The sequence below is a fragment of the Desulfovirgula thermocuniculi DSM 16036 genome, from assembly GCF_000429345.1.
Lineage (GTDB): Bacteria > Bacillota > Desulfotomaculia > Desulfotomaculales > Desulfovirgulaceae > Desulfovirgula > Desulfovirgula thermocuniculi.
The window spans coordinates 1-43,018 of the sequence record NZ_AUBR01000028.1 but is presented as its reverse complement, the minus strand read 5'-3'; the positions used below and the strand labels follow the sequence as shown (position 1 = coordinate 43,018).

Here is a 43,018-nt window from a genome sequence, read left to right as displayed (position 1 = left end):
TTCGGCGTCGGCCCCCGCTACGAGCGGCACTTAAAGTTCCTGAACATCCACACCATCGGCGATCTGGCCAACTTTCCGGTGAGGATCCTGCGGATGCGCTTCGGGGTTTACGGGGAGGTCCTCTGGCGGTGCGCCAACGGCATTGACGAAAGCCCCGTCGACCCGCACTCGCTGGAAAGGGTCAAGAGCATCGGGCAGCAGGTGACCCTGCCCCGGGACTACTACCGGCTTGCGGAGATAAAGGTGGTCATCCTGGAGCTGGCCGAGAAGGTGGCCGAAAGGGCCAGGGGCGGGGGTTACGCGGGCAGGACTGTGGTGCTGTCCTTAAAGGACGCTAATTTTGCTTATCTTTCGCGTATGAAGACCCTTCCCGCGTACACCGACCTGGCTGCGGACGTCTACCGGGCGGCGGTGGAATTACTGGAACGGCACTGGCCGGAGGGCTGGCCCGTGCGCACGGTGGGGGTGGCCCTGGCCGGGCTGACTGCTGGCCCCCCGCGGCAGCTCACCCTTTTTGAGGGAAGGGAGAAGTGGGAGAGGGCCGAGCGGGCCTGCGACTACATCCGCAGCAGGTTCGGGGAGAGGGCCATTTTCCGGGCGGCGTCTTTAACGGGGGCGGGGGTGCGGTATGCGGGATAACCGGCTGTGGGAGGGTCACCGCATCATCCTGCCGGAGGTGCGGGAAAAGGCGATAAAGCACTGCCGGGACTGCCGTTTTCTGGTCAGGGTCCGGGGAAGGGAAGAGGTGCGGTGGGGCTGCGTGGCTGGCCTTCCCCGTTACGGTACCCTGGAGAGGGCGGTTCCGGAAGAGCTGCACGCCGCCGAAGTGCTAAAGGAGGTAGGAAAGGAGGCCCTTGCGGAGGTGCTTTCCCGCGGTGACCCGGAGGCCCGAGCGTGCGGGTTGTTCCTGCCGCGGTGCAGGAAAAAGGCGCTGGTGGCATCGAAAATCAACAGCATGCACTCTGCACGTTGAGGGGAAAATTTTCATGCCCAGAGGAACGAAGCAGACCAGAGAGGAGTGCCTGGCTGCGCTCAGGCGGCTCTCGGAGATTCTTGGGGGGTCGCGGCCGACGGCAGCCGACCTGAGAGGAAAGGCTGGCAGGGAGGCGGGCTGCCCGCGGGAGCACGTGTACTACAGGCTCTTCGGTTCCCTCGAGGCCGCCGTGGAGGCTGCCGGGCTGAGCGATTTGCCCACGGCGAAGCAGAAGCGCCTGAGCGAAGCCCGCGCCGAAGTTCGCAGGCTCTTCGAGGAGGCCTTGGCTGGGAGGAAATTCCTCCTGGAGGGGGAGGCGGTGGCGCTCGTCAGGGATCTCTCTGGGTGCGGCCTCCCGCCGGACGCCAGGAAAGCCCTGCTCCGGGAGGTTTGCCGGGAGAAGGGCGTGCGCCTGGTGTCCCTTCCAGCCAGCGCGGCGCTCCACGCGGTGGCTTCCTGGCTGGCAGGCCAGCCGTGCCGTGGCAGGCTCCCGGAGAGGGAGGCGGTCAGGGCCGCCCTGGGGGAGGAGGCGGCGCGGCTCCTGGAGCTGGCGCTCGAGCTGGGAAGCCTCGCGGCGGCGGCCCGCGCGGCGGGGTGCGAGGTGAACGAAGCGAGCAAAATGGTAATAACTTCCTCAAGGGGAGCGGTTAGGAGGCTTACGGGCAGGGTTCTCGTACGGAGGCAATAAACTTTATGAAAAAAACCTCCGGTAGAAGGAGGGGGCGGATGTGAACAGGGAAAGGCTGGAGACAATGGGCTGGCGGGTCGAGCACACGGGCGGGGGCGTGTTCAACGCCCACAAGGACTTCGCCGCGAGGACGGGGGAAATTATCGGCGTGACGGTCGGGGCGGACTGCGCGGCGGCCCACCGCTCGGGCGGCAGGTTCCTCCGGGCGGCGGAGCTCGGCCCGCAGGCCGAACCGGACGAGGAGGTCCTGCTGCTCACCCCGGGCGGCCCGACCCCGGAGGGGCTCGAGATCCTCGGGGAGGAGGCCCTGCGGGAGGCGGCGGAGGCACTCGAGCTGGTGGAGGGGATCTGAACCGATCCGACGGGGCGGCACGGCGCGGCAAGCCGTGCCGCCCCCTCTTTTTCTCAGGGCTACTAGTGTGTCCCCGAGAAAAAAGTGGGAAGGAGCGTGATCCTCTCGTGAAGCCAAGGCTGTCCCTCGTCGTGAAGAGCACCTCCCTGGCGGATGCGGTCGACGCTTTCCTCCGCTACCACGCCGCCTCCAACTCGCGGCCCTCGACCATCAGGTGGCTCCGCCAGACCCTCTCCCACTTCGGAAAGTGGCTGGAGGCCGAGGGGAGGTCCACCGACATCCGGGAGGTAACGCCGGAGGCCATCGAAGAGTACCTCGCCTCCATGTTGCGCAAGGGCAACAAACCCGCCACGGCGAACAACCGACTCCGCGCCCTGAAGTGCTTCTTTGGCTTCGCACACCGCAGGGGGATGGTCCGCCGCGACCCCGCGGCCGGGGTGAGGTTTGTCAAAGCAACCGAACCTGTGGTGCCGACATTCAGCCTGAAGCAACTGGAAAAGTTGCTGGCCGCCCCCGACAGGGACACCTTCGTGGGCCTGCGGGACTACACGGCCATGCACGTGATGATGGACACGGGCGTGAGGGTGGGGGAACTCCTGGGGTTGCGCAGGGGAGACGTGGAGTTCGACCCCGCGTCCGGCCTGCCTGCGTACCTCGTGGTCCGCAACCCCAAAGCCCGCCGGGAGAGGACCGTGCCGTTGCCGCCGGAGACGGCCCTGGCGCTGACGGAGTGGCTTCGCGCCCTTGACGAGGCCATGCCCGGGTGCGAGTGGCTCTTCCCCAGTTTGAGGGGCGGGAGGCTGGCCGTGCGCAGCCTCCAGCAGAACATCAAGAGGTACGGCGCGCTGGCGGGCATAGAGGGCGTGCGGGTCTCGCCGCACACCTTCCGGCACACGCTGGCCAAGCACTACATCATGAGCGGGGGCGACCTCGCCTCGCTGAAGGAGGTGCTGGGGCACTCCACGCTGGAAATGACCGCCAGGTACGGGAGGCTGTTCGGCCCGGACGTGAGGAAGAAGCTGAGCAAACTCTGCCCGTCCGCGGCCCTGAAAAACCTGCGGAAGGCGGGGAGGACTTTCGGGGAATGAGTAGAAGAGATTATAAAAACCGTACGCGGCCAGACTCGATCTCGCGAAAAAACGTGCGGCGGGCGCTGTTCGCCTTTCTCCGCCCGCGCCGCACTCTGGCGCGCAGGCGCGGGCGGGACGGCGAGCCTGCGGCCCGCGGAGCCGCACGCAGACTGGCGTCGGTCCCCGAAGAACGCCTGTTCGCTGTCGGCGTATGATTCAGGTTCTTGTGGGCGCAAGCCCGTGGGGGTTCAAGTCCCTTCTGCCGCACCAAATCCAGCAACATCAAGGCCTCCGGGGATCGCACACCGGGGGTTTTAGTTTTTATAAGAAGCGCCAAGAAGGATTTTCGGTGGACGGAGTAGAAGTGAACCTATGATGGGTGAAAAAAGGCGGGCGTATTTTTTCAGATATTTCAGCACTTTCCCTCAACCAGGCTACCCTTGAAAAGGTGGGGGTGCCCTAAAATGACCGACGTCAGGATAGGCTTTATTTCCACGTACCCGGAGCTCTCGGCCCTGGCCCAAAAGATTGCCGCCGACCTGGGCCTGGCTCTAGAGGTAAGGGAAGGGGTGCTGGAAGACGGCGTTTCCCATGCCTACCAGCTGGAACACAGGGGCGTGGACGTAATTATCAGCCGCGGGGTAACCGGCAAAAAAATAAAAAAAGAGGTATCTTTGCCCGTTGTGCTTATTGAAATAACGGCCTATGACATTTTGCAGGCCCTCTACGCGGCCAAAAACAGGGGGTCCAAAATAGCCTTCTTGGGCCACAAATCCATGGATTTCAGCCCGGAATTTGACAGCATGACGCAAATCCTTGACGTCTTCGTCGACCGCTTTGGCTACGAAAACATCTACGATATGCAGGAGCAAATGGAAAAAATTCTGCAGGCCAAGTATGATGTAGTGGTAAGCACCGGCCTGTGCGTTTACGAAATGGCCCAGAAGTCAGGTGTCGAGGCCATACTCGTGAAATCCGGCTACAACGCCGTGTACGGGGCCATGAAGCGCGCCGTAGAAATAGTGCAAGGCATCCAGCGGGAACAGGAGCGCCTGGAGAGGTTCAAGGCCGTGCTGGAGCTGACCAGCGACGGCATTTTAATCCTCGACAAAAACCAGCGTGTCTCGTTCATTAATCCTTCTGCGGAAAAGCTCCTCGGCATTGACGCCGCAAAGTTTTTAGGCTGTTCCGCTGACGAGTTGCGCAAGTCACCCCTCCTGGGCCCCCTGCTCAACAAAAATAATAAAATTGCCGAAATCCCCAAAAACGGCGAGCGCAAGCAGTTCTGGGTCAGCAGCATGCCCATAAACATAAAGGGCCAGGAAAAGGGCAGGGTAATTACCTTCCAGAGCGCCAACAAAATCCAGACGCTCGAACAGAACATCCGCAGGCAGCTCTTCAAAAAGGGCCTGGTGGCCAAGTACAAGTTCAGCGACATCGTAGGCAGAAGCAGCCTCCTGCAGGAAACCATCCGCAGGGCCAGGCGATTTGCGGCCACCAATGCCACCATCCTCCTGTGCGGTGAAAGCGGTACAGGAAAAGAGCTTTTTGCCCAGAGCATTCACAACGAGAGCCACCGGGGCCAGGGCCCCTTTGTGGCCATCAACTGCGCCGCCATACCGGAAAACCTCCTGGAAAGCGAGCTGTTTGGCTACGACGAGGGGGCGTTTACCGGGGCCAAAAAAGGAGGAAAAAGCGGCCTTTTTGAACTGGCCCACGGCGGCACCATCTTCCTTGACGAAATATCCGAAATGACCCCCGCCGTACAGGCCCGCCTCCTCCGCGTGCTGCAGGAGCGGGAGGTAATGAGGCTGGGCAGCGACCGCGTGATTCCCGTGGATGTGCGCATAATTGCCGCCACCAACAGGGACCTGGCCCTTGCCGTACAGGAAGGGAGATTCAGGAGCGACCTTTACCACCGCCTGGAGGTGCTTACCCTGGAAATTCCTCCCTTGCGGGCCAGGAAAGAGGATATCGACCTGCTGGCCAATCACTTTATCAGGCAGTTTGCCCTCGAGCAAAACAAGGAGGTACCCACGGTATCAAGGCCGGTGCTGGAGAAGCTGAAGGAGTATGATTGGCCGGGCAACGTGAGGGAGCTGCAGAACGTCATTTACAAGTACGTTCTCCTGTTTGACCCCCACCAGGACGATGAGCGGCTGCTGCTCAGGCTGATGGAGGAGAAGCTGAAAAAGCCGCTTCCGGCCACCCAGTACGACCTGGAGACCATCACCCTGAAGATAGGCAAGCTGGACGAAATGGAAAGGGAGATCATCGCCTACCTGAAGGCAAAGGGCTACACCCATAAGGAGATTTCCAGGCTGCTCGGCACCAGCAGGACCACCCTGTGGCGGAAAGCCAAAGCCCCGCCGGAGTGTTACAAAATGTAACCCTGTGGTTGCATATCGCAACCACAGGGTTTTTTACTTTTGCTCTGCCTTCTATCAAATATCAGGCATTAGTTTTGCAACTGGCTATTTTTATCTCCATGATTGTCCCCGCGGTTGATACAACTAACCCAAGGGGGTGCGTTGGATTATGGTAGAGGTAAAAAAAATATGCGTGGTTGGAGCCGGCAACATGGGGCACCAGATCGCCCTTGCCGCCGCCCTGGCAGGGTACAATGTAAAGTGCACGGATGTAAGCCCGGAAGCCCTCCGCAGGGCAGAAGAGTTTGCAAACAGGTACCTGCCGGAAAGGGTAGCCAAGGGCAAGCTAACCGAAGATGAAGCCAGAGCAGCACGCGGCAGGCTTTCCTTCACACCGGACTTAACTGAAGCCGCCAGGGATGCGGACCTGGTTATTGAGGCGGTAATCGAGAAATTAGATGTCAAGCGCCAGGTGTTCGCACAGCTGGACCAGATATGCCCGCCCCATGCCATTCTGACCACGAATAGCTCTTATATCGTCAGCTCTAAAATTGCCGACGCTACCAGGCGCCCGGAAAAAGTGTGCAACATGCACTTCTTCAATCCGGCCCTGGTGATGAAGCTGGTAGAAGTGGTAAAAGGGCCCCATGTCGCAGAGGAAACCGTCCAAACCGTCATGGCTGTATGCCGGCAAATGGGGAAAGTACCGGTTTTGCTGCATAAGGAAATCTACGGTTTTCTGGTGAACCGCATCGTGCAGGCCATTAGGAATGAGGCCCTTTACCTGTACGAGACGGGCGTGGCCTCCTTTGAGGATATCGACACAGCCGTCGTCCACGGCCTGGGCCACCCCATGGGACCGTTCAGGCTGGTGGATCTTACCGGCATCGACCTGGCGTACTACGTGAGCATGGAACGCTACCGGGAGACAGGCGACCCAAGGCACAAGCCTTCGCCAACTATTGTAGAAAAGTTCTTCAAAAAAGAATGGGGGCGGAAAACGGGGAAGGGATTCTACACCTACTGCACCTAGAAAGTCAGCGTTGCATCGCAAACGGAGGTTTTTAAACTGGATGAGGCGCCGGCAGGCACGCTTGGGGCTGGCTACGCTCTGCGTGGGCGGAGGGCAGGGCATGGCGGCGCTAATTGAAAACACCGCCTGAGGAAAGGGAGGGGAGTTTCCTTGGACTATAAAAACTTGCTCTTTCAAAAAGACGGTTCGATAGCCATTATTACCCTGAACCGGCCAGAGGTGCACAATGCCCTTGATCCCCAGACCTGGGGCGAACTGCGCGCTGCTATTGGCGAATGCCGGCGCGACCCGGAGGTGCGCGTGGTGATCATCACCGGTGCCGGGGGCAAGGCCTTTGCTGCCGGAGCCGACATCCGTGCCCTGCGCGAGCGGCCTGCCTTGGAGGTGCTGAAAGGAGAAGCCCAAGAGGTGCTAAACGAAATCGAAAACCTCGATAAGCCGGTCATTGCCGCTATAGACGGCTACGCGTTGGGCGGCGGATGCGAGCTGGCCCTGGCCTGCGACATCAGGATTGCTACCAGCCGCTCAAAATTTGGCCAGCCCGAGGTTAACCTGGGCATTATTCCCGGCGCCGGGGGGACGCAAAGGCTGACCAGGCTGGTGGGACCGGGCAAGGCAAAGGAACTGATCTTTACCGGCGACATAATCACCGCCCAGGAAGCCAAAGAAATCGGGCTTGTGAACAAGGTGGTCGACAGTCCCGAGGAACTGCTGCCTGCGGCCAAGGCCATGGCGCAAAAAATCATCCAGAAGGGCCCCGTGGCCGTTAGTCTCGCCAAGCTGGCCATTAACACCGGGGCCAACGTCGACTTGCGTTCGGGACTGGCCGTGGAGCGCCTGGCCCAAACCGTGGCCTTTTATACCGAGGACCGCATAGAGGGAACCACCGCTTTTCTGGAAAAGCGCCCGCCGCAATTCCAGGGCAAGTAAGTAATGTAACTTTAACTTTCAGGGGTGAATAAGGCCGTGGACTTTCACATTCCGGAAGAAATTCTTGATATGAAGCGCACCATAAGGGCTTTCATCGACAAAGATGTGGAAGCGTGCAGCAGGCAAATAGAAGAAGAAGACCGCATACCGCCACACCTCATTGATAAGGCAAGGGAACTGGGGCTTTTCGGCATGAGCATACCGGAGGAGTACGGCGGGCTGGGCCTCAGTATGCTCGAGCGCTGCCTCCTCCTGGAAGAGCTGGGCCGGGCCAACATGGGTTTCGTCACCTATATAGCCGCCCATGTGGGCATCGGCACCACCGGCATAGTCGAGCTGGGCAGCGAAGAGCTGAAGAAAAAGTACCTGCCGGCCCTGGCTAGCGGTGAAAAGCTGGGCGCTTTTGCCCTGACCGAACCGGATGCCGGCTCGGATGCCACCAATATCAAGACTACCGCCGTTTTAAAGGGAGATAAGTGGATCCTAAACGGCCGGAAGCACTTCATTACCAATGCCCCTGAAGCCGACGTCTTTACGGTGATTGCCGTAACCGACAGAGAAAAAGGAGCGCGGGGCGGTTTTACCGCCTTCATCGTCGAAAAGGATTTTCCCGGCCTCTCCATCGGCACGATAGAGAAGAAAATGGGCCTCAGGGGTTCGCACACGGCAGAGGTGATCTTTGAAAACTGCGAGGTCCCCAGGGAAAATGTGCTGGGGGAGGTAGGGCGCGGTTACGCCAGCGCCTTGCGCATCCTCAGCAGGGGGCGGGTCATGCTTGCCGCCCGCTGCGTGGGCGCCTGCAACAAGCTCATCGAACTCTCTGCCAGGTATGCCCAGCAAAGGGTGCAGTTCGGCAAGCCCATTGCCAGCTTCCAGGCCATCCAGTGGATGCTGGCGGAAATGGCCACCGAAACGGAAGCCGCACGCTGGTTCACCTACCGCGTGGCCTGGATGGTCGACCAGGGCCTGCCGGTGATCAAGGAAGGAGCCATGGTTAAATTCTTTGCCTCGGAAGTTCTCAACCGCGTGGCAGACAAGGCCGTGCAGATCCACGGCGGCATGGGCTACATGAAGGAGTTCCCCGTGGAGCGCTTTTACCGGGATGCGCGGATAACCCGCATCTACGAGGGGACAAACGAAATCCAGCGCATGATCATTGCCCGGGAGTTGCTCAAAGAGTTTGAAGTGTAATAGCAGGGCCAGCGAAAGAGGTGGTTCCATGGAAGGTGTGGCCATAATCGGCGCCGGGCAGACACGGTACGGCGACTTCCCCGAAAAAGGCTTAAAGGAGCTGTTTGCCGAAGCCTACTTTGAAATGCTCGCCAGCGTCGACCGCGGGTTTGACCCGCAGCTCATCCAGGCGGCTTACATCGGCTGCCTCAGCGCGGGCAGCGGCTTCCAGCTGGGCCAGCTGGCACCGCTGCTCATGGGTCACGTCGGCCTGCCGCACGTGTACGCCGTGCGCGTGGAAAACGCCTGTGCCTCCGGCGGCTACGCGCTGTACAATGCCGCCTGCGCCATTGCCTCAGGCAAGTTTAACTTCGTCCTTGCCGCCGGAGTGGAGAAAATGCGCGATGTTTCCTCCACCAAGGGGCGGTACTGGCTGGGGATATCCGGAGATACCGAATATGAAAGGCTGGCCGGGTTGACCTTTGCGGGCATTTACGCCCTGATGGCCACGCGCTACATGCACGAATACGGCCTAAAGCGCGAGCACCTGGCCATGGTGGCGGTAAAAAACCACCGGCATGCGGTGGCCAATCCTAAAGCGCAATTCCGGCAGGAAATCACCCTCGAAAGAGCTCTCAGCGGACCACCCGTGGCCTACCCGTTCACCGTGTGGGACTGCAGCCCCACTTCAGACGGAGCGGCGGTGGTGCTGCTATGCAACGCCAAGCTGGCCAAAAGCTTTACCGACAGGCCGGTGTACCTGGCGGGTTTTGGCGCCGCCAGCGACTACCTGGCCGTGCACGACCGTCACACCATCACCAGCCTTCATGCCACGCGGAAGGCAGCCGCCGAGGCATACAAGCAGGCCGGCATTGGGCCCGGGGACATAGACTTTGCGGAAGTTCACGACTGCTTCACCATTGCGGAAATAATGGCCTACAGCGACCTGGGCTTTTGCGAGGAAGGCCAGGCCCACCGCCTGCTGGAGGAGGGGGTAACACAGCTGGGGGGAAGGCGGCCGGTTAATGTTAGCGGCGGTCTAAAGGCCAAGGGCCACCCCATTGGCGCCACCGGTTGCGGGATGGCCTACGAGATATTCCGGCAACTGCGGGGGGAAGCGCGGGAACCCAGCAGGCAAATCCCCAACGCCAGGTTCGCCCTTTCCCACAACGTCGGCGGGTCCGGCGGTACGGCGGCAGTTTTCATTTACCGGAGAGGGGACTGACGATGAGCGTAAGCGTGGTTTCCTACGGTGTGTACCTCCCCTACCTGCGCCTAAAAAGGGAGGAGTATATTAGCGCTTGGGGCAGTTGCAGCGCCGAGATAAAGGAAAAAACGGTTATGGATGTTGACGAAGACGTCCTTACCATGGCGGTAGCCGCGGCTAAAGATGCCCTCGAGCATATCGAGGCGGAGCAGGTCAGCGTGCTGGCGCTGGCCTCCACCAGCTTCCCCTACCAGGAGAAGGTCATGGCCGGTACCATTATGGAGGCCCTGGGGTTACCGTCAGACGTTTTGGCCACCCACCACGGCCACTCCACCTTAGCCGGCACGGAAGCCCTGCTTACCGCCTGCAGCCTCCTGGCCCAAGCTGGGGGAAAGTATGCCCTGGTAGTTGTCTCTGACGCTCCTTCTGCCAGCACCGCCCAGGACATTGAGCACAGCCTGGGCGCAGCCGCCTGCGCCTTTGTCCTGGCCAAGGAAGAGCCGGGCCTGGTTCTTGAGGGGGCCTACGGCTATGTCAGTGAGGTTATGGGCGTACGCTACCGCCAGGCCGGTGAGAGGGGCATACGGGACATCGGGGTGAGAAGCTTTGCTGCCCAGGCTTATACCCGGGCTGTGGAGGCCGCCGTAACGGGCCTGTTAAAAAAGCTGGAGTGTTCTTCGGAAGCATACAGGCATGTAGTGCTGCACTACTATGACCTGCGTACAACCGCCTCTCTGGGGAAGAGGCTGGGGTTTAGCGAGGAACAACTAAAAGGCGGGCTGGTTTATGAGCGAATAGGGGACACAGGAGCTTGCTCCACCCTCCTGGGGCTTTGCCAGACAATGGAAAATATATCTCCTGGCGACAGGGTGCTGGTCTGTGCATACGGGGCGGGATCCGGCAGCCAAGCCGTGGGCTTTGTCCTGGAACAAGAGAAGCCGGCCTGCAAAACTCCCCTCTCTGTGCTGCTGGAAAAGAAGAGGTATATCAGCTACACCCATTATCTGAAGCTAAAAGGAGTTATCTAGAGGTGATGCGATGGGCGCCCACATTTCCATCCCCATGTACCAGCGGGCCATACCCCAACGGTACAGGCTCGTCGGCCAAAAGTGCGTAAAGTGCGGCAAGGTCAATTTTCCTCCGAAGGCGGTCTGCAAGTACTGCCTGTCCAGCGCGGAATTCGCACCCGTAAAGCTCAGCGGGCGGGGCACGGTTTATTCCTACACCGTCATTGCCGGGGGAGGCGCCCCGCCGGAATTTGCGGAGATTGCCCGCTGCAAAGGCCGGTACCCCGTAGCGCTCGTCCAGCTGGAAGAAGGACCCGTAATTATTGCCCAGCTGGTAGACGTGCCGGAAGAAGAAGAGATCTTCATCGGCATGCCCGTGGAGGCGGTTTTCAGAAAGATTTACGAGGAAGAGGGGGTAATCCGTTACGGGATCAAGTTCCGCCCGGCGTGACTTGTCGCCCCGGAAAGAGCCAGCTTCCGGGGCCTGCTTCTTCTGCCTGCCCCTGAAACGCTACTCCAGCTCCTTTAGTTTCTTCCACAGGGTGGTTCGGCTAATCCCAAGCATCCTGGCCATTTCATTTTTGCTTCCCTGAAATAGCTTGCTGGCCTGCTGCAGCAACTGCTTTTCCATTTCCTCCAGGCTGCCCAGCCTGACGGTCAGGATGCCGGCCTGGGGAAGCCTGCCGTTTTGCGTCGCGCCGGTAAAGGGGGTACACTCCTGCTTTACCAGCCTCTCCAGCAGCCGGTAAAAGGTGGTATGGCGGTTAACGTCCTCCTCGCCCAGGGCCACGTATCTCTCCACAAAACCTTCCAACTCCCTGACGTTGCCCGGCCAGGGGTATTTTTTCAGCTCCTCCAGCAGCTCATCGTCTATTTGCAGCGCTCTTGTGCTGCCCGGGCCGGCCAGCCGCTCCAGGAAGTGCCGGAAAAGCTCCGGCACGTCTTCAAGCCTCTCCCGCAGTGGGGGAAGGTGGAGGTGGAGGATATTGAGCCTGTAGTACAGGTCGGGGCGGAAGCGCCCCTCAGCAATGGCCCTGGCGAGATCTTGATTGGTGGCGCTCACCACCCTTACGTCCACCGGTATTACCGTTTGACCGCCCAAGGGCATGACCACCTTTTCCTGCAGGACGCGCAAGAGCTTTGCCTGCAGGCCGGGGCTCAGGTCTCCTATTTCGTCCAGGAAGATGGTGCCGCCGTGCGCCAGCACAAACAACCCCTGCTTCCCGCCCTTGCGGGCACCGGTGAAGGCTCCCTCGTCGTAGCCAAAAAGTTCGCTCTCCAGCAGGCTTTCCGGCAGGGCGGCACAGTTTACGGCCACGAAAGGCCCTCCGCGGCGGCTGCTCTCGTTATGGATGCTCTGGGCAAAAAGCTCCTTCCCCGTGCCGCTCTCGCCAGTAATCAAGACGGGGGCATCGGAGCGGGCGTACCTTTTGGCTTCCCTGATCGCCTCCCGGATAACCGCGCTGCGTCCAACGATGTCGCTGAACTTATACCTGGCCACCAGCCCTTTGCCGCCTGTTTCTTCCCTTGCCTTGGTCACCCTGGACCCCATACGGCGCACTTTCTCCGAAATCTGGAAAGTCACAATCAGCCCGTTGCTCATCCCCAGCCTGACGGGCACACGGTTGACCATCAGGGCCGTATCCTCGAGGTAAACGAGGAGGTCCTTTACTTCTTTACCGTCCCCCAGGAGGACCTGGCAGGCGCCGTTTGCCCGGCACACTTCCGCCGCCGGTTTCCCCAGCACCTCAACCGCTTTGATGCCGGTTACTTTTTCGGCCACCGGGTTAAAAATGGTCACCCGCCCGTCTTCCACCGCCAGAATGCCATCGTAAGAACTGCCTAGAATGGCTTGGAAATACCGGCAAAGGCGGATGTCCCGCCTCCGCGCCTGGCATAATTTCAAAGCCTTCTTCAGGGCGTCGCAGACAACTTCCCTGCCGCTTTGCACCAGCACGGCCTTCAAGCCGTAACTGCCGATTTTGCGATAGTCCCCCGGTTCCGTGCAGGCTACCGCTCCTACCCGGTGGTAGAGAACCTGCTCGATAACGTCCTCGGCTTCCTCTCTGGTGCGGTAGGCAAACACCTTAAACTTTACCCCCAGGACCCCGGCAATGCGGTCGAAATCAACCCGCGAGGGCTGGCTTTCAAAGCACAGCAGGGCAATTTCGTGGGCAAACGCCCTTGCCCGCCACAGGGCTTCGGCAAGGTCAAAGCTCGAAGGCTCTGCGGCCACCACAGGTATCCTCAGCTGCTTCTTTAATTCTGCAGCCGTCAGGCCCCTGGCAACTATTCCCTCCACCTTTCCCTCTTTCTCCCATTCGTGCAGCGAGATTATGAGCTCTCCGTGCTCCTCCAAAATAAGGAACTCCGCGTCCTCCATGTTGCCGGTCAGTTTCTCTACCGTGGCGGCAAAATCCTTGCACGGAGCAACCACACCTATGGTTACCCGGTTCACCCGATTTTCCCTCCCGAAACCCACGAGGGAGCACTTATAAATATTTAAAACATTTGGACACCTTGCGCGATGAATCCTGCCGCCCCCAAAAACCAAAACCAGGGGATGGCCTCCTGCCGCCGGAGGGCCGCCCCTGGTTTTTCCGGGAAGGAGCAAACCGACCTGCAGGTGAACTTCATGCCAGGAGGTTCCTGGCAATGACGATTCTCTGGATCTGGTTTGTGCCTTCATATATCTGCAGTATTTTGGCGTCCCGCATCAGCTTTTCTACCGGGTAATCCCGCATGTAGCCGTACCCGCCAAAGATCTGGACGGCATCCACTGTTACCGACATGGCCACATCGGCAGCGTACATCTTGGCCATGGCCCCTATCTTGCTTACGGGCAGTCCCTGGTCGAGAAGCCAGCAGGCGTACCACACCAGGAGGCGGGCCGTTTCTACCTTGGTGGCCATGTCGGCCAGCATGAACTGGATGGCCTGGTTTTCGCAGATGGGCTTGCCAAACTGCACCCTCTGCTTGGAATATTTGATGGCTTCCTCCAGGGCGCGGCGGGCTACGCCCACTGCCGCGGCGCCCACAATGGGCCGGGTCCTGTCCAGGGTCATCATGGCAATCTTGAAGCCCTGCCCTTCGGACCACAGCACGTTTTCCTTGGGCACCCTGACGTCTTCAAAAATTACTTCGGCCACATGGGAAGCACGGTCGCCCATCTTCTTTTCCTTCCTGCCCATGCTTATGCCCGGGGTGTCCCCGGGAACGATAAAGGCCGTGATACCTTTCAAGCCTTTGCTCTTATCCACCGTCGCAAACACGGTGTACAGGGACGCTATCCCGCCGTTGGTGATAAAGCACTTCCGCCCGTTAATCACGTAGTAGTCGCCGTCTCGCACGGCGGTGGTGGAAATGCTGGCCACGTCGGAACCGGCATTGGGTTCCGTAAGGCAGAAGGCAGCCAGCTGCGGCTTGGCGCAGAAGGGCTTTAAAAACTTCTCTTTTTGTTCGGGGGTACCGGCTATTAAAATGGGGGCCAGCGCTAGCCCGTTGGCTCCCAGGGCACCGCTTATGCCCAGGCAACCGTAAGCGAGTTCCTCGGCCACAATGGCGTCGGTGACGTGGTCCAATCCCTGACCGCCGTACTCCACCGGGACCGTGCGGTTCATTAAGCCGAGCGCGTGGGCCTTTTCCACTATGTGCCAGGGGATCTCCTCTTTTTCGTCATACTCGGCAGCTATGGGGATAATCTCCTTCTCCGCAAAGGACCTGGCCAGCTTCCTGATTTGCTCCTGCTCTTCTGTTAGTTTAAAACTGATCATCGGCTAAAGCTTCCCCCCTGCAACCGTATGCTGTTCTGCCTCTCACCCCCTTGCAAGCCGTGTACCAGACCCTGCCCGTCCTCCCGATTGCCCCGCAACACATTAAGTTTAAGTAGTTAACCCCGCGGTTTAAAATTTGAACCACCCCGGAAACTGCCCCTGACCTTAATACATGACCAGGCTTTCCCGAACCGGGGCATAACATTTGCTATGGGTCTATCGCACCAGCTTGTTTTAAGGAGGGGGAAAAGTGCCGTACGCAAAGCTCGTGGTGGAGAGGGAGAACGGCTACCTGGTGGCGACCATTAACAACCCGCCCGTCAATGCCCTGAGCCAGGCAGTGCTAAAGGAGCTGAGCCTCCTGCTTGATGAGTGCTTAAACGATGAGGGAGTCAGGGCGATAGTCTTAACCGGTAGCGGGGAAAAGCTCTTCTCCGCCGGCGCGGACATAAACGAGTTTAAGGATGTCCGGGAGGGCAAGGAACCGGAAATCAGCGGCCAGGAACTGTTCTCGAAGATAGAAAATTACCCCAAGCCGGTCATTGCCGCCCTGCAGGGCAGCTCCTACGGCGGCGGCACCGAGCTTGCCCTGGCCTGCCACCTGCGCATCTTATCCGCCTCAGCTCAGATGGCCTTGCCGGAGGTAAGGCTGGGCATCATACCGGGGTGGGGAGGCACGCAGCGGCTGCCGAGGCTGATCGGGAAAACCCGGGCGCTTCTGGCCATGCTCACCGGCGATCCCATCGGCGCCCAGGATGCTCTCGCCTGGGGCCTGGTAAATAAAGTGGTTCCTGCAGGGGACGTCCTCGCCGAAGCAAAGGCACTGGCCGCCAGGCTGGCCAAAGGGGCACCCTTGGCCATCAGGGAGATTTTAAGGGCCGTCAACCAGGGCCTCAACACCACCATCGAAGAGGGGCTGAAAATCGAGCGCGCCGGTTCGGCGGTGGTCTTCGCCAGCGAGGACGCCAAAGAGGGAAGCTTGGCCTTCTTTGAAAAGAGACCTCCCAACTTTAAGGGAAGGTAGCTTCAGGGCACAAGTATTGCACAGATGAACGTCCTGTTACAAAATGAAACATCTCGCTTATACCGGAGGCAACAGTAGGTTGGTGCCGACGGCTATGTTGGCCCGCCTGCAAAGCGGCCCCCGGCAGCAAGCGCGGTGTGCTTTGCTTAAGTTTACTTCAAGGCCGGCAGCCAATCGGGGTGATAACCTTGCCCGGGGGACCCGGCGATCTCCTGCGCCAGGTTTTGCAAACTGGTCAGTGCGTTAGTTGCGGCCTCTGCCTAGACCTGTGCCCTTACCTTCAGGCCGCCGCCGAAAGGGTGGTTATGATTCACCACTGCGGGCTGGAGGAGGGGAACTGCTTTCGGGTCTGCCCGCGAACTCCAACGGACTGGGAGGAAATGGACCGCCGTGTTTTCGGCGCGCCGCGGGCCGATCACGTGCTGGGCCATTACCGGCAGATTCTTTTCGCCCGGGCCACCGATCCGGTGGTTGCCGCAGCCGGCCAGTACGGGGGAGTGGTGAGCGCCCTGATTATTTTCGCGCTGGATGGCGGCAAGATCCGCGGAGCCGTGCTGACCGCCGGTGCCCCGGGCGAAATGCCGCAACCGGCGCTGGCAGTAAGCCCGGATGAGGTGCTGGCCTGCGCAGGGTCCAAGTATTCCGCTGCACCCTCTCTCCGGGCCCTGCACGAGGCGGCCCGCCGGGGAGTGGAGCCGGTGGCGGTGGTGGGGCGCCCCTGCCAGGTGCTGGCCGTACGCAAATTGCAGGCAGTGCAGGGCATAGAGGCACACCATCTTGCAGGCAGGAAGGTCGCTCTGGTCGTGGGCCTCTTTTGCTTCTGGGCGCTGGAGCCGGGCTTTCACGCCTTCCTGCGGGCCGTAGCCGGGAAGGCCCGTATCCTTAAAGTAGATTTCTCGCCGGAGAGCATGCTGGTCCGCACCGACAGGGGCCCGCTCTGCAAGCCCGTAGAGGAAGTGCGCGGCTTCATACGCCCGGCCTGCCGGGAGTGTTTTGACCCTACCGCGGAGTTTGCCGACGTAGCGGTCGGGTCCACGGAGTACGACGAAGCCTGGAATACTCTGGTCATCCGTAGCAAGCGGGGTGAAGCGCTGGTGAGGGCGGCCCTGGAAGCGGGGGCCATAGAAGTCAGGCCCTACCCGCCGGAGCGGCTGCCAGCTTTACGCGCGGCAGTGCGCAGCAAAAAGCTGCGCGCCCTGGAGGTCCAGGCCTCCCGCGGCGAAAGCTCCTACCTGCTAATTCCCGCCGGCTACCGGCAGGCCCTGACGGGGAGGGATCAACGGTGAGCGCCTCCGGTGTGCGCCTTGACGACCCCGGACGGTCGGTGCTCCTAACCGGAAACGAGGCGGTGGCCCGCGGGGCCCTGGAGGCCGGGATTGCTTACGCTTCCTCCTATCCGGGCTCCCCCTCCGCCGAGGTGCTTGAAGTGCTGGCCGCCCTGGCCGAAGAGCGCGGTTTCTACGCCGAGTGGTCGGTCAATGAAAAAGTGGCCCTGGAGGGGGCGGCAGCGGCCTCCCTTGCCGGCCTGCGGTCCATCTGCATCATGAAGGCCGACGGCCTCAACGTGGCCCTGGACACCCTGACAGCCCTCTCCGCCTCGGGAACCAAAGGGGGCCTCGTGGTGGTAGTTGCAGATGATCCCGGCGCCCACTCCAGCGTCAAGGAGGAAGATTCCCGGTACCTCGGCAAGGTGGCCCACCTGGTCATCCTGGAGCCTGCCGATCCCCAGGAGGCCAGGGACATGACGGTGGCCGCCTTCGGGCTTGCGGAGCAACTGAGGGCACCGGTCATGCTGCGGTGCGTGACCCGGGTATGCCACGCGAGCGGAAACGTGGTCCTGGGAACGCTGCCGCCAAAGCCGGCAGGGAGGCCCCACATCGGCTGCCAGGAACGCTACATAACCCATGTAGCCTACCACCGCATCCAGGAAGAAAGGCTGGCCCAAGCAAGGGAGATCGGGGAAGGCTGGCCCTTCAATGCTTACCAGGGGCCGCCCGAGCCGGAAATCCTGGTAATCACCGCCGGTCCGGGCTACCTTTACGCCCGGGAAGCGGTGGAAGTGCTGGGCCTCGAAGGGCGGGTGGGCATCCTCAAGCTGGGCATGAGCTGGCCCTTGCCGGAAAAGTTTTTGCTGAGGCACCTCAAAAGTGCTTCCAAGGTGCTCTTTGTGGAAGAGGTGGAACCCTTTCACGAGGAAAACGTAGGATACCTGGTGGCGTGCCACCTGGAGGAAGTTTTTCCCCTGGCCCTGTACGGCAAGAAGTCGGGCCACGTGGCCGGGCCGAAAGGTCCCGGACTGGGAGAAATCGACGTCGATACCGTAATCCGGGCCCTGGCCGCACTGGCCGGGATCCCCTACGAGGCACAACCGGGAGACTACGGGCGGGAGGCCCGGGAGCTGGTAAAGAAAATACCGCGCCGCGAGCTGGGCTTCTGCGCCGGTTGCCCGCACCGGGCTTCCTTTTGGGCCCTGAAAACCGCCATCGCCCTAGACGGGCGTGAGGTGGTGGTGCTGGGGGACATCGGCTGCTACACCTTGGGTGCAGGCCGCAGCGGCCACTACCTGATGCAAACCGTACACGCCATGGGTTCCGGAGTAGGCATGGCCAGCGGCCTGGGCAAGCTGGAGCGGCTCGGCTTTTCGCAGCCTGTTGTTGCCCTGGTGGGCGACTCCACTTTCTACCATGCGGCGGTACCGGCCCTCATTAACGCCCGCTACAACCAATCACGCTTTCTCCTGGTGGTTCTAGACAACGGGACCACGGCCATGACCGGGCACCAGCCCCACCCGGGCTCAGGGGTCACCGCCCTCGGCAAGAGGGTGCCGGCCTTAAGCATGGAAGAGGTGGCCGGAGCCTTCGGCATCCCGGTCACGGTACACGACCCCTACGACGTCAAGGGCGCGGTGGAAGCGCTATACCGGCTGCTGCGGCAAGACGGTGTCAGGGTCCTGGTACTGCGCCGCGCGTACGCCCTGCTCACGGCGCGCCAGGAGAAAAAGCCGCGAGTTTATGTAGACCCCAAACGGTGCCTGGGGGACGCCTGCGGCTGCCACCGCTTCTGCAGCCGGGTGTTCGGGTGCCCGGCCAACACCTGGGATGCAGCTCTCGGCCGCGCAAAGATAGACGAAACGGTTTGCACCGGCTGCGGCGTATGCGCGACCCTCTGCCCGCAGGGGGCCATAGTGGTGGAAGAGGTGACCCGAAATGGTGCATAACCTCATCATCACCGGGGTAGGCGGCCAGGGCACGGTGCTGGCGTCGCACGTGGTGGCGGCGGCGGCAGTGGAGTCCGGCTTCCTGGTGGCGGTGGGCGAAACTTTCGGGGCCTCCCAGCGCGGGGGATCGGTAACGAGCCACGTGCGCATCTCGCGGTACCGCCGGTACGGCCCGTTAATCCCGCGCCACCGCGCAACGATCATCGTGGGCTTTGAACCGCTGGAAACCCTGCGGGCCCTTTTAAACTACGGAAACCCTCTAACCAGGGTAATCATGAACCTTCATCCTAACTACCCCCTGGGGGTGTTGAGCGGAGCCGACACCTATCCCGAAACGCAGGCCTTGATGGAAGCGGTGCGGCGCATAAGCGCAGGCGTGCTGGCCTTCAACGCCACGGAAATAGCGCACCATATGGGCAGCCCGGTAGCCGCCAACATGGTTATGACCGGCGCTCTGGCCGGCTCGGAACTGCTACCCATGGCCGTACCCGCCTACGAAAAAGTTATCGGGGAGCTCTTCAGCGGCCCGGCACGGCAGCTCAACCTCAAGGCCTTTCGGGCGGGCGTGCTGGTCGCACGCGGGGATCTGCCGGCAGTTTGGGGGAACCAGGTTGTAAAAGACGGTGGAAAGTAAAACTGCAGGTCTTAACGCGGGAGACGGGGCTGCCCCGGGCAGCCATTTAAACGCAGGTACCACCGTTTCAAAAAGAAACATGAGGTTACAAATTTAAAACAACCCGGCATTTAACTACGCCATCATCTTTCACCAGTGAGGCGGGCGATGGAAATGCAGAGCAAGTCTTGCAAGCCGGGTACGGGTATTGCAAGGGAAAGCCCGCAGGAGCTCCAGCACCGTTTTTTTAATGCGGCTCCGGAGGTACGGGGAGGTGCATTGGAGGCGACTAAATTATGTAAAGATTTAGTAAATTCATTTGCAGCCGGCGCCAGCACCCGGGGAAATGCATCCCACGGGGTCAGATTGCTAGGGAGATTTGCGGGAGGTGTTAGAGGGGATGGACTTTCCAAGGCCCTACCTGAAGGTATATGAAAACGGCGGGGTAAAGTGGGACATAAAGATCGAACCGCGGACCCTGCACAGCCTCCTCTTTGATGCGGCTCAGAAGTACCCGGACAAGACGGCCATTGTCTTTTACCAGCACCAGATTTCCTACGCCCAGCTGGCGGCCTGTGTAAGGAGGGCCGCTGCCGCCCTGTACGAGATGGGCCTGCGCAAGGGGGACCGGGTGGCGGTAATGCTGCCCAACTGCCCCGATTTTGTCATCGCCTATTACGCCATCCTGAGCATAGGCGGCATAGTGGTCAACACCAACCCCATGTACGTGGAGAGGGAAATCCAGTTCCAGGTCAACGACTCGGGGTCGAAAATGATGGTCACCCTCCTGGACCTCTATCCCCGGGTCAAAAACGTGCGGGAGAACACACCCCTGGAAAAGGTCTTCCTTACCGGCTTTGCAGGCAAGCCGGAAGCCCTGCCGGATGACACCATCTGGTTCCCCGACCTGTACGCGGTAGACCGTCCCCCGGCGCCTGAGATAGAAATAAACCCGGAAGAAGACCTGGCCGTGCTCCAATACACGGGGGGTACCACCGGCGTGCCCAAGGCCGCCATGCTCACCCACTACAACCTTTACGCCAACACCATGCAGACCAACTACTTCTTCATTGGGGAAGAAAAGAAGCAGCGCATCCTCAGCGTTCTGCCCTTCTTCCACGTTTACGGTATGACCTGCTGTATGAACCTGGCCATTGCGGCGGGCACCACCATGATCCTCCTGCCCAGGTTTGTGCCGGGTGAAGTGGCCAAGGTCATCAGCGAGCTCAAGCCCACCTACTTCCCCGGGGTGCCCACCATGTTTGTGGCCATTCTTAACAGCCCGGAGTTTCAAAACTTCAAGGATTACGCCAACGTGATGGTTTACAACTCCGGCGCGGCACCCCTTCCCCTGGAGGTATTTCACGGGCTCAGCAAGAAGCTGGAAGGAACCGATTCAGTGATGTCTGAAGGTTACGGGTTGTCCGAAGCTTCGCCGGTAACCCACGCCAACCCTATTTTTGGAGGCGTAAAACCCGGCAGCATTGGCATACCCTACCCGGCTACCGACGCGGCAATAGTGGACGCGGAAACCGGGACAAAGTTCCTGCCGCCGGGGGAGGTGGGCGAGCTGGTCATCAGGGGACCCCAGGTCATGAAAGGCTACTGGAACAGGCCCGAGGAGACGGCGCGGGCACTGCGCAACGGGTGGCTTTATACCGGCGACCTGGCCCGGATGGACGAAGACGGGTACTTCTACATTGTGGACCGCAAGAAGGACATGATCATCGCCAGCGGCTACAACATCTACCCGCGCGAAATAGAAGAGGTGCTCTTCGAACACCCGAAAATTAAGGAGGCCGTGGTGGCCGGCATTCCCGACCCCTACCGCGGGGAGACGGTGAAGGCCTACATCGTCCTCAAAGAAGGGGAAAGCGCCACGGAGGAAGAAATAATCGAATACTGCCGCCAAAAGCTGGCGCCGTATAAAGTGCCCAAGATGGTCGAATTCAGGAAGGAACTCCCCAAGTCGGCGGTGGGTAAGCTGCTTAGGCGTGTACTGGTGGAAGAAGAGAAGAAGAAGTGGGAATAAGATCCTTTTAAAGCCCTGGGTCGTTTGCCGCCCAGGGCTTTATTGAAGCCCATATCTAATATCTTCTAAAGCATATGGATAGAAGGGGGTCAAGACGTGGCCAGCCAGGGGAGCAAAGCCGTACGCGAGATCCTCTTAAAGCAAAAGGCAGCCCTCTCCGCACAGAGAAGGGCCTCCATTGCAGAATTGCGGCAGTTGTTTGAAGAAATGTTCGGCAACCGGCCCCTTGAACCGGATGTGCGGGTGGAAAGAGTAACCATCAACGGGATCCCCGGGGAATGGGTAACAGCTCCAAATGCGGCCGGTGATTGCGTCTTCCTCTACCTCCACGGGGGCGGCTACTGCCTGGGAAGCTGCCACACGCACCGCGCCCTGGCGGCCAAACTCTCCCGGGCCACGGCTGCCCGCGCGCTGGTCATCGAGTACCGCCTCGCCCCGGAGCACCCGTTTCCGGCGGCCATCGAGGACGCGGCAACAGCTTACAGGTGGCTAATTTCTGCCGGGATCTCCCCAAAACATATAGTCGTCGGTGGCGATTCGGCAGGCGGGGGCCTCACGGTGGCCACGCTTATCGTCTTGCGCGATGCCGGCGACCCACTGCCCGCCGCCGCCGTGCTGCTGTCCCCGTGGACGGACATGGAATGCAGCGGGGAGTCCATGAAGACGCGCGCCGCCACGGACCCCTTCCTGGACCCGGAAGGAATTAAAGCCATGGCCGCCGTTTATACCCGCAACGTGGACCCGCGCCACCCCCTGGTTTCGCCTATCCATGCGGACTTACGAGGTCTCCCACCCATGCTGGTTCACGTGGGGGAGGACGAGTGCCTGCTGGATGACGCGGTCCGCCTCGTCGCGCGGGCGCGCGCCGCAGGTGTTGAGGTGGCCTTCAAGATCTGGGAGGGCATGTGGCACGTATTCCACGCTTTCGCACCAAATGTGCCGGAGGCAACCCAGGCCGTTGAAGAAGTCGGGGCATACGTAAGGGGTAAGCTGGGGTTACCCTGAAGCCCACACTGTCCTCGTCAAAAAAGACGGTGCAAAGTAAATCCCCCGCAATTGTTTTCCAGGAACGCCCGGCACCCAAAAAAAGGGGCCTCCTCACCTCCGAGGAGGCCTTTTGTAACTCACGGGTGTGGGCGCTAGAAGCATGTAGTTACTCCAGGTATTCTTTGATGGGGAACCACTTGGCCAGGTCAGGGGCGTTCATCATTTCTTTGAATTTCTTGAACTCGTCCTCTGTTTTAGCCCACCAGACCAGAGTTCTGGGAGATGTGTATTGCCCGTTCCTTATTATCCCGACCGTGTTGGGGATAAACATGCGGCCTGCCTTTAGGATGCCCACGCAGTCAGTGGGGTACTTGTTTCTTTCCATGGGCAGAACCTGCTCAAAGGCCGCCCTGATGGCATACACGTCCTCCACCGTGCCCGCCTTGACCATGGCCTTGGCCAGGGCGTGCATGGCCGTGTAGTTCAGGGCTGCTTCCCAGGTGGGGTAGACGTTGTACTTTTCCCGGTACTTCTTCACAAAGGACTGTGCTCCCTCCGAGGGATAGTTGGTAAAAGGACCTACCCCGACGGTGGTGCCCATCAGGTCCATTTTCCCCTTAAGGGAAACGTCAATGATGTAGTCCATTTTCGCCTGGTCCACAAGGATGAAGCCGCCCTTGAAGCCGAGGTTGCGCGCCTGCTCAATGACCAGGGCCGTGGGGCCAGAAGGGCCACCGATAAGGAGGGCGTCCGGCTTGGTGGCCAGCACCGCCGTGAGCTGTGCCGAAAAGTCCGTCTGCGTGTAGTAGTTGGCCGGCTGGTCGGCGGTGATGGTCCCTCCTTTCTTCTCCCACGCCTCCTTGAAGAGCTTGCGCCACTCCTCACCGTAAGCACCGGCGGTCACCACCATGCCGATCTTGCGCCAGCCCTCTTCCCAGGCCGCATCCACAAACCCGTAGAGATAGCCCAGGAAGGGAGGGGTTATGCTGACCATGAGCTTGTTGCCCGTTTTGTCCACCAACGGGGTGGAGGTGTAGGCCATCATCAAAAACTCGTTGCCCTTTTCCTCGTTGATTTTCAGCTGCGGCGCAATGCAGGTGAACACGGGGTCAAAGATGATCCGCGCGTTGAACTGCTCGCGCAGGCGGCGGGCGTTGGCTACGGCCTGGTTGGGATCTGCCCGGTGGTCCAGCTTTTCCAGCCGGAACTTATACTTCTGGTTGCCCACGGTAATGCCGCCCGCTTCGTTGATTTCATTTATGGCCATCTCTACGCCGTTGGTGACGTCCCGACCGTACTCGGCTGCCGGGCCGCTAAGGGGAGCATTGTACCCGATAACAATTTCTTTTACCGCCTGCTGTCCTCCCGGTGCCCCCTCTTTTTTCGCACACCCAACCGCTACGGCGGAAACCAAGAGCCCGCAGATGAGAAGCAGCAACCAGGCCCCCCGTAAAGTTTTTCTCCTCATCCTGAGCGCCTCCTTTCAGGGCTGTTTTCGCAAAATCCGTTTTAAACCCCCAGGTAAGCCCTTTTCACTACGGGGTCTTCAATCAGCCTCGCGCTCGGTCCCTCCAGAACCACCCGCCCGTTCTCCAGCACATACCCCCTCTCCGTTATCTTCAGGGCCATGTGGGCGTTCTGCTCCGATAGGAACACCGTCGTTCCCGCCTTGCTGATCTCCTTGATTACCTCGGCGATCCTGGCCACCACCAGCGGTGCCAGGCCCATGGTCGGCTCGTCCAAAAGAAGCACCTTGGGCCCGGACATTAAGGCACGCCCGATGGCCAGCATCTGCTGCTCCCCGCCGCTCAAAGTCCCTGCCGGTTGCTCCCTCCTTTCCCTCAGGATGGGAAACAGCGCGTACACCCACTCGAGTGTTTGCTCTACCTTTTTCTTCTCCTTTCTCCTTACATAGGCGCCGAGCAGGAGGTTCTTGTAAACGGAGAGTTGGGGGAAAAGCTGGCGCCCTTCCGGGCAGAGGACCAGGCCGCGCTGCACGACCTTATCCGCCGGGAGGTGCTGGATTTCTTCCCCCTCAAACTCAATGGCTCCCCGGCTCGGCTTGATCACCCCCGCGATGGCTTTGAAGAGGGTGGTTTTGCCCGCACCGTTGCTTCCCAAAAGGGCGACAACCTCTCCTTTTCTTACTTCGAGGCTCACGTCGTGGATGATGGTAATCTCGCCTATGGATACGTGCACGCCGCGCAGCCTAAGCAACATGCTCTCCTCCCAGGTAGGCCTGGATGACCAGCTCGTTCCTGCTTACTTCCTCGGGAGTGCCTTCCGCAATCTTGTGGCCGTAGTTTAAAACCACCACCCGGTCGGCCAGGTTCATGACCATGCGCATTTTATGCTCGATAACGCATACCGTCATGCCCCTTTGCTTCAGGCTCTTGATAAGCCCGAAAATACCCTCTGTTTCCTCCTGGAGCAGCCCGGCAGTGGGCTCGTCAAGTAACAGCACCTTGGGCCCGGTGGCCAGGGCTACCCCTATGGCCAGGCGTTTCCTTTCCTCCTGGGTCAGGACCTGCACCGGTGCCAGCGCTTTTTCTTTCAGGCCTATAAAATCCAGCACCTCCATGGCCCGGGCACGGCTCTCCTCCAGTTCTTTCTTCCAGCGCCGCGTACGCAAGATAGTGTCAACCAGACCGCTGGAGGTACGGAGCTTGTGGGCCACCAGGAGGTTGTCAAGCACCTTTAGCTGGTCGAAAACGGTGGTCGTCTGAAATGTGCGCGCTATGCCCATTTTGGCCACCTGATAGGGCTTTTTGCCCCCGATAGGCTTTCCCTCCAGGTAAACCTGCCCCGCGGTCGGCCTGAGAGCCCCGCTGATGAGGTTAAAGACCGTCGTCTTGCCGGCCCCGTTGGGCCCAATAAGGGCCAGCACCTCGCCCTTATGCGCGGTAAAGCTAACCTTGTTTACCGCCAGCAGGCCGCCGAACTTCTTCGTGAGCCCCTCAACCCTTAGCATCTCTCACTCCCACCTGTCTGAACCGTTTTAAAGGTGTACCGAGCCTTCTTTGCATAGCTTCCCAGGCACCCACGAGCCCCCGCGGGCAGTAAATCATGGCCACCACCAGCAGGGCGCCAAAAACCAGCAGGCTGTAGTCCTTAAAGGACTGCGTGACTTCCGTCAGCGCGGTAATGGCCAGCGTACCGACCACCGGTCCCGCAAGGGTTCCGGCTCCACCCAGAAGCAGGTACACCACCCAGTTAAACATGAGGTGAATGGAGGCCACCTCCGGGCTGACGGTCCTCATAAAGCTGGCGTATAGCCCGCCGGCCAGCCCGGCGAAAAAACTGGCCACGGTAAAGGAGAGCAGTTTTACGGCAAAAGTGTTTATGCCCACGGCGCCGGCCAGAAGCTCGTTATTGCGCACGGCCATAAAGCTAAGGCCGAGCGGGGAGTTCACAAGGCGGTGCATGACAAACAGGGTCAAGAGCAGGAGGGCGAGGGCCAGGTAGTACTGCGCTGCCTTCGATTGAAAGCCCAGCGCGCCCATTCCGGGCAGGTTTAGCGGGGGAGGCAGCGGTACCCCCAGGATTCCTAGGTAGCCGCCGGTAAAGCTGCTCCAGCTCCCCGCCACGATGCCCACAATTACGCCAAAGCACAGGCTGGCGATGGCGAAATAGGAGCCGCGCGTGCGGAGCATGGGGATGCCCACCAGGAAGCCCACCAGCGCGCTCACGGCTGCGGCCAGCAAAAGGGCCCACCAGAAATTGAGACCCGACCTGGTGGTCATGATGGCCACGCCGTACGCGCCGATGGCAAAGAACCCCGCGTGGGCCAGCGAAACCTGGCCGGTATAACCCAAGAGGAGGTTAAGGCTCGAGGTGGCCACGGCAAAAATGTAGCAGATAATGAGGATTTGCAGGATGTAGCGGCTGGTGACCACCTGCGGCACAAGCACGGCAATCAGCAGCAAGAACAGATACATACATTTGCGCAATATTAGCCCAGATGCTCCCACACTAGCTGCTCTCCTTTCCAAACAGGCCGGCAGGCCTCAGTGCAAGTACGAGAATGAGAAGCCCGAAAGCAAAGACGTCCTTGTAGTCTGCCGAAATGTAGCCGCCGCCCAGCGCTTCCACGAGCCCCAGGATGTACCCTCCCCAAATGGCGCCGGGTATGTTGCCCAGCCCGCCCAAAATGACGATGATGAAGGCCTTCATGCCCACGAGGGCGCCCATGGTGGGCGTGATGATAAATATAGGGGCCACCACAGAAGCCGCTATGGCCGCCGTGGCGGCAGAGAGGGCAAAGGTAATGGAGGAAACGCGGTCAACGTTAATCCCTACCAGCATGGCTCCCTCACGGTTCTGGGCCACCGCCTCAATGGTCGCTCCCAGGAGGGTCTTCTTGATGAAAAGGTTGAGGAGGAAAATGAGGAGCGCGGCGGTGACAATTACCAACAGCCTCTGCTGGGTGGTCACCAGCCCCCACAGGTTGACCGTGGCGGGGTAAGGATTGGGTATGCGGTGACCTTCCGGGCCCCAAACGAGCGTCACCAAGGCCTCTAAAAACATCAGCACGCCGATGGCGGAAATAAAGGCGTTGACCTGGGGCTGGCCCCGCATGGGCCGGAAAGCCAGCCTCTCCACCACCACCCCCAACAAGGCCAGCACAAGACAGGACAGCAGTACCGCCGGCCAGAAACCGAGCTTCCAAGAGGTAACGAGGAAGAAGGTCACGTACGCCCCGATCATGTAGAAGTGACCGTGGGCAAAATTGGGAACGTGGAGGATGCCAAAAACAAGGGTAAGCCCTGCCGCCACCACCGCGTAGGTGCTCCCCAGCATAATGCCGTTAAAAACCTGCTGCAGGAAGACATCCATGTTTTTCCTCAACACCTCTCGCGGATGACCTGATGAATGTGCAAAAACTGTGCCCCTTGTGGTTTTATTCTATTCAGAGTAAAGCATATTTTCTGTTTATTTGTTTATCGGGCAAGCTTCGGAATTTTCACGCCACGTGTTTCATAATAAAGCCACAGTGTTTCATATTGTAACATAATACCGGCAAAAAGAAATAAAAAGGGGAGAGGAGGGGAGAAACAGCACACATTACAGCATCAATCCTCAGCACCTTTCTATAATTGTGGCCACGCCCTGCCCGCCGCCGCAGCAGGCGGTGATCAGCGCATACCGGCCGCCTCTGCGGTGCAGCTCGTACACCGCCTTGACCACCAGGATGGCCAGGGTGGCCGCTATGGGGTGACCGAGGGCAATGGCCCCGCCGTTGGGGTTGAATTTTTCCTGGTCCCGCCAGTCAATGCCCAGCTCGCGGCAGCAGGCAATGGCCTGGGAGGCAAAGGCTTCGTTTAGCTCGATGACGTCCATTTGCTCGATCGTCAGGCCCGCCCTGGCCAGGGCCTTGCGGGTGGCCGGCACGGGCCCCATGCCCATGATGTTGGGGTCCACGCCTGCCGAGGCAAAGGCCCGGATGGCGGCCAGGGGCCGCAGGCCGAGCTCTTCCGCTTTCTCCCGCGAGGCCACCAAAAGGGCCGCCGCGCCGTCGTTGATCCCCGAAGAGTTTCCGGCGGTCACGGTACCGCCCGGCTTGAAGACAGGGGGAAGCGTGGCCAGGACCTCCACCGTGGTGTTGGGGCGCGGGTGCTCATCTACCTCAAATACCACCGGGTCGCCCTTTTTTTGCGGTATGATTACAGGCACAATCTGCTCTTTAAACCTCCCCTCCCTGATGGCCCTGGCCGCCTTGATTTGGCTCAAGTAGGCAAATTCGTCCTGCTCTTCCCGGGAAACGTGGAAGCGCTCGGCCACATTTTCCGCCGTGATACCCATGGGCGGGTCGCCGATCTCCGGGGGGGAGAGGGGCCGGCGTGGTATCCAGCTGGGTGGAAAGCGCTGGAAGGAGAGGGGTTTTTCCAGCAGGTAAGGCTGGCGGGTCATGCTCTCCACGCCGCCCACCAGGTACAGGTCCCCCACGCCGGCCCAGATGTGCGCGGCAGCCAGGTTTACGGCCGTCGACCCTGAACCGCACTGGCGGTCAATGGTAATGGCGGGTATCTCCATGGGCAGGCCGGCCTTTAACAAGGCCATGCGGCCAATGCACCCGGGAGCGCCCAGGCAGTGTCCAAAGATGACCTCGTCAATCAGCCCGGGATTTTGCAGGCCGCTCCTGGCCACCACCTCCTTCATCACGATGGCGGCCAGGGTCTCCGGCGGCACGTCCCTCAAGGCGCTGTTTTCCCGCGCGATGGGCGTTCTGACCGCCCCCACAATTACCGCTTCCCGCATTCCCAACTTCTCCTTTCCCGCTACTTGGCGTCGCTGTAATCGTAGAAGCCCTTGCCGGTCTTTCGGCCCCACTCCTTCTTCACAAACTTCTCCACGATGACCGGGGAGGGCTTGTGGGCAGGGTCACCGGTCTCCCGGTAGCGCTCCATGGCAATGTAGTAAGAGAGGTCGATTCCCGTCAGGTCCATCAGGCGGAAGGGACCCATGGGGTGGCCGAGGGCCAGCTCCACCGCCCGGTCAATGTCCTCGTGGGAAGCTATGCCCATGTCGTAAAGGTACAGGGCCTCGTGGGTGATGGCCGACAGGATGCGGTTGACGAGAAAGCCGTAAATTTCCTTTTGCAGCAGCACCGGGACCTTACCGATGTCCCTGGCCAGGTCGAGGATTATTTGCGCCGTCTCTTGCGCGGTGTGCGGCCCTTTAACTACCTCCACCAACTTCATGACCAGGGCGGGGTTAAAGAAGTGCATGTTGCAAACCTTCTCCGGCCGCCTGGTAGCCGTGGCGATCTTGGAGCTGACAATGAAAGAGCTGTTGGTGGCCAGGATGGTGTGGGGAGGGCATATTTCGTCCAGCCGGGCAAAAAGCTCCCGCTTGGCATCCAGCTTTTCAATGATGGCCTCCACCACCACGTCGGCGTCCGCGGCAGCTTCCTTTAAATCCAGGGTAAAGCTGAGGTTGGCCCTGGCTTGCCTGGCAACCTCCTCACTCATCTTGCCCTTGGCCACCCGCTCGGGCAGGTACCTGTCGGCAAACTCCTCCGCCTTCTTCAGGACCTCCGGGTTGATGTCGGTGCACTTGACTTGGTATCCGGCAATGGCAAAGCAGAGGGCTATCTGGTGCCCCATGTTGCCGGCACCCACCACGCAAACGTTCTTGATCCCGTGTACTGGCATCCAAATCCTCCTCCTTTGCCGGTATTTTTTAATCCTGGATTCCCGCCAGGCGCTTGGCTATCTTCTTCTTGGCCTCCATGTCGTAGGAGCCCATAATGGAGATTTTCTCCATGATGGGCGAGCCACCCCCGTGCACGCCGGCCACCTGCTTCACGCCGGCGTGGGCCGAGCAAAGCAGGTCGCTGAGCATGCGGAAGCAGCGGTGCTGGTTTTCCGCGCTGATGGCCGGGTTGCGCATGATGTATTTCTCCAGGAACCCCCTGGTGACGGGATTCAGGAAGTCTCCCTCCGGGGGCAGGGTTGCCGGCAAGCCGCCGGCAAGGTCGGCCAGGATCTCATATTCGCGGTAGACGTTCACGCCGGCGTGGTAGCGCGCCACGTTGGTGTAGACGAAGTCGGGTACGTACGTGCCGGAGGCTGCCCGGTACGCCTTCACCGCGGAGGCTATGCCGGTGCCGTAAACCAGCTCGGCAATGGCCACCAGCTCGGCCAGCTTGTCGCGTACATGGGAGGCCTTTTCAATGCCGTTGTACTCGGCAACCAAGGCGGCGGCTCCCATGATGATGTCCGTCATGGCCGGCTTGCACCCGGTGTAACTGTGCCGGTGATAGTTGGCAAACATCAGGGCCAGCCGTCCGGCAAACTTCGTTTCGCCGCAGAGAAAAACGCGCTCCCACGGCACAAAGACGTTGTCAAACACGGTCAGGGAATCGGCGCCGCCGTACTCGGCAATGGGTGCCTTCAGCTCTTTCCTGGGCCTGGGGGCGGTGGCCCGGCAGATCAGGTACACCCCCTCGGCATCCGCGGGCACGGCAAAGGCCACCGCCCAGTCGGCGTCCTTCTCCGTCATGTGGCGGGTGGGCAGCACGATGATTTCCTCGGCATAGGGGGCTATAGTGTTGTGGGCCTTGGCCCCGCGCACCACAATGCCGTCGCTGCGCCTTTCCACCACCCGCACGTACAGGTCTGGGTCCGCCTGCTCGTGGGGGCGCTTCATGCGGTCCCCCTTCACGTCGGTCTGCGCGCAGTTGCCCACCAGGTCGTTCTCCTGGAAATACTCCAGGTACCTTAAGAAGCGCTCGTGGTAGCTGGTGCCCATGGCCAGGTCACATTCCTTTGTGACCACGGAAAGGGCGTTTAAAGCGTCAACACCCATGCAGCGCTGGATGCACCCGCCCACGTGCTGGCACAAAACGCGCGTCATCTCCTGCTTCTTCAGCAGGTCTTCCACGCTCTGGTGGATGTGGGTGAAACGGTTGATGGTCTTGCCGGTGAGGTGGGACCTGGCCGTCATCAACTCCGCGTACGCAGGGTCGTGGGCGAAATTAAACGTCTCGGCAATAACGTTTATGCCCGGGATTAACTGCGGGTCGTCCCTTTCCACCAGCTTGCCGTCAATATAAACATTTTTGCGCATGGAGCGGAGCTTCGCCCTGTACTCCTCTGCCGTCCGCATCCTGCCTCCCCCTCTTAGCGCGCTTTTGGCCCGCCCTCTAACGCAATATGCGTGCCAGAAACATGCCCGTTCACATTCTTAACACCGCGGTTTAAATGCTTAACGCAACCCCCACCCGCCCCGCAAGACCCTCCAGGCCCCTCAAAGAATCCAGGCAACTGGAATAAGGCATAATTTTTGCTCGCGTTATGGAGCAAAAATGCCGCCGGCAGAGAGATAGTGATGATGAGAAGGCACCTGATATTCTCCGTAGCGGGCCTGGCCTTCTTTCTGGCCGTTAGCCACCGCAGCGCCCCTATCATAGCCGCCGACCAGATAATGAGGGAGTTTGCCATCACCAGCACCGTTTTCGGCTACCTGGTGGCCACCTACTTTTTCATCTACGCCGCCATGCAGGTTCCCTCGGGGGTGCTGGCGGACTACCTGGGGCCCAGGGCAACGGTAACCGCCGGGACCGTCCTGGCCGGGTTTGGCTCTGTGTTGCTTGGCCAATCCGGTAACCTCCAGGAGCTCTTTTTAAGCAGGTTCCTCATAGGCCTGGGATGCTCGGTGATTTTCATCAGCACCCTAAGGCTGGTTGCCTGCTGGTACAGCGCGCGCGAGTTTGCCACCCTGTCGGGAGTAATTACTATCATAGGCAGCCTCGGTGCGATGGCTGCCACCTACCCACTTGCCCGCCTGGTAGAAAGATGCGGGTGGCGTGTCTCCTTTGAACTCATCGGGTTGGGCAGCTTTTTTGTGGCCGTGCTCTCCTGGTTGCTGATCAGGAACCGCCCCTTGGAAGCAGACCTCTCTTCGGGGGGGACTTCTTCCGGGGAAGCCGCAACCGCGGGGATGAGGATTTCCAGGGCCCTCAAGCTTACCTTGGCCAACAGGTACACTTGGCCCCCGTTTTTTGCCATGATGCTTACTTTCGGGCCTACTGCCGCGTTCACGGGCGTTATCTCCATGCCTTACCTGATGCAGGTACACGCCCTCCCGCGAGAACAGGCGGCTTCGATTCTCCTGGCCTTAACGGCCGGGAGCACCATCTCCGCACCACTTGTTGGTTACCTCTCGGATAAGGTTCTCAAAAAACGCAAAAGCCCCTATCTTGTTCTGAGCGCCCTTTACTTTTGCACCTGGCTGGTATTCCTGCTCTGGGGCGGGAGCAAGCCACCGCGGGAAGCACTCTACGGCCTTTTATTTGTTCTGGGCTTTTCCTCCAATTCCATAGTGCTCGCCTGGTCGTGCGCAAAGGAAGTGAACCATCCCGCAGTCACCGGGATTGCCACCGGAACGGTAAACGGCGGCGGCATGATGGGGGTGGCCTTTCTGCAGCCGCTGAGCGGCCACCTCCTGGACAGGGGGTGGCAGGGAACTTTACAAAACGGCGTTCCTTTATACCCTTTAAGCGCTTTCAGGACGGTTTTCTCCCTCTTTGCCCTTGCCGCCGCCCTGGGCCTTCTGGCCGCAGCTTTTATTAAAGAAACCTGTGCCAATAACATCTACCACAAGATTACTACGCACCGGCAAGAAATCATTTGAGGAGTGAAGTGACGTGGAGGAAGTAACAACTGCCCTGAAGCCCTTTTTTGCCCCCGGCTCCATAGCCGTTATAGGCGCCTCAAGCGACCCCGAAAAGCCCGGCGGGAGAGCGCTGCGGGCCTTAGTCAACAAAGGTTATGCCGGCCGGGTTTACCCCGTTAATCCCAGGCACGCGACCATCTTTGGTCTTCCTTGCTACCCCTCGGTAACGGACATTCCCGGCGAAGTGGACCTGGCCGTGGTCAGCGTGCCCGCCGCGCAGGTTTACAACACCCTCGAGCGGTGCGCCCAAAAGGGGGTCAGGGCGGCCATAATCTTTAGCTCCGGCTTTGCGGAAACAGGCCCCGAAGGAAAATTGTGGCAAGCACAAATTACCGCACTTGCCAGGAGAACGGGCATGCGCGTATGCGGCCCGAACTGCCTGGGTATTGTCAACACTGAGAGCAATGTTATGGCCTCCTTTGCCTTTATTGTGGACCTCGCCGACCCTCCTGGAGAAGGGCCCAAAACGGTGGGCTTCGTCACGCAGAGCGGGGCCTTTGGCGCGCTGATCTACGCGCAGGCGCTGGCAGGCGGCGTGGGGCTGAAATACTTCGTCAGCGTGGGCAATGAGGCCGACCTGGAATTTGCCGATTTCCTCAGGTACATGGTTCACGACCGGTCCATCAGGGTGATCGGGGGCTACCTCGAAGGTGCCAAGGATGGGTGGAAGTTGAGGCGGGTCGCCGAGGAGGCGGCGGAAGCGAAAAAACCCATCCTGATCATGAAGGCCGGGCGCACTTCTGCCGGGGCCAGGGCTGCCGCCTCCCACACCGGCTCCCTGGCAGGGGAAGACCGCCTGTACAGCGGCTTTTTTAAGCAGACGGGCATCATCCGCATTGAAAGGCCGGAAGAATTGATTGCCTTCGTACCCCTCGTTACCGCCGGCAGGTTGCCAAAGGGAAGGAATATCGCCCTCGTGACCACCTCCGGTGGCGCCGGGGTGGTCCTGGCCGACATGTGCGAAGGGCTCGGCCTAAGCGTGCCCCGGCTGGGCGAAAGCACCATAGCAAAAATGAGGACTATCCTGCCATCTTTTGCCTCTGCGCAGAACCCGGTGGATCTGACCGCCCAGTACATAACCAACCCGGAGATACTCCTTGACTCCCTGAAGGTCCTCGTGGAAGACGAAAAAGTGGACATCGTGCTGGGCAACTTCGACCTTCGGGAACCGTACGGGGTAGAGGTGGCCCGCAGGTGCATGGAAATTTACCGCTCCACGGACAAAACCATAGTGGTATCCCCCTGGATTTTACCGGGAATGGCCGAGGGGGAGGGCGTAAAAATGCTGCGCCAGGCGGGGATCCCCGTGATCCCCGATATCTTCCAGGCCGTGCGGGCCATAGCCCACCTCGCCGACTACGCGGATTTCCTTCGAAAACGCGAAGGAAGAAAAGAAAAAAGCCCGGCCCCCGTACCTGACGGAAAATGCCGGATAGCAGAGCTAGGCCACCTCGCGGGCCCCCTGGGTGAAGCCCGCTCCAAAGCCCTCCTGGCCGGCTTCGGCATCCCCGTCACCAGGGAGGCCCTGGCCACCGGAAAAGAGGAGGCCGTAAGCCTGGCCGCGCGGATAGGGTACCCGGTGGCCCTCAAGGTGGACTCGCCGGACATCCCCCATAAAACGGAAGCCGGAGCCCTGCGCTTGAACCTGCGCTCGGAGGGGGAAGTGGCGGAAGCATACGAAGAGATCCTGCGCAATGCCAGGAATTATAAGCCCGGTGCCCGCATTAACGGGGTGCTGGTGCAGGAGATGCTGCCCCCGGGCATAGAAGTTATTGTCGGCGTGACCAGGGATCCGGCCTTTGGCCCGGCAGTCATGTTTGGCCTGGGCGGGATCTTCGTGGAGGTGTTTAAAGACGTCTCTTTCCGGGTGGCCCCCCTCAGCCGCGAAGACGCCCTGGAGATGATCGGGGAAACAAAAGGATTCCAGTTACTGAAAGGTGCGAGGGGTGCCCCGCCGGCCGATATGGAAGCCCTTGCAGAAACAATTGTGAGGGTATCTCACCTGGCCTTGGAGCTTGGAGATTGCCTGGAAGAGCTGGACATTAACCCCCTGATGGTCTACCCGCAGGGCAGGGGTGTCAAGGCGGCAGATGCCATGGTAGTGTTGAGGAGGGAAAGTAAATGGAGCTAAAAGAGGTCCTCTTGCGGCGCCGGAGCATCCGCAGGTTCAGGCCGGATCCCGTTCCTGAAGAATACATTATGGAACTGCTGGAAGCCGCCCGGCTGGCCCCTTCGGGAACCAACCTCCAGCCCTGGCGCTTTGTTATTGTGGAAAGCCGGGAGATGCGCCAGCGCCTTAGCGAGTGCACGTACGGCATGACCTTTATTGCCCAGGCGCCGGTGACCATCGTGTGCTGCGCCGACCTTAAGTCCATAGAAAAGAGGCCGCAGCGCATAGCCGAGCTGAGGCAGGCGGGCGCCTTTGCCGGCACGCCCCTTGAAAGCATAAACCTGGAGGATTACCTGAAGCAGCGATCTATGGACATAAACGCCGCCAGGGCCTACCTGAGCCTTAACGTGGCCATAGCCATCGAGCACATCGTCTTGCGGGCAACCGACCTGGGCCTGGGCAGCTGCTGGGTGATGATGTTCAACCAGAAAGAGGTTAAAAAGTTGCTCGGGCTGGGCGAAGAGTTGATCGTGGTGGCGCTGGTACCCGTTGGCTTCCCGGATCAGGACCCGCCCCCGCGCCCCCGGCTAAAAGTGGAGGACATACTACTTAAACGCGTTTAAGAAACCGCGGAGGTGCTTTACATGCTCTTCGAGTACAACGGCAAAAAACCCCGGGTTTCTGCCAAAGCTTTTGTTGCCCCGAATGCCGCCCTCATCGGCGACGTCACGGTGGAGGAGGGGGCCAGTATCTGGTTTGGTGCTCAGCTGCGCGCCGATTTCGGGGCCATCACGGTGGGGGCGCGCAGCAGCGTCCAGGACAACGTGGTCGTGCACGTACTGCCGGGCGGCCGGACCGTAATTGAGGAGGACGTGACCGTAGGGCACGGTGCCGTGCTCCATAACTGCACGTTGAGGAAAGGCTGCATTATCGGTATGAACGCCGTAATCCTGGACAACGCGGTGGTAGGGGAACAGGCTATCGTCGCTGCGGGAAGTGTGGTTACCGGCGGCACGGAAATCCCGGCCAGGCACCTGGCAGCGGGAGCGCCTGCCAAGCCCGTAAAGGAGCTTTCGGAAGCGCAGCTTCTGCTGGCCGAGCAAAGCGCCCGGGCCTACACCGCGCTTGCGGAAAGCTATTTGAAAGGAAGTTTAAAGAAAATAGCCGGCACGGACGACGATTAAAGGGGGAAAGGGCAGGTGGCCCTAAAAACGCCCCAGGAATACATTGACAGCCTGCGCAACTTGAAGCTAAAGGTATACATGTTCGGGGAGTTAATTGAGAACTACGTCGATCACCCCATTATCCGCCCCTCAATTAATGCTGTAGCCAAGAGCTACCGGCTGGCCCTTGACGAGAGGTACAGGGACCTGCTGACGGCAACTTCCAGCCTGACCGGTGAAACCATCAGCCGCTTTACGCACCTCCACCAGAGTACGGACGATCTCGTGCGCAAAGTGCAGATGCTGCGACTTATGGGGCAAAAAACCGCTTCCTGTTTTCAGCGCTGCGTGGGTATGGACGCCTTAAACGCCCTGGACAGCGTAACCTTTGAAATGGACCGGAAGCTGGGAACCGAATACCACCGGCGGTTCCGCCGCTTCGTCAAGCACGTGCAGGAAAACGACCTGGTGGTGGACGGGGCCATGACCGACCCCAAGGGAGACCGCTCCCTACGCCCCAGCCAGCAGGCCGACCCGGACCTTTACTTGCGCGTCGTGAGGGTATCTTCTGACGGTATCGTGGTGCGGGGGGCAAAGGTCCACCAAACCGGGGCCGTAAACTCCCACGAGATTTGCGTGATGCCCACCACGGCCATGGCAGAAGAAGACAGGGACTACGCCGTAGCCTTTGCCATCCCCAGCAACGCGCCGGGCATCTTTTACGTTTACGGCCGGCAGTCCTGCGACACCAGAAAGCTGGAAGGTGCGGAAATGGACACCGGCAACGCCATGTACGGCGGCCAGGAAGCGCTGGTCATCTTTGATGACGTCTTCGTGCCCTGGGAAAGGGTCTTCATGTGCCGCGAGTACCAGTTCACCGGCATGCTGGTGGAGCGCTTTGCCGCGTACCACCGCCAGAGCTACGGCGGCTGCAAGGTAGGGGTGGGGGATGTACTCATTGGTGCCGCAGCAGCAATAGCCGAATACAACGGTGTGGCCAGGGCGGCACACATCAGGGATAAGCTCGTGGAGATGGTGCACTTAAATGAAACCCTTTACGCCTGCGGCATTGCCTGTTCTTCCCAGGGCTACCCCACGGCTTCGGGCACCTACCTGGTTGACCTGTTGCTGGCCAACGTTTGCAAGTTGAACGTAACCCGTTTCCCGTACGAAATTGCCCGTCTGGCAGAGGACATTGCCGGGGGGCTGATGGTAACCATGCCTTCGGAAAAAGACTTCCGCCACCCCCAAATCGGCCCGTATCTCGAGAAATACTTAAAGGGCGTGGCCACGGTACCCACAGAGCACCGCCTGCGGATGCTGCGCCTAATAGAAAACCTCACCCTGGGCTGCGGTGCCGTGGGGTACCGGACGGAATCCCTGCACGGCGCCGGCTCGCCCCAGGCCCAGCGGATCATGATTGCCCGCCTGGCCGATTTGGAGCACAAGAAGAAGCTGGCCAGGATAATTGCCGGCATCGAGCGTGAAGAAGAGTAAGGAGGAGAGACCTTGAAAACCAGGGTTACCGAGCTTTTGGGGATCAAGTACCCCATCATTCAAGGGGGGATGCAGTGGCTGTCCCGGGCGGAATTCGCCGCCGCCGTTTCCAACGCCGGCGGGCTGGGGATCATCACCGCCGCCACCCACCCCGGCAAGAAGGAACTGGTAGAGGAAATCCGCAAAACCCGCGCGCTTACCGACAAGCCTTTTGGGGTCAACATTTCCATGCTGCCGGAGGTAGGGCCCGGGGACAAAACCATGGAGTACGTGGAGGCGGTAATTGAAGAGCGGGTGCCGGTGGTGGAAACCTCGGGCCGCAGTCCGGAGGAATTTGTCCCCCTTCTCAAGAAAGCCGGCATCAAGCTGCTGCACAAGGTACCTGCCGTCCGCTACGCCAAAAAGGCCGAGCGCATAGGGGCGGATGCGGTCATCATCGTGGGGTTTGAATGCGGCGGCCACCCGGGCATGGACGACGTGACCACCATGATCCTTACCCCCAAAACCGTGGACAGCGTGTCCATACCGGTCATTGCCGGTGGGGGCATTGCCGACGCCCGTGGGTTTGTGGCTGCCCTGGCCATGGGGGCGGAAGGGGTGGTGATGGGCACGAGGTTTGTGGCCACCACGGAGTCCCTGGCGCATCCGAAGTTCAAGGAATGGATCGTCAAGGCCCAGGAAACGGACACGGTAATTATCCAGCGGTCCATCCGCAACGCCGCGCGGGTGATGAAAAATGCCGCCGCCGCGAAGGTGCTGGAAATGGAGGCCCGCGGGGCCAGCCTGGAGGAACTGCTCACCGTAATCAGCGGCAGGGTGGGGCGGCGCGCGCTTTTCGAAGGGGATCTTGAAGGGGGCACCTTTGCTATCGGGCAGTGTGTTGGCTTAATCAACGAGATCAAGCCGGTGAGAGAGGTGATCGAGGAAATAGTTCACGGGGCGCAGGAAATTCTCTCCCGTCTGCAAAAGATCCTCGCCCAGAGTTAAGGGGTTCCATAAACCCGCTGGCAAAAATTTTGCACGCGCAACGGTTAAGGATTTTCTTTTACGGAGGTGGGCTCCCCATGTGCCAGTCCTGCATGCAGCACGGCGACGGCGGCAAGTGGTATCTCAACACCAGCAACTACGCCCTCAAGATGTACAAGCTGCGCCAGAAAGAAGTACAGCGGAAAGGCGCCGAAGCAAACCCCCAGACCATGGCCGAAGACCTCATTAGGGAAGCCATTGAGGCCAGGGTTCTGGACCCGGCAAACTTTCCGGTGATTAAAAAGAGGGCCGAACAGCTGAGCCTGGCCGTGCACTTCGGGCAGGTGGTAACGCTGCAAGAGGTGCAGGCCATTATGGACATCGCCTGGCCCATTGCCAGGATGACCTGCGCCTGCCGGCGCCAGGTGCGGGGCTTAAAGGACAGCGAGAACTTTTACTGCCTGGGCCTCGGCGTGGGCATGTACAAGTGGGAGCGCTGGCCGGAGACGTACCGCGGCGGTGTGGACTTCCTGACTCCCCAGGAGGCCAAAGAGTGGCTGGCCGAAATGAATAAGAAAGGTCTGGTGCACACCTTCTGGACCTTTGGTACGCCCTACATAGGCGGTATCTGCAACTGTGAATACCCGGTCTGCCTGGGCATACGCAACCGCCTCGACTACAACATCAACATCCTGCGCAAAGGGGAGTATTACGCGGTGGTAAATACCGCGCTGTGTTCCGGCTGCGGCCGCTGCCTGGAGCGCTGCCAGTTCGGGGCCGTAAAGATGGAGGTTTCCCAGTCTAAAGCCAATATTGACGCCATGAAGTGCTTCGGCTGCGGGCTCTGCCAGACCACGTGCAAAAACGGCGCTATAACCCTGGTCGACCGCAACACTTCTCCCGCCATGGCAGGAGTCTGGTAGGCGAGGGGTGGTGAGGAGCAGTGATTGTCCCCGTTATCAACATCGACAGGGAAAAGTGTACCGCCCCCCTCAATTGCGCCATATGCCTGAAGGCCTGCCCGCAGGCGGTCTTTAAAGCCAAGCCTGCCAGGGTTTACAAATTTCGCGAGACGCCGGAAGAAGAATACATCCTCACTGCGCCATACTGGCCTTCCTGCACCGGCTGCCAGGAATGCGTAAAGCGGTGCCCCACCGGCGCAATCACCATTAGCTACCGGGAGGTACCAACAAGCGGGGGTGAAAACGGCAATGGCTAGGGCATACCCCGAGTACGAGTATGACCTGGATGAGAGGCTCCTCACGGCCCTGCAGGAAGAGTTTGCTCCCCACGCCTTTATAGCAAACCTGGCCGGCAAGCTAACCGCCGCATCAGCACAAGAGCGCAACACCTTCCTCAGGCAGGCACTCGAGTGCTACGGCGGCGACCTGGCCAGGAAAGCCATTGAACTGGGAAACAAGTACAAGGACAGGACAGCTGAAGTCATAGAAGAAGTGGCCGCCAAAACGGGGATTTCTTTTCCTTCCCTTCCCCAGCGTTACCTGGAAATAGCCATGCTGGCCACCCGCCCGGAGGACAAGTGGAAGATCAACGAGGCCAGCACCAGGAGGTTCACCTTCACGGTGAGCGGCTGCACGTTCCGGCAGGCACTGGTGGAAAAGCTCGGCCCGGAGGTACCCTGCCAGGAAGCCTGTCTCGCGCTTCTTAACACCATTTACCGCGAGCTGCACATGGAAGTGACGGTTGGCTTTGAGGAACTCGCTGGAACGGGGTGCCGCTTCACGTGCACTTTTGTGAGGATGGGGGCCTGAGAAAGGATGTTCCCCTTAACGCAGGTTGTACGCTACTACAAGCCTCCCCGCATTGTTTTCGGGGTTAACGCCGTGGACAACCTGGGCAAGTATGCCCGGGAAATGGGCCTAGCGGGAAGGACGGCCATCATCACCGATGCGGGCGTGGCAAAGGCGGGGATTCCCGCACGCGTGGTGCAGGCCCTGCAAAAGAGCGGCATCGAAGCAGCGATATTTGACCAGGGCAGGCCCGAACCCGATGACGCTGCCTGCGACCAGGCAGCGGAATTCGTGCGCAGGGAAGGGGCGGATTTTGTCATCGGCCTGGGCGGGGGCAGCGCTATTGACATAGCCAAAGTGGCCGCCCAGCTCGCCGTGGTTGGCGGGAGAACGGAAGATCACCTGCGCAAAACAAGCTTTCCCCGAAAAGGCATCCCCCTCATTGCCGTGCCCACCACAGCCGGCACGGGCGCAGAGTGCACCATGTTTGCCATTATCACCCTGCCCCGGGAAGGCATAAAAGGGTTTTTCTTTACCCCCTTCATCATTCCAGACCTAGCCGTGGTAGACCCCACCCTTACCCTGACCATGCCCCCAGGAGTCACTGCCTCCTCGGGCGCCGATGCCCTCGCCCATGCCATTGAAACCATGATGGCCAGGAAAGAAAACCCTCTCACCGATGCCCTGGCCTTTAAAGCAGTAGAGCTGATCGCCGAGGCGCTGCTGGTTGCCGTCTACGATGGCTCCAACCTGGAAGCTCGTGTAAAAATGTCTTATGCTTCCATGATGGCCGGCCTGGCCTTTAACGATACGGGCATCATTGAGGGCCATGCTCTGGCACACGCCCTGGGCTCCTTTTACCATATCCCCCACGGCGTGGCGTGTGCCATTGCCCTCCCCTTTGCTATGGAGTACAACATGGGGCACTGCCTGGAAAAGCTGGCCCGCATGGCCGCGGTACTGGGCCAGCACACATCTGGCATGAGCACCCGCCAGGCTGCCCTGGCGGCCATACACGCCGTCAGGCAACTGCTGGCGGATGCCGGACTCCCCACCGACTGGTCGCGCTGGGGCCGGAAAGAAGACATCCCGGCGCTGGCGGAAATGATGGTCAAAAGCCCTTGGATCACGGCCTTCTACGGGTATGCCAAGCGGCCCATGAGCGAGGAAGCAGCCGCCGAGCTGCTGAGGAGAAGCTACGAAGGCCGGATCGGGGAGGGGCCGTATTAAGACAAGGCCGCGAGGAGGGTATGTAATATGGAAAAGCCTGTCGTGTCCGTCGTGAAGCATACCGAGACGTACCGGTCACTGCGCAGGGCTTTAGAATTATGCGACGGGCTCCGGGACTTCCGGCGGGACGACCGGATTCTCATCAAGCCAAACCTGGTCGCCTGGGACTTCGACCTTCCTTTTCCCCCTTATGGAGTGGTGACCACTACAGCGGTGGTCTTTGCCCTGGTGCGCATCCTCTGCGAAGAGGGCTACTCCCGCATCACCATCGGGGAAGCCTCTCTGGGAATTGAAGGGTCCATCACCAAGGATATCTACCGGACTCTTGGATATGAAAAGCTCCGTGCAAAATACGGGGTGGAGATAGTAGACTTTAACGAGGATGAGTTCGTAAGGCTGGACTTTGAAGGCCTTGAGCTGTCCGTGGCCAAAAAAGCCCTGGAAGCAGACAAGGTCATCAGCGTACCCGTGCTGAAAACCCACAACCAGTGCAAGGTATCCCTGGGCATCAAAAACCTCAAGGGCTGCCTTAACCGGCAGTCAAAAATGCGCTGCCACGGCAAAACGGCGGAACTGGATCACACGTTCCCCCTTCTGGCCGAAAAACTGCCCCTGGCCCTAACCGTCATCGACGGCATTTACGCTCTGGCCAAGGGGCCCGGCCCTACAGGCAAGGCCGTCCGGAAGGACATCCTGGTGGCCTCGCGGGACGCCCTAGCCTGCGACATAGTGGGCGCAGCGTTAATCGGCTACAGTGCAGACGAAGTCGAGCACCTTAAGTTCTTTGCCCGGCGCAGGCAGCGCAGCACCGCCCTTTCGGAAATAGAGCTGAGAGGCGAGCCCCTGGAAAACAACATAACCCCTCTGGAGTACGACTGGGAGTGGACCGAGGACAACACCGGACCCGAAGGCTTCCGCAAGCGCGGCATTACGGGCATTGCCGTGAGAAAGTACGACAGCACCCTCTGCACCTCATGCTCTAAGCTCTTCAACCCCATGCTGATCCTGCTTATGTCCGCCTTTAAAGGAGAACCCTTCCCCGGCATCGAGGTCGTAACCGGTAAAAAGCAGCTGGCCTCGCCCGGCTTTGAAAAGACCGTATTGTTCGGGCGTTGTGCCTACCAACAAAACAAAGACAACCCCCACATTAAAAAAGCCATAGCCATTAAAGGCTGCCCCCCTGACCTGCGGGAGTTTGAGGAGCTGCTGAGAAAAGAAGGCATAAACTGCGACTACAACGCCTATGTGGCCTACCGCCAGTACCTCTACAACCGCTACCTGGAGAAAGATGGTTTCTCCATGGACCTTTTCGACGGGGAAAGGCTGCTGGCAGGGGCATAGGCCAATTACAACATGAAACATTATGTTCCATATTGCAACACATTTTTCCGCACCAAAGGGGACCGGTACGGAGGGCAACAGGTCTGTCCTTACGCATGTTTGGCACCTTACTTGCTTACCAACCCCTGTGTTATCCGGAGCTTTCACCGGATGCCATCTAGGCCCGGTCCCGCAGAGGCAAAAGCACAGGCTGGCTACCAAACACAGGGAGGGAGAGGAGCATTGCGCGTCGTCGTTCTTGCCAAGCAGACCTTTGACACGGAGGCCAAGATCACGCTGGACGCCGCGGGCAAGATCAACCGCGAGGGCGTAAACCTCATCATGAACCCCTACGAC

Annotated in this window: 39 protein-coding genes; 29 read left to right on the top strand and 10 right to left on the bottom strand. The window is 60.0% G+C overall.

Annotated elements, in window-relative coordinates:
• The 12 genes from G454_RS0108110 to G454_RS0108050 form a co-directional block, all read left to right on the top strand.
• The coding region (locus G454_RS0108110) for a DinB/UmuC family translesion DNA polymerase (RefSeq protein WP_027718220.1) at positions 1–639 on the top strand (639 nt) is incomplete at its 5' end.
• Positions 629–973 carry a hypothetical protein gene (locus tag G454_RS18330; protein WP_051276095.1) on the top strand — a complete coding sequence of 115 codons (345 nt, stop codon included), beginning with the start codon at positions 629–631 and terminating at the stop codon, positions 971–973. The genes G454_RS0108110 and G454_RS18330, both read left to right, overlap by 11 nt.
• Before the next feature lie 13 nt (positions 974–986).
• Positions 987–1,661 (top strand): homing endonuclease associated repeat-containing protein, encoded by a 675-nt coding sequence (locus G454_RS0108100; protein WP_027718219.1) that lies wholly within the window; start codon positions 987–989, stop codon positions 1,659–1,661.
• A 40-nt stretch (positions 1,662–1,701) separates the two neighbouring features.
• Complete coding sequence (locus tag G454_RS0108095) at positions 1,702–2,013, top strand: hypothetical protein (protein ID WP_027718218.1); 312 nt, start codon at positions 1,702–1,704, stop codon at positions 2,011–2,013.
• Between the two features lie 107 nt (positions 2,014–2,120).
• The gene (locus G454_RS0108090; protein ID WP_027718217.1) at positions 2,121–3,101 is read left to right on the top strand and encodes a tyrosine-type recombinase/integrase; all 981 of its coding nucleotides are present in this window, start codon (positions 2,121–2,123) and stop codon (positions 3,099–3,101) included.
• A 446-nt stretch (positions 3,102–3,547) separates the two neighbouring features.
• The gene (locus G454_RS0108085; RefSeq protein ID WP_027718216.1) at positions 3,548–5,473 is read left to right on the top strand and encodes a sigma 54-interacting transcriptional regulator; all 1,926 of its coding nucleotides are present in this window, start codon (positions 3,548–3,550) and stop codon (positions 5,471–5,473) included.
• Between the two features lie 148 nt (positions 5,474–5,621).
• A complete protein-coding gene (locus G454_RS0108080; protein WP_027718215.1) occupies positions 5,622–6,485 on the top strand; it encodes a 3-hydroxyacyl-CoA dehydrogenase family protein in 864 nt (287 codons plus the stop codon).
• 150 nt (positions 6,486–6,635) lie between these two features.
• Positions 6,636–7,415 carry an enoyl-CoA hydratase-related protein gene (locus G454_RS0108070; RefSeq protein WP_027718214.1) on the top strand — a complete coding sequence of 260 codons (780 nt, stop codon included), beginning with the start codon at positions 6,636–6,638 and terminating at the stop codon, positions 7,413–7,415.
• 36 nt (positions 7,416–7,451) lie between these two features.
• Complete coding sequence (locus tag G454_RS0108065; protein WP_027718213.1) at positions 7,452–8,606, top strand: acyl-CoA dehydrogenase family protein; 1,155 nt, start codon at positions 7,452–7,454, stop codon at positions 8,604–8,606.
• Positions 8,607–8,634: 28 nt separating this feature from the next.
• Positions 8,635–9,810: a thiolase domain-containing protein gene (locus tag G454_RS0108060; RefSeq protein WP_027718212.1), complete on the top strand. Its 1,176-nt coding sequence runs from the start codon at positions 8,635–8,637 to the stop codon at positions 9,808–9,810.
• 2 nt (positions 9,811–9,812) lie between these two features.
• Positions 9,813–10,820 carry a hydroxymethylglutaryl-CoA synthase gene (locus G454_RS0108055; protein ID WP_035107449.1) on the top strand — a complete coding sequence of 336 codons (1,008 nt, stop codon included), beginning with the start codon at positions 9,813–9,815 and terminating at the stop codon, positions 10,818–10,820.
• A gap of 10 nt (positions 10,821–10,830) precedes the next feature.
• A complete protein-coding gene (locus tag G454_RS0108050) occupies positions 10,831–11,250 on the top strand; it encodes a Zn-ribbon domain-containing OB-fold protein (RefSeq protein WP_027718210.1) in 420 nt (139 codons plus the stop codon).
• 60 nt (positions 11,251–11,310) lie between these two features.
• Here the strand turns inward: G454_RS0108050 and G454_RS0108045 are convergent, their stop codons facing one another.
• On the bottom strand, positions 11,311–13,257 hold the full coding sequence (locus G454_RS0108045) for a sigma-54-dependent Fis family transcriptional regulator (protein WP_027718209.1): 1,947 nt from the start codon (positions 13,255–13,257) through the stop codon (positions 11,311–11,313).
• Between the two features lie 175 nt (positions 13,258–13,432).
• Complete coding sequence (locus tag G454_RS0108040; RefSeq protein ID WP_027718208.1) at positions 13,433–14,572, bottom strand: acyl-CoA dehydrogenase family protein; 1,140 nt, start codon at positions 14,570–14,572, stop codon at positions 13,433–13,435.
• A gap of 250 nt (positions 14,573–14,822) precedes the next feature.
• Between G454_RS0108040 and G454_RS0108035 the strand changes: the two genes are divergently transcribed.
• The 6 genes from G454_RS0108035 (at position 14,823) to G454_RS0108010 (ending at position 22,463) form a co-directional block, all read left to right on the top strand.
• Positions 14,823–15,596, top strand: coding sequence for an enoyl-CoA hydratase-related protein (locus G454_RS0108035; RefSeq protein ID WP_027718207.1), 774 nt, complete (start codon positions 14,823–14,825; stop codon positions 15,594–15,596).
• 188 nt (positions 15,597–15,784) lie between these two features.
• The gene (locus G454_RS0108030; RefSeq protein WP_156896709.1) at positions 15,785–16,882 is read left to right on the top strand and encodes a Coenzyme F420 hydrogenase/dehydrogenase, beta subunit C-terminal domain; all 1,098 of its coding nucleotides are present in this window, start codon (positions 15,785–15,787) and stop codon (positions 16,880–16,882) included.
• Positions 16,879–18,813: a thiamine pyrophosphate-dependent enzyme gene (locus G454_RS0108025; protein WP_051276093.1), complete on the top strand. Its 1,935-nt coding sequence runs from the start codon at positions 16,879–16,881 to the stop codon at positions 18,811–18,813. The genes G454_RS0108030 and G454_RS0108025 overlap by 4 nt, the downstream gene beginning before the upstream one ends.
• Positions 18,803–19,447 carry an indolepyruvate oxidoreductase subunit beta gene (locus G454_RS21780; RefSeq protein ID WP_051276091.1) on the top strand — a complete coding sequence of 215 codons (645 nt, stop codon included), beginning with the start codon at positions 18,803–18,805 and terminating at the stop codon, positions 19,445–19,447. The genes G454_RS0108025 and G454_RS21780 overlap by 11 nt, the downstream gene beginning before the upstream one ends.
• Positions 19,448–19,826: 379 nt before the next feature.
• Positions 19,827–21,458 carry a long-chain-fatty-acid--CoA ligase gene (locus G454_RS0108015; RefSeq protein WP_027718204.1) on the top strand — a complete coding sequence of 544 codons (1,632 nt, stop codon included), beginning with the start codon at positions 19,827–19,829 and terminating at the stop codon, positions 21,456–21,458.
• A gap of 96 nt (positions 21,459–21,554) precedes the next feature.
• Positions 21,555–22,463, top strand: coding sequence for an alpha/beta hydrolase (locus G454_RS0108010; protein ID WP_027718203.1), 909 nt, complete (start codon positions 21,555–21,557; stop codon positions 22,461–22,463).
• Between the two features lie 148 nt (positions 22,464–22,611).
• Here the strand turns inward: G454_RS0108010 and G454_RS18320 are convergent, their stop codons facing one another.
• The 8 genes from G454_RS18320 to G454_RS0107970 all read right to left on the bottom strand — a co-directional run bounded on the left by G454_RS18320 (position 22,612) and on the right by G454_RS0107970 (position 31,055).
• Positions 22,612–23,913: an ABC transporter substrate-binding protein gene (locus tag G454_RS18320; RefSeq protein ID WP_051276089.1), complete on the bottom strand. Its 1,302-nt coding sequence runs from the start codon at positions 23,911–23,913 to the stop codon at positions 22,612–22,614.
• 41 nt (positions 23,914–23,954) lie between these two features.
• A complete protein-coding gene (locus tag G454_RS0108000) occupies positions 23,955–24,665 on the bottom strand; it encodes an ABC transporter ATP-binding protein (RefSeq protein ID WP_051276088.1) in 711 nt (236 codons plus the stop codon).
• Positions 24,655–25,416, bottom strand: a complete 762-nt coding sequence (locus G454_RS0107995; protein ID WP_027718201.1) for an ABC transporter ATP-binding protein — start codon at positions 25,414–25,416, stop codon at positions 24,655–24,657. Before G454_RS0107995 ends, G454_RS0108000 begins: the two co-directional genes overlap by 11 nt.
• The gene (locus G454_RS18315; RefSeq protein WP_051276087.1) at positions 25,403–26,383 is read right to left on the bottom strand and encodes a branched-chain amino acid ABC transporter permease; all 981 of its coding nucleotides are present in this window, start codon (positions 26,381–26,383) and stop codon (positions 25,403–25,405) included. The genes G454_RS0107995 and G454_RS18315 overlap by 14 nt, the downstream gene beginning before the upstream one ends.
• 34 nt (positions 26,384–26,417) lie before the next feature.
• Positions 26,418–27,281: a branched-chain amino acid ABC transporter permease gene (locus tag G454_RS0107985; RefSeq protein WP_027718200.1), complete on the bottom strand. Its 864-nt coding sequence runs from the start codon at positions 27,279–27,281 to the stop codon at positions 26,418–26,420.
• A gap of 243 nt (positions 27,282–27,524) precedes the next feature.
• Positions 27,525–28,703: a thiolase family protein gene (locus G454_RS0107980; RefSeq protein ID WP_027718199.1), complete on the bottom strand. Its 1,179-nt coding sequence runs from the start codon at positions 28,701–28,703 to the stop codon at positions 27,525–27,527.
• Positions 28,704–28,723: 20 nt separating this feature from the next.
• On the bottom strand, positions 28,724–29,599 hold the full coding sequence (locus G454_RS0107975; protein ID WP_027718198.1) for a 3-hydroxyacyl-CoA dehydrogenase family protein: 876 nt from the start codon (positions 29,597–29,599) through the stop codon (positions 28,724–28,726).
• A 28-nt stretch (positions 29,600–29,627) separates the two neighbouring features.
• Positions 29,628–31,055 carry a 4-hydroxyphenylacetate 3-hydroxylase family protein gene (locus G454_RS0107970; RefSeq protein WP_027718197.1) on the bottom strand — a complete coding sequence of 476 codons (1,428 nt, stop codon included), beginning with the start codon at positions 31,053–31,055 and terminating at the stop codon, positions 29,628–29,630.
• 225 nt (positions 31,056–31,280) lie between these two features.
• On the opposite strand from G454_RS0107970, the gene G454_RS0107965 reads away from it, so the two are divergent.
• The 11 genes from G454_RS0107965 to G454_RS0107915 all read left to right on the top strand — a co-directional run bounded on the left by G454_RS0107965 (position 31,281) and on the right by G454_RS0107915 (position 42,682).
• A complete protein-coding gene (locus tag G454_RS0107965) occupies positions 31,281–32,582 on the top strand; it encodes an MFS transporter (protein ID WP_169719329.1) in 1,302 nt (433 codons plus the stop codon).
• Positions 32,583–32,595: 13 nt separating this feature from the next.
• Complete coding sequence (locus G454_RS0107960; protein WP_027718195.1) at positions 32,596–34,755, top strand: acetate--CoA ligase family protein; 2,160 nt, start codon at positions 32,596–32,598, stop codon at positions 34,753–34,755.
• On the top strand, positions 34,746–35,357 hold the full coding sequence (locus G454_RS0107955) for a nitroreductase family protein (RefSeq protein ID WP_027718194.1): 612 nt from the start codon (positions 34,746–34,748) through the stop codon (positions 35,355–35,357). Before G454_RS0107960 ends, G454_RS0107955 begins: the two co-directional genes overlap by 10 nt.
• Before the next feature lie 21 nt (positions 35,358–35,378).
• Positions 35,379–35,918 (top strand): gamma carbonic anhydrase family protein, encoded by a 540-nt coding sequence (locus G454_RS0107950; RefSeq protein ID WP_027718193.1) that lies wholly within the window; start codon positions 35,379–35,381, stop codon positions 35,916–35,918.
• Positions 35,919–35,933: 15 nt separating this feature from the next.
• The gene (locus tag G454_RS0107945; protein ID WP_027718192.1) at positions 35,934–37,394 is read left to right on the top strand and encodes a 4-hydroxyphenylacetate 3-hydroxylase family protein; all 1,461 of its coding nucleotides are present in this window, start codon (positions 35,934–35,936) and stop codon (positions 37,392–37,394) included.
• A gap of 12 nt (positions 37,395–37,406) precedes the next feature.
• Entirely contained in the window at positions 37,407–38,381 is a 975-nt protein-coding gene (locus G454_RS0107940) for an NAD(P)H-dependent flavin oxidoreductase (RefSeq protein ID WP_027718191.1), read from the top strand.
• A gap of 77 nt (positions 38,382–38,458) precedes the next feature.
• Positions 38,459–39,283, top strand: a complete 825-nt coding sequence (locus G454_RS0107935; protein ID WP_027718190.1) for an ATP-binding protein — start codon at positions 38,459–38,461, stop codon at positions 39,281–39,283.
• A 20-nt stretch (positions 39,284–39,303) separates the two neighbouring features.
• Complete coding sequence (locus G454_RS18310; RefSeq protein ID WP_051276085.1) at positions 39,304–39,579, top strand: ATP-binding protein; 276 nt, start codon at positions 39,304–39,306, stop codon at positions 39,577–39,579.
• Positions 39,572–40,132 carry a hypothetical protein gene (locus G454_RS0107925; protein ID WP_027718189.1) on the top strand — a complete coding sequence of 187 codons (561 nt, stop codon included), beginning with the start codon at positions 39,572–39,574 and terminating at the stop codon, positions 40,130–40,132. Before G454_RS18310 ends, G454_RS0107925 begins: the two co-directional genes overlap by 8 nt.
• A 6-nt stretch (positions 40,133–40,138) precedes the next feature.
• Positions 40,139–41,341 carry an iron-containing alcohol dehydrogenase gene (locus G454_RS0107920; RefSeq protein ID WP_027718188.1) on the top strand — a complete coding sequence of 401 codons (1,203 nt, stop codon included), beginning with the start codon at positions 40,139–40,141 and terminating at the stop codon, positions 41,339–41,341.
• Positions 41,342–41,368: 27 nt separating this feature from the next.
• A complete protein-coding gene (locus G454_RS0107915; RefSeq protein ID WP_027718187.1) occupies positions 41,369–42,682 on the top strand; it encodes a DUF362 domain-containing protein in 1,314 nt (437 codons plus the stop codon).
• The last annotated feature ends 336 nt before the right edge of the window (positions 42,683–43,018 follow it).

Coding starts and splice junctions, on each gene's coding strand:
- G454_RS0107935 (WP_027718190.1), top strand. CDS start 38,459: ATGTGCCAGTCCTGCATGCAGCACGGCGACGGCGGCAAGTGGTATCTC.
- G454_RS0107975 (WP_027718198.1), bottom strand. CDS start 29,599: ATGCCAGTACACGGGATCAAGAACGTTTGCGTGGTGGGTGCCGGCAAC.
- G454_RS0107915 (WP_027718187.1), top strand. CDS start 41,369: ATGGAAAAGCCTGTCGTGTCCGTCGTGAAGCATACCGAGACGTACCGG.
- G454_RS0108015 (WP_027718204.1), top strand. CDS start 19,827: ATGGACTTTCCAAGGCCCTACCTGAAGGTATATGAAAACGGCGGGGTA.
- G454_RS0107965 (WP_169719329.1), top strand. CDS start 31,281: ATGAGAAGGCACCTGATATTCTCCGTAGCGGGCCTGGCCTTCTTTCTG.
- G454_RS0107920 (WP_027718188.1), top strand. CDS start 40,139: ATGTTCCCCTTAACGCAGGTTGTACGCTACTACAAGCCTCCCCGCATT.
- G454_RS0108080 (WP_027718215.1), top strand. CDS start 5,622: ATGGTAGAGGTAAAAAAAATATGCGTGGTTGGAGCCGGCAACATGGGG.
- G454_RS0108000 (WP_051276088.1), bottom strand. CDS start 24,665: ATGTTGCTTAGGCTGCGCGGCGTGCACGTATCCATAGGCGAGATTACC.
- G454_RS0107925 (WP_027718189.1), top strand. CDS start 39,572: ATGGCTAGGGCATACCCCGAGTACGAGTATGACCTGGATGAGAGGCTC.
- G454_RS0108055 (WP_035107449.1), top strand. CDS start 9,813: ATGAGCGTAAGCGTGGTTTCCTACGGTGTGTACCTCCCCTACCTGCGC.
- G454_RS21780 (WP_051276091.1), top strand. CDS start 18,803: ATGGTGCATAACCTCATCATCACCGGGGTAGGCGGCCAGGGCACGGTG.
- G454_RS0108040 (WP_027718208.1), bottom strand. CDS start 14,572: ATGATCAGTTTTAAACTAACAGAAGAGCAGGAGCAAATCAGGAAGCTG.
- G454_RS0107970 (WP_027718197.1), bottom strand. CDS start 31,055: ATGCGGACGGCAGAGGAGTACAGGGCGAAGCTCCGCTCCATGCGCAAA.
- G454_RS0107985 (WP_027718200.1), bottom strand. CDS start 27,281: ATGGATGTCTTCCTGCAGCAGGTTTTTAACGGCATTATGCTGGGGAGC.
- G454_RS18315 (WP_051276087.1), bottom strand. CDS start 26,383: ATGTATCTGTTCTTGCTGCTGATTGCCGTGCTTGTGCCGCAGGTGGTC.
- G454_RS0108060 (WP_027718212.1), top strand. CDS start 8,635: ATGGAAGGTGTGGCCATAATCGGCGCCGGGCAGACACGGTACGGCGAC.
- G454_RS0107995 (WP_027718201.1), bottom strand. CDS start 25,416: ATGCTAAGGGTTGAGGGGCTCACGAAGAAGTTCGGCGGCCTGCTGGCG.
- G454_RS0108100 (WP_027718219.1), top strand. CDS start 987: ATGCCCAGAGGAACGAAGCAGACCAGAGAGGAGTGCCTGGCTGCGCTC.
- G454_RS0107955 (WP_027718194.1), top strand. CDS start 34,746: ATGGAGCTAAAAGAGGTCCTCTTGCGGCGCCGGAGCATCCGCAGGTTC.
- G454_RS0108085 (WP_027718216.1), top strand. CDS start 3,548: ATGACCGACGTCAGGATAGGCTTTATTTCCACGTACCCGGAGCTCTCG.
- G454_RS18330 (WP_051276095.1), top strand. CDS start 629: ATGCGGGATAACCGGCTGTGGGAGGGTCACCGCATCATCCTGCCGGAG.
- G454_RS0107980 (WP_027718199.1), bottom strand. CDS start 28,703: ATGCGGGAAGCGGTAATTGTGGGGGCGGTCAGAACGCCCATCGCGCGG.
- G454_RS0108050 (WP_027718210.1), top strand. CDS start 10,831: ATGGGCGCCCACATTTCCATCCCCATGTACCAGCGGGCCATACCCCAA.
- G454_RS0107950 (WP_027718193.1), top strand. CDS start 35,379: ATGCTCTTCGAGTACAACGGCAAAAAACCCCGGGTTTCTGCCAAAGCT.
- G454_RS18320 (WP_051276089.1), bottom strand. CDS start 23,913: ATGAGGAGAAAAACTTTACGGGGGGCCTGGTTGCTGCTTCTCATCTGC.